The 57671-nt window shown below is 66.5% G+C and carries 50 protein-coding genes (2 of these 50 cut by a window edge); 28 read left to right on the top strand and 22 right to left on the bottom strand.

Annotation, left to right across the window (positions count from 1 at the left end; genetic code table 11):
- Together AAID08_RS04925 and AAID08_RS04920 are read right to left on the bottom strand one after the other, a co-directional pair.
- Positions 1 to 1075, bottom strand: partial view of an ABC transporter substrate-binding protein gene (locus tag AAID08_RS04925; RefSeq protein WP_049071609.1) — the 5' portion only. It extends 497 nt beyond the left edge of the window; the window shows 1075 of its 1572 coding nt (coding positions 1-1075); it begins with the start codon at positions 1073 to 1075; its stop codon lies beyond the left edge, outside the window.
- Positions 1076 to 1313: 238 nt separating this feature from the next.
- Positions 1314 to 1808 (bottom strand): MarR family winged helix-turn-helix transcriptional regulator, encoded by a 495-nt coding sequence (locus tag AAID08_RS04920; RefSeq protein ID WP_054501795.1) that lies wholly within the window; start codon positions 1806 to 1808, stop codon positions 1314 to 1316.
- A 371-nt stretch (positions 1809 to 2179) separates the two neighbouring features.
- Between AAID08_RS04920 and AAID08_RS04915 the strand changes: the two genes are divergently transcribed.
- The 14 genes from AAID08_RS04915 to AAID08_RS04850 all read left to right on the top strand — a co-directional run bounded on the left by AAID08_RS04915 (position 2180) and on the right by AAID08_RS04850 (position 19450).
- Positions 2180 to 4405, top strand: coding sequence for an indolepyruvate ferredoxin oxidoreductase subunit alpha (locus AAID08_RS04915; RefSeq protein WP_175144763.1), 2226 nt, complete (start codon positions 2180 to 2182; stop codon positions 4403 to 4405).
- 11 nt (positions 4406 to 4416) lie between these two features.
- Positions 4417 to 5961 (top strand): indolepyruvate oxidoreductase subunit beta family protein, encoded by a 1545-nt coding sequence (locus AAID08_RS04910; protein ID WP_395757415.1) that lies wholly within the window; start codon positions 4417 to 4419, stop codon positions 5959 to 5961.
- A gap of 22 nt (positions 5962 to 5983) precedes the next feature.
- The gene (locus tag AAID08_RS04905) at positions 5984 to 6961 is read left to right on the top strand and encodes a PDR/VanB family oxidoreductase (RefSeq protein WP_175168347.1); all 978 of its coding nucleotides are present in this window, start codon (positions 5984 to 5986) and stop codon (positions 6959 to 6961) included.
- A gap of 27 nt (positions 6962 to 6988) precedes the next feature.
- Positions 6989 to 8302 (top strand): aromatic ring-hydroxylating dioxygenase subunit alpha, encoded by a 1314-nt coding sequence (locus AAID08_RS04900; RefSeq protein ID WP_395757414.1) that lies wholly within the window; start codon positions 6989 to 6991, stop codon positions 8300 to 8302.
- A complete protein-coding gene (locus tag AAID08_RS04895; RefSeq protein ID WP_049071602.1) occupies positions 8299 to 8790 on the top strand; it encodes an aromatic-ring-hydroxylating dioxygenase subunit beta in 492 nt (163 codons plus the stop codon). The genes AAID08_RS04900 and AAID08_RS04895 overlap by 4 nt, the downstream gene beginning before the upstream one ends.
- 9 nt (positions 8791 to 8799) lie before the next feature.
- Positions 8800 to 10431, top strand: coding sequence for an AMP-binding protein (locus tag AAID08_RS04890; protein WP_395757413.1), 1632 nt, complete (start codon positions 8800 to 8802; stop codon positions 10429 to 10431).
- Positions 10428 to 11603 (top strand): thiolase family protein, encoded by a 1176-nt coding sequence (locus tag AAID08_RS04885; protein WP_395757412.1) that lies wholly within the window; start codon positions 10428 to 10430, stop codon positions 11601 to 11603. Before AAID08_RS04890 ends, AAID08_RS04885 begins: the two co-directional genes overlap by 4 nt.
- Positions 11600 to 12841, top strand: a complete 1242-nt coding sequence (locus tag AAID08_RS04880; protein WP_175142066.1) for an SDR family NAD(P)-dependent oxidoreductase — start codon at positions 11600 to 11602, stop codon at positions 12839 to 12841. The genes AAID08_RS04885 and AAID08_RS04880 overlap by 4 nt, the downstream gene beginning before the upstream one ends.
- Positions 12842 to 12872: 31 nt before the next feature.
- On the top strand, positions 12873 to 13658 hold the full coding sequence (locus AAID08_RS04875) for a cyclase family protein (RefSeq protein ID WP_054447005.1): 786 nt from the start codon (positions 12873 to 12875) through the stop codon (positions 13656 to 13658).
- A 38-nt stretch (positions 13659 to 13696) separates the two neighbouring features.
- Positions 13697 to 14425, top strand: coding sequence for an SDR family NAD(P)-dependent oxidoreductase (locus AAID08_RS04870; protein ID WP_026382659.1), 729 nt, complete (start codon positions 13697 to 13699; stop codon positions 14423 to 14425).
- A gap of 163 nt (positions 14426 to 14588) precedes the next feature.
- The gene (locus AAID08_RS04865; protein WP_054501802.1) at positions 14589 to 15737 is read left to right on the top strand and encodes an ABC transporter substrate-binding protein; all 1149 of its coding nucleotides are present in this window, start codon (positions 14589 to 14591) and stop codon (positions 15735 to 15737) included.
- Positions 15738 to 15876: 139 nt separating this feature from the next.
- A complete protein-coding gene (locus AAID08_RS04860; protein ID WP_395757411.1) occupies positions 15877 to 16917 on the top strand; it encodes a branched-chain amino acid ABC transporter permease in 1041 nt (346 codons plus the stop codon).
- Positions 16914 to 18707: an ATP-binding cassette domain-containing protein gene (locus AAID08_RS04855; RefSeq protein ID WP_063580711.1), complete on the top strand. Its 1794-nt coding sequence runs from the start codon at positions 16914 to 16916 to the stop codon at positions 18705 to 18707. The genes AAID08_RS04860 and AAID08_RS04855 overlap by 4 nt, the downstream gene beginning before the upstream one ends.
- On the top strand, positions 18707 to 19450 hold the full coding sequence (locus AAID08_RS04850) for an ABC transporter ATP-binding protein (RefSeq protein ID WP_049071591.1): 744 nt from the start codon (positions 18707 to 18709) through the stop codon (positions 19448 to 19450). The genes AAID08_RS04855 and AAID08_RS04850 overlap by 1 nt, the downstream gene beginning before the upstream one ends.
- 23 nt (positions 19451 to 19473) lie before the next feature.
- On the opposite strand, the gene AAID08_RS04845 is transcribed toward AAID08_RS04850, so the two are convergent.
- The gene (locus AAID08_RS04845; RefSeq protein ID WP_395757410.1) at positions 19474 to 20409 is read right to left on the bottom strand and encodes a glycosyltransferase family 2 protein; all 936 of its coding nucleotides are present in this window, start codon (positions 20407 to 20409) and stop codon (positions 19474 to 19476) included.
- A gap of 227 nt (positions 20410 to 20636) precedes the next feature.
- Here AAID08_RS04845 and AAID08_RS04840 point away from each other — a divergent pair, with 227 nt between their 5' ends.
- On the top strand, positions 20637 to 21602 hold the full coding sequence (locus tag AAID08_RS04840; protein WP_054416487.1) for a LysR family transcriptional regulator: 966 nt from the start codon (positions 20637 to 20639) through the stop codon (positions 21600 to 21602).
- Positions 21603 to 22257: 655 nt separating this feature from the next.
- The gene (locus AAID08_RS04835) at positions 22258 to 22386 is read left to right on the top strand and encodes a hypothetical protein (RefSeq protein ID WP_006226408.1); all 129 of its coding nucleotides are present in this window, start codon (positions 22258 to 22260) and stop codon (positions 22384 to 22386) included.
- A gap of 239 nt (positions 22387 to 22625) precedes the next feature.
- On the opposite strand, the gene AAID08_RS04830 is transcribed toward AAID08_RS04835, so the two are convergent.
- Genes AAID08_RS04830 through AAID08_RS04820 form a run of 3 tightly spaced genes read right to left on the bottom strand, consistent with a single transcriptional unit; the run spans position 22626 to position 24990 of the window.
- Positions 22626 to 23549 carry a sugar kinase gene (locus AAID08_RS04830; protein WP_054416486.1) on the bottom strand — a complete coding sequence of 308 codons (924 nt, stop codon included), beginning with the start codon at positions 23547 to 23549 and terminating at the stop codon, positions 22626 to 22628.
- On the bottom strand, positions 23542 to 24186 hold the full coding sequence (locus AAID08_RS04825; RefSeq protein WP_049071587.1) for a bifunctional 4-hydroxy-2-oxoglutarate aldolase/2-dehydro-3-deoxy-phosphogluconate aldolase: 645 nt from the start codon (positions 24184 to 24186) through the stop codon (positions 23542 to 23544). The genes AAID08_RS04830 and AAID08_RS04825 overlap by 8 nt, the downstream gene beginning before the upstream one ends.
- Before the next feature lie 24 nt (positions 24187 to 24210).
- Entirely contained in the window at positions 24211 to 24990 is a 780-nt protein-coding gene (locus AAID08_RS04820; protein WP_395757409.1) for an IclR family transcriptional regulator, read from the bottom strand.
- A 243-nt stretch (positions 24991 to 25233) separates the two neighbouring features.
- On the opposite strand from AAID08_RS04820, the gene uvrA reads away from it, so the two are divergent.
- The 3 genes from uvrA to AAID08_RS04805 all read left to right on the top strand — a co-directional run bounded on the left by uvrA (position 25234) and on the right by AAID08_RS04805 (position 32847).
- Positions 25234 to 30993 (top strand): excinuclease ABC subunit UvrA, encoded by a 5760-nt coding sequence (uvrA, locus tag AAID08_RS04815; RefSeq protein WP_395757408.1) that lies wholly within the window; start codon positions 25234 to 25236, stop codon positions 30991 to 30993.
- Between the two features lie 8 nt (positions 30994 to 31001).
- Entirely contained in the window at positions 31002 to 32138 is a 1137-nt protein-coding gene (locus tag AAID08_RS04810; RefSeq protein WP_395757407.1) for an aminodeoxychorismate synthase component I, read from the top strand.
- Positions 32139 to 32214: 76 nt separating this feature from the next.
- The gene (locus tag AAID08_RS04805; RefSeq protein ID WP_049071583.1) at positions 32215 to 32847 is read left to right on the top strand and encodes an aminotransferase class IV family protein; all 633 of its coding nucleotides are present in this window, start codon (positions 32215 to 32217) and stop codon (positions 32845 to 32847) included.
- Positions 32848 to 32881: 34 nt separating this feature from the next.
- Here AAID08_RS04805 and AAID08_RS04800 read toward each other — a convergent pair whose 3' ends face one another.
- Positions 32882 to 33784, bottom strand: a complete 903-nt coding sequence (locus AAID08_RS04800; RefSeq protein WP_006388935.1) for a LysR family transcriptional regulator — start codon at positions 33782 to 33784, stop codon at positions 32882 to 32884.
- A 292-nt stretch (positions 33785 to 34076) separates the two neighbouring features.
- Here AAID08_RS04800 and AAID08_RS04795 point away from each other — a divergent pair, with 292 nt between their 5' ends.
- Genes AAID08_RS04795 through AAID08_RS04785 form a run of 3 tightly spaced genes read left to right on the top strand, consistent with a single transcriptional unit; the run spans position 34077 to position 36115 of the window.
- Positions 34077 to 35312 (top strand): aromatic ring-hydroxylating dioxygenase subunit alpha, encoded by a 1236-nt coding sequence (locus tag AAID08_RS04795; RefSeq protein WP_144657235.1) that lies wholly within the window; start codon positions 34077 to 34079, stop codon positions 35310 to 35312.
- A gap of 2 nt (positions 35313 to 35314) precedes the next feature.
- Positions 35315 to 35788 carry an aromatic-ring-hydroxylating dioxygenase subunit beta gene (locus AAID08_RS04790; RefSeq protein WP_395757406.1) on the top strand — a complete coding sequence of 158 codons (474 nt, stop codon included), beginning with the start codon at positions 35315 to 35317 and terminating at the stop codon, positions 35786 to 35788.
- 15 nt (positions 35789 to 35803) lie between these two features.
- The gene (locus AAID08_RS04785; RefSeq protein ID WP_020925024.1) at positions 35804 to 36115 is read left to right on the top strand and encodes a non-heme iron oxygenase ferredoxin subunit; all 312 of its coding nucleotides are present in this window, start codon (positions 35804 to 35806) and stop codon (positions 36113 to 36115) included.
- Between the two features lie 42 nt (positions 36116 to 36157).
- Here the strand turns inward: AAID08_RS04785 and AAID08_RS04780 are convergent, their stop codons facing one another.
- From AAID08_RS04780 to AAID08_RS04715, 14 genes are all read right to left on the bottom strand, one after another.
- Complete coding sequence (locus tag AAID08_RS04780; protein ID WP_116792688.1) at positions 36158 to 36994, bottom strand: ThiF family adenylyltransferase; 837 nt, start codon at positions 36992 to 36994, stop codon at positions 36158 to 36160.
- Between the two features lie 48 nt (positions 36995 to 37042).
- Positions 37043 to 38317, bottom strand: a complete 1275-nt coding sequence (locus AAID08_RS04775; RefSeq protein WP_395757405.1) for an efflux RND transporter periplasmic adaptor subunit — start codon at positions 38315 to 38317, stop codon at positions 37043 to 37045.
- Positions 38310 to 39773, bottom strand: a complete 1464-nt coding sequence (locus AAID08_RS04770; protein ID WP_231132952.1) for a TolC family protein — start codon at positions 39771 to 39773, stop codon at positions 38310 to 38312. Before AAID08_RS04770 ends, AAID08_RS04775 begins: the two co-directional genes overlap by 8 nt.
- A gap of 10 nt (positions 39774 to 39783) precedes the next feature.
- Positions 39784 to 40974 (bottom strand): ABC transporter permease, encoded by a 1191-nt coding sequence (locus tag AAID08_RS04765; protein ID WP_395757404.1) that lies wholly within the window; start codon positions 40972 to 40974, stop codon positions 39784 to 39786.
- A gap of 18 nt (positions 40975 to 40992) precedes the next feature.
- Complete coding sequence (locus tag AAID08_RS04760; protein WP_217485633.1) at positions 40993 to 41712, bottom strand: ABC transporter ATP-binding protein; 720 nt, start codon at positions 41710 to 41712, stop codon at positions 40993 to 40995.
- A gap of 86 nt (positions 41713 to 41798) precedes the next feature.
- Positions 41799 to 42209 (bottom strand): hypothetical protein, encoded by a 411-nt coding sequence (locus AAID08_RS04755; RefSeq protein ID WP_131727115.1) that lies wholly within the window; start codon positions 42207 to 42209, stop codon positions 41799 to 41801.
- A 353-nt stretch (positions 42210 to 42562) separates the two neighbouring features.
- Positions 42563 to 43405 (bottom strand): hypothetical protein, encoded by an 843-nt coding sequence (locus AAID08_RS04750; RefSeq protein ID WP_175168335.1) that lies wholly within the window; start codon positions 43403 to 43405, stop codon positions 42563 to 42565.
- A 258-nt stretch (positions 43406 to 43663) separates the two neighbouring features.
- On the bottom strand, positions 43664 to 43765 hold the full coding sequence (locus AAID08_RS04745; RefSeq protein ID WP_231132953.1) for a hypothetical protein: 102 nt from the start codon (positions 43763 to 43765) through the stop codon (positions 43664 to 43666).
- A 217-nt stretch (positions 43766 to 43982) separates the two neighbouring features.
- Entirely contained in the window at positions 43983 to 44393 is a 411-nt protein-coding gene (locus AAID08_RS04740) for a hypothetical protein (protein WP_131728096.1), read from the bottom strand.
- A gap of 308 nt (positions 44394 to 44701) precedes the next feature.
- The gene (locus AAID08_RS04735) at positions 44702 to 45562 is read right to left on the bottom strand and encodes a hypothetical protein (protein WP_175168334.1); all 861 of its coding nucleotides are present in this window, start codon (positions 45560 to 45562) and stop codon (positions 44702 to 44704) included.
- Positions 45563 to 45754: 192 nt separating this feature from the next.
- The gene (locus tag AAID08_RS04730) at positions 45755 to 46663 is read right to left on the bottom strand and encodes a LysR substrate-binding domain-containing protein (protein ID WP_116792683.1); all 909 of its coding nucleotides are present in this window, start codon (positions 46661 to 46663) and stop codon (positions 45755 to 45757) included.
- Positions 46664 to 47005: 342 nt separating this feature from the next.
- Positions 47006 to 48433 carry an efflux transporter outer membrane subunit gene (locus AAID08_RS04725; RefSeq protein WP_175168333.1) on the bottom strand — a complete coding sequence of 476 codons (1428 nt, stop codon included), beginning with the start codon at positions 48431 to 48433 and terminating at the stop codon, positions 47006 to 47008.
- Between the two features lie 5 nt (positions 48434 to 48438).
- Positions 48439 to 50397: a MacB family efflux pump subunit gene (locus AAID08_RS04720; RefSeq protein WP_395757403.1), complete on the bottom strand. Its 1959-nt coding sequence runs from the start codon at positions 50395 to 50397 to the stop codon at positions 48439 to 48441.
- A gap of 1 nt (position 50398) precedes the next feature.
- Positions 50399 to 51583: an efflux RND transporter periplasmic adaptor subunit gene (locus AAID08_RS04715; protein WP_049071576.1), complete on the bottom strand. Its 1185-nt coding sequence runs from the start codon at positions 51581 to 51583 to the stop codon at positions 50399 to 50401.
- 496 nt (positions 51584 to 52079) lie between these two features.
- Between AAID08_RS04715 and AAID08_RS04710 the strand changes: the two genes are divergently transcribed.
- From AAID08_RS04710 to purU, 6 genes are all read left to right on the top strand, one after another.
- Complete coding sequence (locus AAID08_RS04710) at positions 52080 to 53207, top strand: MFS transporter (protein WP_054501975.1); 1128 nt, start codon at positions 52080 to 52082, stop codon at positions 53205 to 53207.
- A 2-nt stretch (positions 53208 to 53209) separates the two neighbouring features.
- Positions 53210 to 53863, top strand: a complete 654-nt coding sequence (locus tag AAID08_RS04705) for a gamma-glutamylcyclotransferase (protein ID WP_049071574.1) — start codon at positions 53210 to 53212, stop codon at positions 53861 to 53863.
- A 152-nt stretch (positions 53864 to 54015) separates the two neighbouring features.
- Positions 54016 to 54645 carry a pyridoxamine 5'-phosphate oxidase gene (gene pdxH / locus AAID08_RS04700; protein WP_175168332.1) on the top strand — a complete coding sequence of 210 codons (630 nt, stop codon included), beginning with the start codon at positions 54016 to 54018 and terminating at the stop codon, positions 54643 to 54645.
- Positions 54646 to 54690: 45 nt separating this feature from the next.
- On the top strand, positions 54691 to 55215 hold the full coding sequence (locus tag AAID08_RS04695; protein ID WP_175168331.1) for a flavin reductase family protein: 525 nt from the start codon (positions 54691 to 54693) through the stop codon (positions 55213 to 55215).
- Positions 55212 to 56345, top strand: coding sequence for an NAD(P)/FAD-dependent oxidoreductase (locus tag AAID08_RS04690; RefSeq protein ID WP_059269379.1), 1134 nt, complete (start codon positions 55212 to 55214; stop codon positions 56343 to 56345). The genes AAID08_RS04695 and AAID08_RS04690 overlap by 4 nt, the downstream gene beginning before the upstream one ends.
- Positions 56346 to 56348: 3 nt before the next feature.
- Complete coding sequence (purU, locus tag AAID08_RS04685) at positions 56349 to 57203, top strand: formyltetrahydrofolate deformylase (protein WP_054501821.1); 855 nt, start codon at positions 56349 to 56351, stop codon at positions 57201 to 57203.
- Between the two features lie 43 nt (positions 57204 to 57246).
- On the opposite strand, the gene AAID08_RS04680 is transcribed toward purU, so the two are convergent.
- Positions 57247 to 57671: the end of a LysR family transcriptional regulator gene (locus tag AAID08_RS04680; protein ID WP_054501822.1), read on the bottom strand. The gene runs 508 nt beyond the window's last position; only the last 425 of its 933 coding nucleotides appear in the window; its start codon lies off the right edge, out of view; the stop codon is at positions 57247 to 57249.

Here is a 57671-nt window from a genome sequence, read left to right as displayed (position 1 = left end):
CGTAGCCGGCGTCCTTGAGCAGGGCGCGGGCCTTCTCGGGATCGTAGGGCACCCGCTTGTGCAGCGACTCGGCCCAGCCGTGGACCTGCGGCGCGATCATGGTGCCGGTCGGCGCCGACAGGCCGCGCATCACCGCGCGCTTGATGGCGTCGACGTCGATGGCGCGGTACAGCGCCTCGCGCACGCGGATGTCCTGGAACGGGTTCTTGCCCTTGATGTTGGAATACTGCAGCTCGGGACGCTTCTGGTCCAGGCCCAGGTAGATGGTGCGGTACTCGTTGCCCTCGACCACCTTGGCCGACTGGCGCAGGCGGTCCAGATCCTGAGCGGCCGGATCGAGCACGAAGTCGATCTCGCCGGACAGCAGCGCGGCGGTGCGGGTGGCGTTCTGCTTGATCGGCGTGAACACCACTTCGGTCACGTTGCCGACCTTGCCGGCCTTGTTCCACCAGTCCTTGTTCTCTTCGAACACGGTGCGCACGTCGACTTCGCGCGACTTCAGCTTGTACGGGCCGGTGCCGTTGGTGTTGCGCGCGCCGAAGGTTTCTTCCTTGTTGACGAAGTCCTGCGGCTTGGCGATGTTGTTCTTCTCCGACCAGGCCTTGTTCATGATGAACACGTTGGGCAACTGGCGCAGCAGCACCGGGTTGGGCGCGGTGGTCTCGATCTCGACCGTCAGGTCGTCGATCTTGCGCGCTTCCTTGATGCCGGTGGTGTAGGCCTTGTAGTTCGAGGTGGGCGCCATGGCGCGATGCACCGAGAACACCACGTCGTCGGCCGTGAAGGCGGCGCCGTCGTGGAACTTGACGCCGGGGCGCAGCTTGAAGCGGTACAGCGTGGGCGAAACCTGCTCCCACTCGGTCGCCAGGCGCGGCACCACCTTGAAGTCCTTGTCGTAGTCCACCAGCGGTTCATAGACGTAGCTGTTGGCGGCAATCGTCATGCCTTCGTTCTGCGAGTGCGGATCGAAGGTGAGGATGTCGCCCTGGGCGGCCCAACGGAAGGTCTTGGCCTGCCCGATCGAGGGCACGGCCACGGCGGCGGCGATCGCGATGGCAATCAAAGTGCGGCGCATAGGTTCAACTCCTGACTGTAGTCTGAATACCGGCGCGATATTGCCTAGCCCCAAGACCCGCGTCAATTAAGGGTTTATGCGTACCGGAGGGGGTTTTCAGAGGGAGAACATATTTAGGGACGTATAAAAATATGACAAAAAAATCGCTGGCCCTGTATGTAAACAGCGTTCGGTCGGGGCACCCCATCCCGACACCCCGGATCGGGGCTCGTTTGCCGCCCTGCCCGCGCGCGCCGCCCTATTCGTCGGCGTCCAGCGGCAGGTCTAGCGGCACGTGCTCGGCCATCAGGCGGCGCAGCATGTCAATCAGCAGGACCGCCTGATCCTCGCCGAACGGCGCCAGCACCGCCTTCTGATGCTGCATGGCCTGCTCGCATAGCGCTGCGATCAGATGGCGGCCCTTGGTGGTGATGACCACGCGCGTCTGGCGGCGGTCGGCGCGCACTTCGGTGCGCGTCACCAGCCCTTCGGTTTCCATGCGCTGCACCACCTTGCTCAAGGTCGGTTGCTTGGTGATGGCCAGCACCGCCAGGTCGCCGATGGTTTCGCCAGCGCTGCCTTCCAGGCTGGCGAGCACCCGCCATTCGGTCACCGACAGGCCGGCCGCTTTCACCTGCTGATGAAACTCCGCCGAGATGCGCTGGCTGGCCTGCGCCAGCAGATAGGCCAGGTAGTCATCGACGAACCGCGCACCGCCGTCCTGGGTACCGCCGCCGTGCTTGTCCGACCGCATGTTGTTCCGCTCCCACGCATCAATATTGAATAGGCGACCCGAGGCCGGCAGGCGCATTGCACCACGTTGGCGCGCGCCTGCGCCATGACACGGCGCAATGCTGTTGCGCAGCACAGGGTATACCCCGAATCGCGACCCGTTTTTGCACCATCAAAGCGCGTTTTCACGAGCACTCGGATAGAGAACAACCAGTATATACACCCTTGTTTTCGCGTGATATTTTTTTGATTCCATGAAATTTCATCTTTTTTGTTGACAGCTAAAACGTTGACTCCTAAAGTATTTTTCAGAGCGAAATTTCGTGACATGGGCGTGCTGCGCAGCAGCATGGCTTCGGGACCCGGATGCCGGTCCGCGTGGAGGAGTTCGAGATGGCTGAAAGGTCTTTCAAGAAAGAAGTCCAGCAGTTGCGCATCGGCGCGGGCGAGGAGTTCCGCGGCGAGGGGATTCTCGCGGTCACCAAGGCGCTGCTGCAGTCCGGCGTGGGCTATGTCGCGGGCTACCAGGGCTCGCCCATCTCGCACCTGATGGACGTGCTGGCCGACGCCAACGACATCCTGCAGGAACTCGGCGTGCACTTCGAGGCCAGCGCCTCGGAAGCCACCGCCGCCGCCACGCTGGCCGCCTCGGTCATGTACCCGATCCGCGGCGCGGTCACCTGGAAATCCACCGTCGGCACCAACGTCGCCTCCGACGCGCTGGCCAACCTGGCCTCGGGCGGCGTCACCGGCGGCTCGCTCATCATCGTCGGCGAAGACTACGGCGAAGGCTCGTCCATCATGCAGGAACGCTCGCACGCGTTCGCCATGAAATCGCAGATCTGGCTGCTCGATCCGCGCCCTAACCTGGAAAGCATGGTCAAGGCGGTGGAAGACGGCTTCGCGCTGTCGGAGGCCAGCAAGACGCCAGTGATGCTGCAACTGCGCATCCGCGGCTGCCACGTGCACGGCCGCTTCATTGCCAAGGACAACCAGCGGCCGGCGTTCTCGCTGGCCCAGGCGCTGGAAAGCCCGGCGCGCGACACCAGCCGCATCGTGCTGCCGCCGGCCTCGTTCCTGCACGAGCAGGAAAAGATCAAGGAACGCTGGCCCGCCGCCATCCGCTATATCAAGGAGCACAGGCTCAACGAGCACTTCGACGGCGACCAGGACGACATCGGCCTGATCCTGCAGGGCGGCCTGTACAACGGCGTGATCCGCGCCCTGCAACTGCTGGGCCTGGCCGACAACTTCGGCAACAGCCGCATCCCGCTGTATGTGATGAACGTGGCCTACCCCGTGATCGAGGACGAGGTCATCGACTTCTGCCGCGGCAAGCGCGCCGTGCTGCTGCTGGAGGAAGGCCAGCCCGACTACCTGGAACAGGCCCTGCACGCGGTGCTGCGCAAGGCCGGCGTCGATACGAAGCTGTCCGGCAAGGACGTGCTGCCGATGGCGGGCGAATACACCACCCAGGTGATGCGCGACGGCCTGCGCGAATTCCTCAAGCGCGAACGCCCCGAATCGCTGCAGACCCATCCAGCCGTGGCCGCCGACGCCGGCGCCGCCGAGCCCGCGCTGCAGGTCACCGAGATCACCCGGCCCAAGCCCGCGCCGCGTCCGGCCGAACAGCCCATCACCTTCCACAAGCACGTCGCGGAACTGGCCGCGGTGGTGCCGCCGCGCCCGGCCGGCTTCTGTACCGGCTGTCCGGAGCGGCCGATCTTCTCGGCCCTGACGCTGGCGCAGGAAAAGCTGGGCCAGCACCATATCTCCTGCGACATCGGCTGCCACCTGTTCTCGATTCTGCCGCCGTTCAACCTGGGCGCGACCACCATGGGCTACGGCCTGGGCGCGTCCAGCGCCGCGGCCTTCAACGTGCCCGCGGCCAAGCGGCCCATCTCGATCATGGGCGACGGCGGCTTCTGGCACAACGGCCTGGCCTCGGGCATCGGCAACGCGGTGTTCAACAAGTACGACGGCGTCATCGTCATCGTCGACAACTTCTATGCCTCGGCCACCGGCGGGCAGGACATCCTGTCCTCGCGCGCCGAGAATCCGGACCGCTCCACCAACAATCCCATCGACCAGGCCGTGCGCGGCGTGGGCGTGAAGTGGGTGCGCACGCTGGACCGCACCTATGACGTGGCCAAGGTGCGCGCCACCATCGAGGAAGCGCTGACCACCGACATCAAGGGCCCCAAGGTCATCATCGCCCAGTCGGAATGCATGCTGAACAAGCAGCGCCGCATCAAGCCGCTGTTCAACCAGGCGGTCAAGGCCGGCAAGCGCGTGGTCAAGGAACGCTTCGGCGTCGACCCCGACGTCTGTACCGGCGACCATGCCTGTATCCGGCTGTCCGGCTGCCCGTCGCTGACGGTCAAGGACAGCGGCGATCCCCTCAAGGAAGATCCGGTCGCCCACGTCGAGAGCAGTTGCGTCGGCTGCGGCAACTGCGGCGAAGTGGCGCACGCCGCCGTGCTGTGCCCGTCGTTCTACCGCGCCGACATCGTCCACAACCCCAGCGGCCGCGACCGTTTCCTGGCGCGCCTGCGCCAGGGCGTGATCGGCTACCTGCAGCGCCGCCGCGAAGCGCGCCTGGCCAAATTCGCCCTGTGAGGACCCGCCCCATGAACCCGGTGGCATTGCAGCAAGGCACTCCCATCAAGATCGCCATCCTGGCCATGGGCGGCCAGGGCGGCGGCGTGCTGGCCGACTGGATCGTCGACATGGCCGAGCACGCCGGCTGGTGGGCCCAGACCACCTCGGTGCCGGGCGTGGCGCAGCGCACCGGCGCCACCATCTATTACCTGGAGCTGCTGCCCGAGTCCGACGTGGCCCGCGCCGGCCGCCCGCCCGCGCTGGCGCTGATGCCCACGCCGGGCGACGTCGATCTGGTGGTGGCGGCCGAACTGATGGAAGGCGGCCGCGCCATCCAGCGCGGGCTGGTGACGCCCGACCGCAGCGTGCTGATCGCCTCGTCGCACCGCAGCTACGCGGTCAGCGAGAAATCGGCGCCGGGCAACGGCATCGCCGATCCCAACAAGGTGCTGGAGGCCGGCCGCGCGGCGGCCCGCCGCTTCCTCTGCTTCGACCTGCAGGACCTGGCCGACCGCGCCGGCAGCGTCATCAGCGCCAGCCTGTTCGGCGCCGTCGCCGGCAGCGGCGCGCTGCCGTTCTCGCGCGACGACTTCGAGGCGACCGTGCGCCGCGCCGGCGTCGGCGTGGACGCCAGCCTGCGCGCCTTCGCGCTCGGCTTCGAGGCCGCCGACCAGGCGCCCGCGCAGCCGGCCGCGATTGATCTGACCCGCCCGCAGCCCGTCGTGCCCGAACGCGCCGCCAGCCCGAAGGCGCAGGCCTTGCTGGATCGCATCACGCGCGATTTCCCCGCCTGTGCGCAGCCGATGTTGACGGCCGGCGCGCGCCGCCAGATCGAGTTCCAGGACCTGGCCTATGCCGAGGACTACCTGGCCCGCATGGCCGCGATCCGCGAACTCGACGCGCGCCACGGCGGCGAATCGAAGCAATGGGCGCTGACCTGTGCCGCCGCGCGCTACCTGGCCACCGCCATGGCCTATGACGACGTGATCCGCGTGGCCGACCTGAAGACGCGCGGCAGCCGCTTCGAGCGGGTGCGCGCCGAGGTTGGCGCCAAGCCGGACCAGTTGGTCTACACCACCGAATTCATGCATCCGCGGCTGGAGGAAATCTGCGGCACGCTGCCGGCCGGGCTGGGCCGCTGGCTCGAACGGTCGAAGGCCTTCGGCGGTTTCGTCGAACGCCGCCTGGGCAAGGGACGCCGCATGCAGAGCGGCACGCTGGGCGGCTTCCTGATGCTGTACACGCTGGCCGGCATGCGGCGTTTCCGCCGCCGCACGCTGCGCCACCAGATCGAATCCGAGGGCCTGACCCAATGGCTCGACCTGATCGCCAGCCTGGCGCCGCGCGACTACGACCTGGCGGTCGAGACCGTTAACTGCCGCCGCCTGGTCAAGGGCTACAGCGACACCCACGCGCGCGGCGGCGGCAAGTACCGTCAACTGATCGCGGCCGCCGCCCAACTGGCGGGCCGGCCCGATGCGGCGGCTTCGCTGCGCGCCTTGCGCCAGGCCGCGCTGGCCGACGAGAAATGCGGCCCCATGGAACGCCAACTGGCCGAGAAACTGGCCGCCTGACATCGAGATAGAGACGAACGCCGTGCAAACCCTGAAACTCATCGTCCGTGAAGTCCGCCAGGAATCGCCGCTGATCCGCTCGCTGCGCCTGGCGCGCGAAGACGGCGGCGCCCTGCCCGCCTTCGGCCCCGGCGCCCACCTGAAGGTCAGCGTGCCGGGCCTGCGCGAACCGCGCTGCTACTCGCTGGTGCAACTGACGCCGGAAGCCGGCCGCTTCGCCGAACCCGTCGAATACCGCCTGGGCGTGCGGCTGGAAGAAGCCAGCGCGGGCGGCTCGCGCCACATGCATGGCCTGGCGGTGGGCGACACGCTCAGCGTCGAAGGACCGAAGAACGATTTCCCGCTGCACGAGGGTCCGGCTGGCGACGAACCAGTGGTGCTGATCGCCGGCGGCATCGGCATCACGCCGGTGGCGTCGATGGCCGCGGCGCTCAAGTCCGCCGGCCGCGCCTTCGAACTGCATTACAGCGGCCGCAGCCGCGACCAACTGGCGTTCCTGCCGGAATTGCAGGCGCTGGCCGGCGACGCGCTGGTGCCGCATGCGGACGACGACGCTTCCTGCCGCTTCGACCTGAAGGCGCTGCTGGACGCCGCCAGCCCGCGCCAGCACCTGTACGTCTGCGGCCCCAAGGGCCTGATCGACGCCGTCATCCAGGAAGCGCGCGCCCGCCACTGGCCCGACGCCCACATCCATTTCGAGCTGTTCGCGACCGCCGCGCCACAGGCGGGCGACCAGCCCTTCGAGGTCGAGCTGCGCCAGTCCGGTCGGGTGCTGACGATTCCCGCCGACAAGACCATCGTCGACGTCATGGAAGAAGAAGGCTGCGACCCGATGTACGACTGCAAGCGCGGCGAGTGCGGCGTGTGCCAGGCCACCGTGCTGGAGGGCGAGCCGGACCACCGCGACTATTACCTGTCGGATACCGAGAAAGCCAGCGGCAAGATCATCCAGATCTGCATCTCGCGCGCCAAGTCGGCGCGCCTGGTGCTGGACCTGTAGGGCCGGGCGCGACAAGAGGAGACTCCCATGGCCAAATACCGCGACAACCCCGACGCCATCCGCGCCCTGCTGCGCGAGACCGAGGTGCACAAGGACCTGTTCATCGACGACGAACTGTTCGACCTGGAGATGGAACGGCTATACGCCAACACCTGGGTCTACGTCGGCCACGACAGCCAGGTGCCCAACCCCGGCGACTACATCACCACCACCGTCGGCAACCAGCCGGTGGTGATGGTGCGCCACAGCGACCGTTCGGTGCGCGTGCTGCACAACCGCTGCCCGCACAAGGGCACCATGGTGGCGGGCGACGCCTGCGGCAACACCGGCAAGTTCTTCCGCTGCCCGTACCACGCCTGGACCTTCAAGACCGACGGCAGCCTGCTGTCGATCCCGCTGAAAAAAGGCTATGAAAACACCGGCCTGGAGCAGTGCGAGGCCAGCCAGGGCATGGCGGCGGTGAAAGACGTGCGCAACCACCGCGGCTTCGTGTTCTGCCGCCTGAATCCCAACGGCCAGTCGTTCGAGGACTTCTTCGGCGACGCGCTGTCGACGCTGGACAACATGGTCGACCGCTCGCCCGAGGGCCGGCTGGAAGTGGCCGGCGGCGTGCTGCGCTACATGCACCGCTGCAACTGGAAGATGCTGCTCGACAACCAGACCGACACCTGCCATCCGATGGTGGCGCACGAGTCGTCGGCCGGCACCGCGGTCAAGGTCTGGGAACAGGCCCCGGCCGGCACGCCCAAGCCGATGGCGGTGGAACTGTTCGCGCCATTCATCTCGCCCTACGAGTTCTTCGAGAACATGGGCATCCGCGTCTGGGAAAACGGCCACGGACACACCGGCGTGTCCGATTCGATCCACGCCGCCTATTCGGGCGTTCCGGGTTACTGGGAGTCGATGGTCGCCGCCTATGGCGAGGAACGCGCCCGCCAGATCCTGGGCGACGTGCGCCACAACACCGTGTACTTCCCCAACATCATGGTCAAGGGCCCGATCCAGACCCTGCGCGTGTTCAAGCCGATCGCCGCCGACCGCACCCTGGTGGAGTCGTGGACCTTCCGCCTGGTCGGCGCGCCCGACCTGCTGCTGGAACGCACCCTCATGTACAACCGCCTGATCAACGCGCCCACCTCGGTGGTCGGCCACGACGACCTGGAGATGTACGAGCGCGCGCAGGATGGCCTGCAATCGCGCGCCCGCGACTGGGTCAACGTCGGCCGCCTGTACGACCCCGCCGAAATCGGCCAGAAGAACGTCACCACCAACGGCACCAACGAATGGCAGATGCGCAACCAATACCGCGCATGGGGCCGCTACATGACGGAGCAGGCATGAGCTTGAGCGACCGCGACCTGATCGATTTCGTCTACGCCGAGGCGCGCCTGCTCGACGAGTTGCGCTTCGAGGACTGGCTGGATCTGTACACCGAGGACGGCCATTACTGGATGCCGCTGGCCCACGGCCAGACCGACGCCCGCCTGCACGCCTCGCTCATGTACGAGGACAAGCTGCTGCTGCGCGTGCGGGTCGAACGCCTGGCCGGCCAGCGCACCTTCTCGCAGCAGCCCAAGAGCCGCTGCCATCATCTGCTACAGGCGCCCACGGTCGAACACGACCATCCCGATTCGGCGCCGGACCAGGGCCGCCACGTGGTGCGCACCGCCTTCCATTACGTGGAGACGCGGCAGGACGCGCAGACGCTGTACGCCGGCTGGGCCACCCATCACCTGGTCGAGCAGGACGGCGCGCTGCGTATCCGCCTCAAGCGCGTCGACCTGGTGAACTGCGACGCCGCGTTCGGCAACATCCAATTGTTCATGTAGGAGCGGCTTGTGAGCACCACCGTCCACCAGGCTTTCCTGGACACCGCGGCCCGGCACGGCGCCCGGCCCTTCCTGTGCATCCTGCCGGAAACCGCCGACATCTACGGCATCGGCGCCGGCGAACTGGGCTATGCGCAGGCTGCCGCCGCCATCGAGACGCTGCGGACGGCCTATGCCCGCGCCGGCTACGGCCACGGCCACCGCGCCGGCCTGCTGCTGGAAAACCGCCCCGCCTTCTTCCTGCACTGGTTCGCGCTGAACGCGCTGGGCGTGTCGGTGGTGCCGATCAACCCCGATCTGCGCGCGGCCGAACTGGAGTACCTGACCGGCCATTCCGAGATCGCGCTGGCGGTGGCCCTGCCCGAACGCCACGCCGACCTGCTGGCCGCCGCCGAGCGCGCCGGCCAGCCGCTGCGCGTGATGGGGCCGGACGACGCCCCGCCCGCCGCGCCCTTCCCCGCGCCGCTGGCGGGCGAGCCGGATGAACTGACCGAGTGCGCGCTGCTGTACACGTCCGGCACGACCGGCCGTCCCAAGGGCTGCATCCTGCCGAACCGCTATTTCCTGCACGCGGGCGGCTGGTACGCCCGCATCGGCGGCCTGGCCGAGCTGCGCCCCGGCGAGGAGCGCATGCTGACGCCGCTGCCGCTGGTGCACATGAACGCCATGGCCTATTCCGCCATGGCCATGGTGCTGACCGGCGGCTGCCTGATTCCACTGGACCGCTTCCATCCCAAGACCTGGTGGGACAGCGTGCGCGAATCCGGCGCCACCGTGCTGCACTACCTGGGCGTGATGCCGGCGATCCTGATGAAGGCCGAGCCGTCCGCGCGGGACAGGCAGCCAGCCATCCGATTCGGTTTCGGCGCGGGCGTCGACCGCAAGCTGCACCAGCCCTTTGAGGAACGCTTCGGTTTTCCGCTGCTGGAAGCCTGGGCCATGACCGAAACCGGCGCCGGGGCCGTCATCATCGCCAACCAGGAGCCGCGCCACATCGGCAGCAGCTGCTTCGGCCGCGAAGAGGATGACGTGCTGGTGCGCATCGTCGCCGATCACGGCGGCGAGGCCGCCGCCGGCGAGCCGGGCGAGCTGCTGGTGCGCCATGCCGGCGATGACCCGCGCTACGGCTTCTTCGCCGGCTACCTGAAGGACGCCGAGGCCACTTCGCAGGCCTGGGAGGACGGCTGGTTCCACACCGGCGACATCGTGCGCCGCGAGGCCGACGGCGCGCTGCGCTTCGTCGACCGCAAGAAGAACGTGATCCGCCGCAGCGGCGAGAACATCTCCGCCGTGGAAGTCGAAAGCGTGCTGCTGCAGCATCCGCTGGTCAAGGCCGTGGCGGTGGCCGCCGTGCCCGACCCGGTGCGCGGCGACGAGGTGCTGGCCTGCGTGGTGGCGGAAACCGCGCCCGCCGACGCCGCCGCCCGCGCCGACGCGGCCCGCGACATCGTGCAGTGGAGCCTGCAACAACTGGCCTATTACAAGGCGCCCGGCTACGTCGCCTTCGTCGACAGCCTGCCGCTCACCACCACCAACAAGATCCAGCGCGGCGAAATGAAGGCGCTGGCGCCGACGCTGCCCGGCAGCACGAACTGCGTCGACACCACCGCGATGAAGAAGCGCCAGGAGCCGGCCCGATGACCCCGCCGCGCGCCCGCTACGACGGCGTGGTGGCGGCCCTGCCCGTCAGCATTCCGTACGAGCGCTATTCCACCCATGCCGCGCATTGGTGGCTGGGCCGCGCGCTGGGCGCGCTGATCCGCCAGGCCGGCATCGCCAAGACCGACGTCGACGGCCTGTGCGTGTCCAGCTTCACGCTGGCGCCGGACACCGCCGTGGGCCTGACCCAGCACCTGGGCATGAGCCCGCGCTGGCTCGACCACATCCCCATGGGCGGCGCCAGCGGCGTGGCCGCGCTGCGCCGCGCCGCGCGCGCGGTGCAGGCGGGCGACGCCGGCATCGTCGCCTGCATCGCGGGCGACACCAACCAGGTCGACTCGTTCCGCAACACCGTCAGCCAGTTCTCGCGCTTCGCCCAGGACGCGGTCTACCCCTATGGCGCGGGCGGCCCCAACGCCAGCTTCGCGCTGCTGACCGCGCACTACATGCGCAGCACCGGCGCCACTCGCGAGGACTTCGGCAAGGTTTGCGTGGCGCAGCGCGACAACGCGCTGCGCTATCCGCACGCGCTGATGAAGAAGCCGCTGACGCTCAAGCAATACCTGGACGCGCGCGTCATCACCGACCCGATCCACCTGTTCGACTGCGTCATGCCCTGCGCTGGCGCCGACGGCTTCCTGGTGATGAGCGAAGACCGGGCGCGGGCGCTGAACCTGCCCTACGCCCGCATCCTGTCCACCATCGAGCGCCACAACGCCTGGATCGAGGACCCGATCCAGACCCGCGGCGGCTGGACCATGGACATCGACGAACTCTACGGCATGGCGGACGCGGCGCCGGCCGACATGGACTTCCTGCAGGCCTACGACGACTACCCCGTCATCAACCTGATGCAGATGGAAGACCTGGGCTTCTGCGCCAAGGGCGAGGCGCCGCAATTCGTGCGCGCCAACACCTTCACCATCGACGGCAGCTTCCCCTTCAACACCAACGGCGGCCAGTTGTCGGTGGGCCAGGCCGGCGCCGCCGGCGGCTACCTCGGCATGGTCGAGGCGCTGCGCCAGTTGACCGGCACGGCCGGCGGCACGCAGGTGGCCGACGCGCGCCTGGGCCTGGTCAGCGGCTTCGGCATGATCAACTACGACCGCGGGCTGTGCACCGCCGCGGCCATCCTGGCCAGGAGCGCCGCATGACCGAGCCGCTAGCCAAGCCGCCGCGCAAGAACCCGGTGGCGCGCACGCGCCAGCCGACCCTGCCGCCGGGCGCCCGCAGCCGCGCCGCCCTGGGCCTGACGGCCGCGGCCGCCGAAAGCCGTTTCGAGCTGCAGACGTGCTCCGATTGCGGCGCGGTGCAGTACCCGCCGCGCGAGGTCTGCGGCCATTGCCTGTCGGAACGCCTGCCCTGGCGGCCGGTGGACCCGCATGGGGAACTGCTGGTCAGCACCACCCTGCACCACAGCAACGACCTCTATTTCCGTGAACGCCTGCCGTGGCGCGTGGGCACGGTGCGCATGGACGCAGGCCCGTCGGTGGTGGCGCACGTGCACCAGGATTGCGCCGACGGCGCCCGCGTGCGGCTGGCGCTCAAGCTCGACCGCGGCGGCCAGGCCGTGATGATCGCCCTGCCCGAAAGGAATACGCCCAATATGGAAGACGACAAGACCCTGCGCGAGACCTCGTGCGATCCGAAATTCCGCCGGGCGCTGGTCACCGACGGCAAGTCGGCGGTGGGCCAGGCGGTGGCGCGCGCCCTGCTCGACGCCGGCTGCCCGACCGTGTTCCTGGGCGATCCGCAGGCCTGGCGCCGCGACGCCGGCTTCGACGCGCTGGCGGCCGATCCGCGGGTGCAGGCGCTGGCGCTGGACGTGACCGACAGCGACTCGGTCGAACGCGCCGCCGCATCGATCGGCGGCAAGGTCGAGATCCTGGTCAACACCGCCGACCTGGAACGCGAAGGCGGCCTGCTCGGCCGCAAGGACGTCAACACCGCGCGCGACGCCCTGGACGTCAATGTGCTGGGCCTGATGCGGCTGGCGCAGGGTTTCGGGCCAGCGCTGTGCGGCCGCGCCGCCGACGGCGTCAACAACGCCACGGCCTGGGTCAACGTGCTGTCGATCTACGCCCACCTCAACCTGCCGGCGCGCGGCATGTGGTCGGCCTCCAAGGCTGCCGCGCTGTCGCTGGCGCAGTGCCTGCGCGCCGAAATGCGGCCGGCCGGCGTGCGGGTGGTGAACGTGTTTCCCGGCCCGGTCGACCACGAATGGGAGCAGCGCACGCCGCCCCCGCGCGTGGCGCCCGCGGCCATCGCGAGCGCCATCGTGCGTGCGCTGAAGGATGGCGTCGAGGACGTGTACGTCGGCGACGTGGCGCAGGAATTCCGCGCGCGGCTGGCGGAGAACCCCAAGGGACTGGAACGGGAACTGGGCGCCTGACGCCCCGACACGAAAACCAAAGGAGCAACAGATGAGCCAACCCATACTTGCCCAATTCATGACCGAACTGGTGTCGGGCCGCATCCGCCTGGTGGACCTGACCGAGACGCTGACGCCCGAATTCCCCACCATCGTGCTGCCGCCGGAATTCGGCCAGGCCTGGCCGTTCCGCATCGAGGAAATCTCGCGCTACGACGAGCGCGGCCCGGCCTGGTACTGGAACAATTTCTCGTGCTCCGAGCACACCGGCACCCACTTCGATGCGCCGGTGCACTGGGTCACCGGCAAAGACCAGCCCGACAACACCGTGGACACCATCCCGGTCGAGGCCTTCATCGCCGGCGCCTGCGTCATCGACTGTTCGGCCGAAGCGCGCGACAACCCGGACTTCCTGCTGACCATCGACTTCGTCAAGAAGTGGGAGGAACAGCATGGCCGCATCCCGGCCCGTTCCTGGGTGCTGATGCGCACCGACTGGTCCAAGCGCGCCAAGCCGGCCGAATACCTGAACATGCGGGAAGATGGCGCGCATTCGCCCGGCCCCGACGCCGAGGTGGTGCCGTGGCTGATCAAGGAACGCGACGTGCATGGCTTCGGCACGGAGTCGGTGGGCACCGACGCCGGCCAGGCCCATCACCTGAATCCGCCCTACCCCTGCCACTATTTCATGCACGGCAACAACCGCTACGGCCTGCAGTGCCTGACCAATCTGGACCAGTTGCCGCCCACCGGCGCGGTGATCTTCTCGGCGCCGCTCAAGATCCGCAGCGGCTCGGGCAGCCCGCTGCGGGTGCTGGCGCTGGCGCCGCGCGCCTGAGCGGCCGTCAAGAACAACAGAACACAGGGGGATTCACCATGACGCAAACCAACGTCGCCATCGTCACCGGCGGCAGCGCCGGCATCGGCGCCGAAATCTGCCGCAGCATGCTCGACGCGGGCTACGAAGTGATCTCGATGGCGCGCCGCGCCGCCGACTTCAGCCACCCGCGCCTGCACAACGTGCAGGTCGACCTGCTGGACGCCGACGCCACGGCCCAGGCCGGCGCCGAGATCGCGGCGCGCTTTCCGGTCAGCCATGTCATCCACAACGCCGGCGTCATCTGGCCCAACCTGCTGCCGCAGGTGACCCAGGAGGAACTGCACGGCCTGACCCAGATCCACCTGGGCGCGGCCATCAGCCTGGTGCAGGCGGCCTTGCCCGGCATGCAGGAACGCCATTTCGGCCGCATCGTCATGATGTCCTCGCGCGGCGCGCTGGGCCTGCCCACCCGCACCGCCTATTCGGCCACCAAGGCCGGCATGGTCGGCATGGCGCGCACCTGGTCGCTGGAACTGGCCCCCTTTGGCATCACCGTCAACGTGGTGGCGCCCGGCCCGATCCAGACCGACATGTTCTACGAAGTGATCGAACCCGGCAGCGAACGCGAAAAGCAGCTTGCCAACGGCATCCCGGTCAAGCGCCTGGGACGCTCGGACGACGTGGCGCGGGCGGTGATGTTCTTCGCCGACCCCGCCAACAGCTTCGTCACCGGCCAGACGCTGTTCGTCTGCGGCGGCGCCAGCGTCAGTTCCATCACCATCTGACCGGCGTCCCACGCATCCGCTTCGGGTTTTGACGGATAGGTAAGCACGCAGACCGCGTCTACAGTGCAGTGCCAGAAAGTTGAAACCAAAAGCAATTTCCGCGGTATCCGTTTTCTCCGTTTTCCAGCCGCACCCACTCTGCCCCCTATCCGGAGGTTTTGCCATGCTGTCGAAGAAACTCCCCCTGGCCGCCGCCGTGCTGGCCACGCTGGTCTCCCTGCCCGTCCTGGCCCAGGTCAAGGTCGGCGTGGTCACCTCATCCACCGGCCCCACCGCGCTGGTCGGCATCCCGCAAAAGAACACCGTGCCGCTGCTGCCCAAGAAGATCGGCGACCTGACCGTGGAATACATCTCGCTGGACGACGCCAGCGATTCCACCAACTCGGTCACGGCCTTCAAGAAGCTCATCACCGAACAGAACGTGGACGCCCTGATCGGGCCGTCGGGCTCGCCCAACGCCATGGGCGTGATCCAGTTCGCCGCCGAGGCCGGCGTGCCGATGCTGGCGCCGGTGGGCACCGCCGCCGTGGTGCTGCCGATGAACGAGCAGAAGAAGTGGGTCTTCAAGACCACCCAGAACGATGACATCATCGCCCGCGCGCTGGTCGACCACATGGCCAAGACCGGCATCAAGACGGTCGGCTTCATCGGCCTGAACGATCCGTATGGCGAGAACTGGTACAAGGTGTTCTCCGGCCTGGCGGCCGAAAAGGGCATCAAGATCACCGCCAACGAACGCTACCTGCGCTTTGACAGCTCGGTCACCGGCCAGGCGCTGAAGATCCTGGCGGCCAAGCCCGACGCCGTGCTGGTGGCCGCCCCCGGCGCCGCCAGCGTGCTGCCGCAGGCGACGCTGTTCGACCAGGGCTACAAGGGCAAGTTCTACCAGACCCACGGCGCCGCGCTGCCCGACTTCCTCAAGCTCGGCGGCAAGAAGGTCGAAGGCACCGTGCTGGCCGCCAGCCTGATGCTGGTGCTGCCGGAAATGCCCGACAGCAACCCGTCCAAGAAGGTCGCCAGCGACTACATCGCCGCCTACGAAAAGCTCAACGGCTCCAAGCCCGCCACCTTCGGCGCCAACGTCTACGACGCCGGCCTGCTGCTGGAGAAGGCCATTCCGCTGGCCGAGAAGGCCGGCAAGCCGGGCACCAAGGAATTCCGCAGCGCGCTGCGCGACGCGCTGGAGCAGACCCGCGAGCTGGTCGGCACCCAGGGCGTCTACAACATGAGCGCCGCCGACCACAGCGGCTTCGACGACCGCGGCCGCGAACTCATCACCGTCAAGGACGGCAACTGGACGCTAGTCAAGTAACCCCCCTTGAACGCTGCCCCATCGAGATGCCGCGGAGCCGGCTTTGCCGGTCCGCAGGCATGCCCCCCGGGGGGAGGCGCGCAGCGCTTCGGGGGGATAAAACCCCTGCAGTGTTTTTCCGTTTTATCCGGAAGTACCGATGAATGCTCAGATCGCCCTGATACTCGGGCAGGATGGCATCACCAACGGCGCCATTTACGCGCTGCTGGCCTTGTCCATCCTGCTGGTCTTTACCGTTACCCGCGTGCTGTTCATCCCCCAGGGCGAGTTCGTCGCCTTCGGCGCGCTCACCATGGCCGCGCTGCAGGCCGGCAAGCCGGTGCTGCTGGTGTGGCTGCTGCTGGCGTTCGCGCTGGCCGAAGCCGTGGCCGACCTGATGGCGCGCGGCAGGCGGCCGGGACGCCGCGCGCCGCTGTGGCGCATCATCGCCAAGGTGGTGTATCCCCTGCTGCTGGCCGCGCTGTTCTACCGCCTGCCGCTGGCGCAGTTGCCGATGGCCGTGCAGGCGCTGCTGACGCTGCTGCTGGTGGTGCCGATGGGCCCGCAGCTGTACCGCCTGTTCTACCAGCCGATCGCCTCGGCCTCGACGCTGGTGCTGCTGATCGTGTCGATCGCGGTGCACCTGGCGCTGGTCGGCCTGGGCCTGCTGGCCTTCGGCGCCGAAGGCGCGCGCACCGCGCCGTTCAGCGACGCCAGCCTGGCGCTGGGTCCGGTCAACGTCAACAGCCAGGCGCTGTGGGTAGTGGCGGTGTCGGCGCTGCTGATCGTGGTGCTGTACCAGTTCTTCGAGCGCTCGATGTACGGCAAGGCCTTGCGCGCGGCCGCCTTCAACCGGCTCGGCGCGCGCCTGATGGGCATTTCACCGGTGTTCGCCGGCAAGGCCACGTTTTTCCTGGCGGCGCTGATCGGCACCGTCTCGGGCATCCTGATCGCGCCCATCACCACCATGTATTTCGATTCCGGCTTCATGGTCAGCCTGAAGGGCTTCGTCGGCGCCATCATCGGCGGCCTGGTGAGCTACCCGCTGGCCGCCGCCGGCGCCGTGCTGGTCGGCCTGATCGAGGCCTTCTCCTCGTTCTGGGCCAGCGCCTACAAGGAGATCATCGTCTTCACGCTGATCATCCCCGTGCTGCTCTGGCGCTCCCTGAAAAGCCACCACGTCGAGGAAGAAGAAGAATGACCCCGCGCCACCTCGTCCTTGTGTTCCTGGCGCTGCTGGCGGCCGCGCCGCTGGCGTTGCCGCCGTTCTACGTCACGCTGCTGAACTACATCGGCCTGTACGCCATGGTGGCGCTGGGGCTGGTGCTGCTGACCGGCGTGGGCGGCCTGACCAGCTTCGGCCAGGCGGCCTTCGTCGGCGTCGGCGCCTACACCACCGCGCTGCTCACCACCCGCGCCGACGCCCTGCCCGCCTGGCTGGCGTGGCTCGGCGCCTCGCCCTGGCTGACGCTGCTGGCCGGCCTGTTGCTGACGCTGGTGGTGGCCTACCTGCTGGGCGCCATCACGCTCAAGCTGTCCGGCCACTTCCTGCCGCTGGGCACAATCGCCTGGGGCCTGTCGCTGTACTTCGCCTTCGGCTCGGTCGAGGGCCTGGGCGGCCACACCGGCATCCCCGACGTGCCGGCCATCCACCTGTTCGGCTGGGCACTGACGCAGGGCGATGAGATCTACTACCTGATCTGGGCCTTCCTGCTGGTGGCCATGTGGTCGACCAGCAACCTGCTCGATTCGCGCGAGGGCCGCGCCATCCGCGCCCTCAAGGGCGGCCGTGTCATGGCCGAATCGATGGGCGTGGACACGGCCCGCTCGCGCATGGTGATCTTCATCATCGCCGCGCTGCAGGCCTGCGCCTCGGGCTGGCTGTACGCGCACATGCAGCGCTTCGTCAATCCGAACCCGTTCGGCCTGCAGATGGGCATCGAGTACCTGTTCATGACCGTCATCGGCGGCGCCGGCCAGGTGTGGGGCGCGCTGGTCGGGGCGGGCGTATTCACGGTGCTCAAGCAATGGCTGCAGGACTGGCTGCCCAAGCTGCTGGGCCAGACCGGCAACTTCGAGGTGATCGTGTTCGGCTTCGGCATGGTGCTGCTGCTGCACCGCTTCCGCGGCGGCCTGTGGCCGGTGCTGGCGCGCTGCGTGCCGGTGCGCAAGCGCCAGCGCCAGATCGACAGCCAGGCCGAGCCGCTGCCGCGCAAGCCGATGCCGCCGCGCGGCGAGGTGGTGCTGAAGGCGGTCGACGTGACCCGCAAGTTCGGCGGCCTGGTCGCCAACAACGCCATGAACCTGGAGATCCGCGCCGGCGAGATCCTGGCGCTGATCGGCCCCAACGGCGCCGGCAAGAGCACCATGTTCAACCAGATCTCGGGCGTGGACACGCCCACCTCCGGCCAGGTCACGCTACTGGGCCAGCAGGTGGCCGGCGCCGGCGCGCGCCGCATCGCCCGCCTGGGCCTGTCGCGCACCTTCCAGCACGTGCGCCTGCTGGGCCGCATGAGCGTGCTGGAGAACGTCGCCATCGGCGCCCACCTGCGCGGCCATCGCGGCGTGCTGCCGGCCGCCTGGCGCCTGGACCGCGCCGAGGAGGCCCGCCTGCTGGCCGAGGCGGCGCGCCAGGTCGAGCGCGTCGGCCTGGGCAAACACCTGCACGACGAGGCCGGCTCGCTGGCGCTGGGGCAGCAGCGCATCCTGGAGATCGCGCGGGCGCTGGCGTCGGATCCCTGCATCCTGCTGCTGGACGAACCGGCCGCCGGCCTGCGCTATCAGGAAAAATGCGAACTGGCCGAGCTGCTGAAGAAGCTGCGCGCCGAAGGCATGGCGATCCTGCTGGTCGAGCACGACATGGATTTCGTGATGGGCCTGGTCGATCGCGTGGTGGTGATGGACTTCGGCGAGAAGATCGCCGAGGGCCTGCCGGCGGAGATCCAGCACAACCCCGCGGTGCTGGAAGCCTATCTGGGCGGAGTGGAATGATGAGCGCGAAACTGCTGGAAGTGCGCGACCTGCGCGTGGCCTACGACAAGGTCGAGGCCGTCTCGGGCGTCAGCCTGTCGGTGGACGAGGGCAAGATCGTCACCGTCATCGGCCCCAACGGCGCCGGCAAGACCACCCTGCTGTCGGCCATCATGGGCGTGCTGCCCTCGCGCGGCGAGATCGTGTTCGGCGGCAAGCGCCAGGAGCACGCCGAGATCGAGGAAATGGTGGCGGCCGGCATGAACCTGGTGCCGGAGAAACGCGAGCTGTTCGCCGAGATGTCGGTGGAGGACAACCTGATGCTGGGCGCCTTCGACCGCTTCCGCCGCGGCCTGCGCGACCAGGACCAGACGCTGGCCGAGGTCTACGACCTGTTCCCGCGGCTGCGCGAACGCCGCGCGCAGCTGTCGGGCACGCTGTCCGGCGGCGAACGCCAGATGCTGGCGGTGGGCCGCGCGCTGATGGCCAAGCCGCGCCTGCTGATGCTGGACGAACCCAGTTTGGGCCTGGCGCCGCGCATCGTGCGCGAAGTGTTCCGCATCGTCGAGCAGTTGCGCGGCATGGGCGTGTCGATCCTGCTGATCGAACAGAACGCGCGCGCCGCGCTGCAGGTGGCCGATTACGCCTATGTGCTGGAAACCGGCGCCGTCACCCTGGAGGGTCCGGCCGCGCAGGTGGCGGAGGATCCGCGCGTGGTCGAGGTCTATCTGGGATTGGGCCACGCCGCGCCGGCCTCGGCGTAGCGATCGCCGCGGGCCGCCGCGGCTCAGGCCACGCCGCGGCGCCGGTCGCGGCGGTACAGCGCGTACCCGAGCGGCCACATCACGCCGACCATCAGGCGCGCCCACGGGTTGGTCAGGCGGTAGGCCTGCACCGCCGTCGGCACGCCGGAGTGCTTCAGGTGCAGGCGAAAGCGGGTGTAGCGCGCAGCGGCCATGACGAATTCACGCGGCCGGAAGCGGAAGAATTCCAGGTGATGCTGCAGCATGTCCCAGGCCAGCAGGTACAGGCCCTGGGCGTTGTTGCCCACCGAGACCGCGCCCTGGCTCAGGCCGCCCGGGGTGTCGTGGTAGGTGCGCACCACCTGATTGATGAAGCGGCTGAGGTAGCCGGCCCGAGCGATCGCCCACCACACCAGGCTCTCGGGGACGAAGCCGGCCACGTCCTCGGGAAAGGGAAACTTGCGCAGGATGTCGGTGCGCATACAGCCGAACTTCTCGCCCTTGATGCGATAGCGGAAATACACGTCGACCGCGGTGCTGTCGAACACGTCCTGGGGATAGCGGTCGCCCACGATGCTGCCGTCGGGACGCGCGCAAAGACCGGTCACGGCCACGTACGAATCGCGGCGGGCCGGCGGAATAGCCTCCCAGGCGGCCTTGAAGGTGGCCAGCGATTCGGGCGGCATTTCGTCATCGCTGTCCAGGGCGACGATCAGCTCGCCGCGCGCCTGGCGCACGCCGCAGTTGAAGGCGGTTTTCTTGTGCTGGTTGTTCTGCCAGAAATAGCGGATGGGAAAATCGGCGCGCTGCTGCCAGTCGAGCACGGCCTCGTGCGTGTTGTCGGTGGAGCCATCGTCCACGATCACCCACTCGAAGTCCCGGAACGTCTGGCGGGAAAGCGATTCATACACCCGATGCAGCGTGCCCGCCCGGTTGTAGGTGGGCGTCAGAACGGTGAAGAACGTCGGCGTGTCGGTCATGCGAACTGGGCCCCTTTGCGATTTCCGGATAACCGCTGCGGTCTTGGTCTGTGTTGTTTTCGCCTGAAGTGTAGGGGATATGCCCGCGCCAACTGATGCCATGGCATGCAAATTTGCAATCAAATCTGACAATCCATGGATTTCCAGACTTATCCTAGGCGACGGTCCTGGTCATTGGGTGCCTGGCCGGAGTGGCGTAAACTCGGGCGGCCCAAACCGGAATGCCTATGGAAGCTTCGACCGTCCAGCTCAATGACATCGCCTTGTTCGTAGAGGTTGCCAAGCGCAAGAGCTTCAGCCTGGCCGCCCGGGCCCTGAACATGCCCACCTCGACGCTGTCACGCCGTATCAACGAGCTGGAACGGGCGATCGGGCTGCGCCTGATCAACCGCAACACCCGGCGCCTGGACCTGACCGAGGCCGGCGCGGCCTACATGAGCCGCTGCCAGGGCCTGATCGACGAGGCGCGCCTGGCGCACGAGCAGCTGCAGGCGCTGTCGGGCGGCCCGTCGGGCAATCTGCGGGTGTCGATGCCCTACAGCCTGGCGATCTGGCTGCTGCCGGAGACAATCAACGATTTCACGGATCGCTATCCGGAGGTGGAATGCGAGTTCGACCTGAGCATGATGACGGCGTCGGACGCCCAGGGCACGCCGTTCGACATCGTGCTGCGATTCGGCCGCAACAGCGACTATCCGGTTGCCAGCATCGACAATGGCAACGGCAATGGCGGCGCGCCGGTGCCGCGCAGCGATGGCGCGGTGGTGCAGGAGCTGGTGTCGCTGGACAACTATCTTTATGCCTCGGACCGCTATCTGGAACGCTTCGGCGAACCGAAGACGCCGTCGGACCTGACGCGGCACCAATGCCTGCGCACGACGATCGATGACGCGCATTCGCATTGGACGCTGCACAATGGGCGGGTGAGCGAGCAGGTGCCGGTGAGCGGGCATCTGGCGGCGAACAACATGAGCATCGCGGGGACGCTGGCGGGGCTGGACCTGGCGATCACGCGGATGCCGCATTGCCAGGCGCTGGATCCGATCATCAAGCGCAATTCGTTGCGAAGGGTGTTGCCGGGGTGGTCGGTGGATCCGATTTCGATCTACGTGGTGTATCCGTCGAGTATTCAGCCGGCCAAGACGCGGGCGTTCATGGATTTCATTCGGCCTAAGTTGGGGCCGGCTGAGTAGTCTTTGTTTTTGGGCGATGCGGGGTTCTTGCGCCGCGCGTGGCGGGATCGGCGGGGATGGCGGGGCTACGATTGCGGTCCGGAGCCTTCGCTCCGGACTGCCCCTTCCTCATCTTCGTCCAGGCCTTCGGCCTTCCCTTCAGATTCCGTCGGGCGCATCTACACGCCCCGCCATCCCCGCCGATCCCGCCACGCGCTCACGATGAGACTTAGCCTCGGGCGTTGGGGCGGTCGGCTTGCTTGGCGTGCTGGTGACTATCAGGAGTGGAGCGGAGGATCTTGCGGGGTCCGCCTCAAACCGGCCGCGCGGGCGGCCTTTTGAGGCTTACGCGGTGTCTTGCGTCGGGATGATGGGGCTCTCGCGTGTGCGAAGGGGCCAATTAGTTGGCCTGTCGATGCATGTCCTGCACACGGAGCGGACCGAAAGGGGGCTTACCAAGTTAAATGCGCCCCTATTTTTTGACGTTACCGGGTCTCCAGGCAAGCCCCCCCAAATTGGCGCCCTCGCCACTTTCAGGCTAGAATGCCGAGTTACCCAATTTCCCCGCCAGCCCAGTTTCCGGTTGTGCGGCCGGGTCGAAGACACCCGCAAGCCAAGCTTGAAGGCGGCTTCGCCCCGCTAATTCGATTTCCGCAAATTCAACAGGAGAATCAACATGGCTGAACGCAAACGCGTGCGTCGCAACACCCTGGAACGCCGTTGCCTGGGCAAGGCCTTCAAGCGCTTGTTCGTCAAGTCGCCCAAGGGTGTGTTCAAGATGCTGGAAAAGATCAAGCGCGTCTAAATGACCCGCCCGCCGCGCCAGGTTCCTGGCATGCGGCCCGATCGAAAAAATCCCCGCTGGTGCGAACCGGCGGGGATTTTTGTTTGGGCGGCCGGGCACGCCAGCGCTAGACAAACGGCCCGGAGAAACTGGCGGGAGGGCGGCCCGCGCGGTGCCGGCAGGTCATTGTCGACGGGTCGCCCATGGCGCCGGCGGTGGGTGCCGGCCCCAATCGTTGGCACCCCCTTCAGCCCAAGGCCTCAACCCCGCAGCTTCGCCAGCACCTGCTCGGCGCGGGGCAACGGGTCGACCGCGCCATAGCCCAGCGTCGACAGCGCCGCCGCCACGTTGGCATAGCGCACCGCGTCGGCCCAATCGTCGCCCTGGCAGCGGCGCGCCAGCAGGCTGCCGGCGAAGCAGTCGCCGGCGCCGGTGGCGTCGACCGCGTCCACGCGCAGGGCCGCGACCGGCGTGCGGGTCTTGCCGTCGTCGATGATGGAGCCGTCCTTGCCCAGCTTCAGCACCACCACGCCGGTGGCGCCGGCGTCGCGGATCCAGTCGAGCGTGCGTTCGGGGTCGTCGTTGCCGGTCAGGTGCTGCATGTCGTCCATGCTCGGCAGGAACAGGTCGGCGTGGCACAGCGCTTCGCGCAGCACGGCGCGGGCGCGGTCCAGCGGCCACAGGCGCAGCCGCAGGTTCGAGTCCAGGCTGACCTGCACGCCGGCCGCGCGGGCGCGGGCGATGGCGGCGAAGACCGTGTCGCAGGCGCTGGTGCTGATCGCCAGGCTGATGCCGGAGACGTGCAGGAAGCGGGCGCGTTCGATCAAGCCGCCGTCGAGGCTGGCGGGCGTCATCAGGCTGGCGGCCGAGCCGCGGCGCAGGTAACTGAAGGCGTGGCCGTCGGGGCCGTGCTGCACGAAGTACAGGCCGGTGTGCGCAGCGGCATCGACCTCGACGCCCGAGGTGTCCACGCCCTCGTCGCGCCACAAGGCCAGGAACTGCGCGCCGAAGGCGTCATCGCCGACGCGCGTCAGGTAGGCGCAGCGCGCGCCCTGGCGGGCGGCGGCGATGACGGCGTTGGAGGTGTCGCCGCCAAAGCCTTGCAGGTATTGGCGCTGGTCCTGGCTGGTCTGGTTCAGTTCGACCAGCGGTTCGCCTAGCGCGACGATATCGAAATCAGCCATGGGCGGCCTCACGGGTGCGGGTGATCTGCGCCACCAGGGCGGCCGTGTCGCGCGCGGCGAAGGCGGCCTTGTCATAGAGGTTGCTGCCGATGCCGACCAGGCCCGCGCCGGCGGCGAAATACGCGGCCATGTTCTCGGCGGTGACGCCGCCGGTGGGGCAGAACACCGTGTCCGGATACACCGATTTCAGCGCCGCCAGATGCTTGGGGCCGCCGGTGTCGGCCGGGAACACCTTGACCACATCGACGCCAGCGCGGCGCGCGGCCAGCACCTCGGTGGGCGTGAAGGCGCCCAGCAGGCAGAGGGCGTCGGCGGCATGCGCCAGGTCGACGATTTCGGTGGCCAGTGCCGGCGACACCAGGAAGTCGGCGCCGGCCACCAGGGCCTCGCGCGCCTGGGTTTCATCCAGCACCGTGCCCACGCCCAGCAGCAGCGCGGGGCCGTGCTTGTCGCGCAGCGCGCGCACCAGGTCGGTCACGCCCGGAATGGTCCAGGTCAGTTCCAGCGTGGTGCAGCCGGCGGCCACGGCCACCTCGGCGGCGTAGGCCGCGGTGGCGGCATCCTGGTAGCGCAGCACGGGCACGACCCGGGCGGCGAGCAAGGCGTCGAGTTTCGAGGCACGGGGAGCAGCGGTCATGGCATTCCTTTCGGGATGGATCGTTCAGGCGCCGCCGGATGGCAGCACGGCGAGTTTGGCGGCGGCCGCATCGCGCAGCCGCAGCAGGGGTTCGATATAGGCCGATTGCGGATCGTCGCTGCGCCGGAACATCAGCGTGCTGACGCTGACGCATGCGACCGGCTGGCCGCCGGCATCGCGCAGCGCCACGCCGTAGCAGACGATGCCGGGCTCGTTTTCCTCGTTGTCCAGCGCGTAGCCGCGCACCGCCGTCTCGGCCAGCGCCGCGCGCAGCGCGGGCAGGCTCGCCACGGTGCCGGGCATGCGCGATTCCAGCGGCAGGTCGCGCAGCAGGTGTTCGCGCGCCGGCTCGTCCAGCGCGGCCAGGTAGGCCTTGCCGACCGCGCTCGAATGCAGCGCCACCGCCGCGCCCACGCGCGAGGCCATGCGCACCGGGCCGGGGCTTTCAAGCTTGTCGATATAGATCATTTCGGCGCCGGCCGGCACCGCCAGGTGCACGGTCTCGCCGGTGGCGTCGCGCAGCGCCTGCAGGTCGGCCGCCAGCGCGGCGCGCAGGTCGAACTGCGACCAGGCGCGGCTGGCCAGGGCCAGGAGGCGCGGTCCGAGGCGATAGGCGCCGTCGGCTTCGGCCACCATGCCCTGCTCGGCCAGCGCCGCCACGATGCGGTAGACGGTCGGCCGCGGATAGCCGCTGCTGCGCGCCAGCGCCGCCGCCGTGGGCGGCCGGGGCGCGTCGGCCACCGCCTGCAACACCGTCATGAACTTCGCGAACGCGGCCGCGCCCGCCACCTTGGATTCCGACACAACCGCCCCCACCTCGGGTAGATGCGCTGCGTTAACAACGCGCCGGCGGAAAGCACTCGGCAAACCGCGCTAATTTCAGACGAATCTGCGATACTGTTTATTTGTACAGCTTCGTCGCGCATGTTTGACCACATTGTGGACACATGCCTCACGATATAGGCAATTATTCCACATCGCCGCGCCCGGAACCAGCCATTGGCCGTCGTCCGGGGCCGCCCCCTCCCTCAGGCTACGATACCGTCCATGAGCTCCCAAATCCGCATCGTTGGCGCCCGCCAGAACAATCTCAAGAACCTGGACCTGACCATCGCCACCGGCGAACTGGTGGTCGTGACCGGCGTGTCGGGGTCCGGCAAGAGTTCGCTGGCCTTCGACACCCTCTACGCCGAGGGCCAGCGCCGCTACGTGGAAACCTTCTCGCCCTACGCGCGCCAGTTCCTGGACCGCATGGACAAGCCGCAGGTGGACCGCATCGAGGGCATCCTGCCGGCCATCGCCATCGACCAGACCAATCCGGTGCGCAGTTCGCGCAGCACGGTCGGCACGATGACCGAGCTCAATGACCATATCAAGCTGCTGTTCGCGCGCGGCGCGCGCCTGCACTGCCGTGGCTGTGGCAAGGTGGTGCAGCGTGACACGCCGGAATCGATCTACCGCTCGCTGGCCGAGCGCTCGGCCGCGGCCGGCGATCCGCGCCTGGTGGTGACTTTCCCCATCGCCGTGCCGGCCAACTTCACCGAAGACGAAGTGCGCGGCTTCCTCGAGCAGCAGGGCTACACCCGCGTGCACGCCGAGGAAACCGCCGTGCCGAACGCCACCGCGCCGGCCAAGGGCGCCAAGAAGGAAAAGGGCAAGGCCAAGGCCGCCACCGAGGAACGCCGCATCCTGCACGTGATCCAGGATCGCTTCCGCTTCGCCGGCACCGAACGCGAACGCGTCATGGAAGCACTGGATACGGCATTGCGCATGGGCGCCGGCCACCTGGCCGTGTACGTCATGGACGCCGAGGGCGCGGACGCGCACATCTGGAAGTACAGCGACCGCCTGCACTGCGCCGACTGCAACATCGAATACACCGACCCGCTGCCCAGCAGCTTCTCGTTCAACTCGCCGCTGGGCGCCTGCGAGGCCTGCCGCGGCTTCGGCCGCGTGATCGGCATCGACTTCGGCCTGGTCATCCCGGACGAGAACAAGACCCTGCTGGAAGGCGCCATCAAGCCCTGGACCACGCCCTCGTACAAGGAATGCCAGGACGATCTGCAGAAGTACGCGCCGCGCGCCGGCATCCCGCTGGGCGTGCCGTGGAAGAGCATGAGCGAGGAGCACAAGCGCTGGGTGCTGTACGGCACGCCCGACTGGAAGGGCGGCAATGACGCCTGGAAGCACCAGTGGTACGGCGTGCAGCGTTTCTTCGATTGGCTCGAGACCAAGTCGTACAAGATGCACGTGCGCGTGCTGCTGTCCAAGTACCGCAGCTACACGCCCTGCCCCACCTGCAACGGCGCGCGCCTCAAGCCCGATGCGCTGCTGTGGCGCCTGGGCACCAAGGCCGAGGCCGACAGCGTGCTGCCGCCGGAAGACGGCCGCTACAAGCGCTTCATGCCGGTCGGCGCCAACTGGAGCCGCGCGCAGCTCGACAACCTGGACGGCCTGTCGATCCATGACGTCATGCTGCTGCCGATCGAACGGGTTCGCGCGTTCTTCGACCAGCTGTCGTTCGAAGGCGCGCTGGACGCCGCCACCGACCTGCTCATGACCGAGGTGCGCGCGCGCCTGAAGTTCCTGTGCGACGTCGGCCTGGGCTACCTGACGCTGGACCGCCAGAGCCGCACGCTGTCCGGCGGCGAAGTGCAGCGCATCAATCTGACCACGGCGCTCGGCACCTCGCTGGTGAACACGCTGTTCGTGCTGGACGAGCCGTCCATCGGCCTGCACCCGCGCGACATGCACCGCGTGGTCGAGGTCATGCACCGGCTGCGCAACGCCGGCAATACGCTGGTGGTGGTGGAGCACGACCCGCAGGTCATGGTGGCCGCCGACCGCATCATCGACATCGGCCCCGGCCCCGGCGAACGCGGCGGCCAGATCGTGTTCGACGGCACGCCGGCGCAGCTGCGCGCGGCCCGCACGCTGACCGGCGACTATCTCGGCGGACGCCAGCGCGTCGAAGCGCCGCGCCCCATGCCGGTGGCGGCCAACACGCCGCGCCTGCTGCTCGAAGGCGTCAGCGCCCACAACCTCAAGAACGTCTCGGTCGAGCTGCCGCTGGGCCGCCTGGTGTGCGTCACCGGCGTGTCCGGCTCGGGCAAGTCGACGCTGGTGCAGGACGTGCTGTTCCCCGCCCTGCTCAAGCAGAAGGGCAAGCCGTCGGAAGCGCCGGGCGCCTTCGAGCGCCTGCTGGGCGCCGAGCAGATCGCCGACGTCGTCATGGTCGACCAGACCCCCATCGGCAAGACCGCGCGTTCCAACCCGGCCAGCTATGTGGGCGCGTTCGACGCGATCCGCAAGCTGTTCGCGCAGGCGCCGCTGGCGCGGGAACGCGCCTACACCGCCGGCACCTTCAGCTTCAACGGCGGCGACGGTCGCTGCCCGACCTGCGGCGGCACCGGCTTCGAGCACGTCGAGATGCAGTTCCTGTCCGACGTCTACCTGCGCTGCCCCGATTGCGACGGCAAGCGCTTCCGCCCGGAAGTGCTGGAAGTGCGCGTCGAGCACCTGGGCAAGAGCGCCTCGATCGACGAGGTGCTGGAAATGACCGTGAGCGAGGCGCTGGAGTTCTTCAAGGGCCTGCGCGACGTGCAGACGGGTCTGGCGCCGCTGGCCGACGTCGGCCTGGAATACGTGCGGCTGGGCCAGCCGGTGCCGACGCTGTCGGGCGGCGAGGCGCAGCGCCTGAAGCTGGCCGGCCACCTGGCCGAAGCCGCGCGCAGCGGCATCTCCACCGCCAAGGTCGCCAAGAAGGGCAGCCTGTTCCTGTTCGACGAACCCACCACCGGCCTGCACTTCGATGACGTCGCGCGCCTGATGCGCGCCTTCCGCAAGCTGCTGGCCGCGGGCCACACGCTGCTGGTCATCGAGCACAACCTGGACGTGATCCGCGCGGCCGACTGGCTGATCGACCTGGGCCCCGAAGGCGGCGACGCCGGCGGCCTGGTGATCGGCGTCGGCACGCCGCAGGACCTGATGGCCAACCCCGCCTCGCACACCGGCGCGGCGCTGCGCGACTACGAAGTCAGCATCCTGCCGGCCGACGTGGTGGTCAGCAGCGACATCGACGCGCAGGAAGCCGAGCAGGCCGGCTTGACGGCCCGCATCGCCGAGCCGACCGCCGCCTATGGCGCCGGCGAAGGCACGCCGCTGCAATCCGTCATGCGCAAGCGCCGCCAGGACAACATGGCGATCGAGATCCGCAATGCGCGCGAACACAACCTTAAGAACGTCAGCGTCGAGATCCCGCGCGACAAGTTCACCGTGATCACCGGCGTGTCCGGTTCGGGCAAATCGACCCTGGCTTTCGACATCCTGTTCAACGAAGGCCAGCGCCGCTATCTCGAATCGCTCAACGCCTACGCCCGCGCCATCGTGCAGCCGGCCGGCAAGCCGGATGTGGACGCCATCTTCGGCATCCCGCCGACCGTGGCCATCGAACAGCGCACCAGCCGCGGCGGCCGCAAGTCGACCGTGGCCACGATGACCGAGATCCACCATTTCCTGCGGCTGCTGTACGTGAAGCTGGGCACGCAGTACTGCCCGGACTGCAACGTCGCGGTGGAGCCGCAGAACACCGACCAGATCGTGGCGCGCCTGCTGCGCGAGCGCAAGGGCGAGCACATCGGCCTGCTGGCGCCGCTGGTCACCGCGCGCAAGGGCTACTACACCGACCTGGCCAAGTGGGCCGGCTCCAAGGGCCACACGCACCTGCGGGTCGACGGCGAATTCATCCCGGTGGCGCCGTGGCCGCGCCTGGACCGCTACAAGGAACACACCATCGAACTGCCGGTGGCCGACGTGGTGGTCGACCCGGCCAACGAGGCCGACCTGCGCGCCGCGGTCAAGAGCGCGCTGGAAAACGGCCAGGGCGTGATGTCGGTGGTGTGGCCGGTGGACAAGCTGCACGAGGCGCTGAACAGCGAACTGCAGCAGCAGCATTTCTCGGTCAAGCGCGCCTGCCCCTCGTGCGGCACCAGCTTCCCCGAGCCCGACCCGCGCCTGTTCTCGTACAACTCCAAGCATGGCTGGTGCACCGGCTGCTTCGGCACCGGCCTGCAACTGCAGGGCTTCGACGAAGAACAGACCGGCGAGGAAACCGCCTGGAACGCCTGGTACGAAGGCGAGGCCACGGTCTGCACGCAGTGCGACGGCCAGCGCCTGAACCGGGTCGCGCGCGCCGTGCGCTGGCGTGACAAGTCGATCGCCGAGCTGGCCTCGCTGCCGGTGTCGGACGCGCACACCTTCTTCACCGGACTGGTGGCGCGCGGCCGCGAAGGCGAGATCGCCCGCGACATCCTCACCGAGATCCGCGGGCGCCTGAACTTCATGCAGGAAGTCGGCCTGAACTACCTGGCGCTGGACCGCGCCGCGCCCACCCTGTCGGGCGGCGAGGCGCAGCGCATCCGGCTGGCGGCGCAGTTGGGTTCGAACCTGCAGGGCGTCTGCTACGTGCTGGACGAGCCCACCATCGGCCTGCACCCGCGCGACAACCGCATCCTGCTGGACGCGCTGGCGCGCCTGGAAGGCAACGGCAACACGCTGGTGGTGGTCGAGCATGACGACGACACCATCCGCCGCGCCTCGCACATCATCGACATCGGCCCCGGCGCCGGCATCCGCGGCGGCCGCGTGGTGGCGCAGGGCAGCGCGCAGGACCTGATCGACGCGCCCGAATCCGTCACCGGCCGCTACCTGGCCAAGCCCTTGCAGCACCCGCTGCAGGGCCGCCGCCCGGTCGAAGCCGACACTCCCATGATCGAGATCAAGGGCGCCCGCCTGCACAACCTGCGCAGCGTCGACGCCAAGATCCCGGTCGGCCGCCTGAGCGTGGTCACCGGCGTGTCCGGCTCCGGCAAATCGACCCTGGCGCGCGAAGTGCTGCTGGACAACCTGATGCAGGCCGTCTCGCAGGGCAAGGCGCCCGGCTGGGCCGGCTGCGAAAGCATCAAGGGCTGGGAAGCGATCGACCGCGTGCTGGAAGTCGACCAGACCCCGATCGGCAAGACGCCGCGCTCGTGCCCGGCCACCTACGTCGGTTTCTGGGACGACGTGCGCAAGCAGTTCGCCGACACGCGCGAAGCGCGCATGCGCGGCTGGACCTCGGCGCGCTTCTCGTTCAATACCGGCGACGGCCGCTGCCCGATCTGCGAAGGCCAGGGCATGCGCACCATCGAAATGAACTTCCTGCCCGACGTGAAGGTGCCGTGCGACGCCTGCAACGGCGCGCGCTTCAACAGCGACACGCTGAGCGTGCAGATGCGCGGCAAGAACGCCGGCGAACTGCTGGCCATGGAAGTCGATGACGCCATCGAGTACTTCGCCGCCCATCCCAAGATCCATCGCCCGCTGCAGCTGATGCAGGACGTCGGCCTGGGCTACCTGACGCTGGGGCAGCCGTCGCCCACGCTATCTGGCGGCGAGGCGCAGCGCATCAAGCTGGTGACCGAGCTGTCCAAGGCCCGCCTGACCGACGGCCTGATCAAGACCGGCCGCGCCTCGCGCATCCCGCACACGCTGTACGTGCTGGACGAGCCGACCGTGGGCCTGTCGATGGCCGACGTGGAAAAGCTGATCCACGTGCTGCACCGCCTGGTGGAAGCCGGCAATACGGTGGTGGTGATCGAGCATAATCTCGACGTCATCGCCGAGGCCGACTGGCTGCTGGACCTGGGCCCCGAGGGCGGCACCGGCGGCGGCAAGCTGGTGGCGCAGGGGTCGCCGGAACACGTCATGACCTTGCGCGACCACTCCCACACGGGCCGGGTGCTGACGGAGTTCCTGGCGCAACAGTAAAGAGAGTCATGCATTGTCGTTTTGAAGACCGGCTGGCCGGCCGCGCGCTGCGGCTGGACGGCTTCCTGGCCCGCATCGAGGCGCGCGCGGCGGCCGAGGTCGGCCCCGCGCTGGCCGCCATCGACGCGGCACGCCGGCGCGGACATTGGGTCGCGCTGCTGCTGGACTACGAGCTGGGAGAATGGCTGCTGCCCGAAGCCACCCGGCCCGCGCCCGCCGGTCCCTGGACGCCGCCGCATGATGACGGCCGGGCGCGCCTGACGGCATTGGTGTTCGAGCGCCAGATCGACGAAACGCCGTGGGACCCGCCGGCGGCCGACAGCCCCCCGGCCGCCCTCAGCATTCCCGCGCCGCGCATGACCGAGGCCGGCTACACGCGCCAGATCGAGGCCATCCGCGCGCTGATCGGCGCCGGCGAGCTGTACCAGGTCAACTACACCCAGCCGCTCGACGTGCAATACCAGGGCGACGCGGCCACGCTGTATCGCCGCATCGCCGCGCGCAATCCGGTGGCGCACGGCGCCTATATCGAGGACGGCGCGCGCACGGTGCTGTCGTTCTCGCCAGAGCTGTTCGTGACCCGCCGCGGCGCGCGACTGACCACCCGGCCGATGAAGGGCACCGCGCCGCGCCACCCCGATCCGGCCGAGGACCAGCGGCTGGGCCGGGCGCTGCTGGCCAGCGACAAGAACCGCGCCGAGAACCTGATGATCGTCGACCTGCTGCGCAACGACCTGGGCCGGCTGGCCGAGCCCGGCTCGGTCAAGGTCGAGGCGCTGTTCTCGCTGGAACGCTATCCCACGGTCTGGACCATGACCTCGACCGTGTCGGCGCAGGCGCCGCACGCCACGCTCGAGGACGTGCTGCGCGCGCTGTTCCCGTGCGGCTCCATCACCGGCGCGCCCAAGGTCGCCGCCATGCGCCGCATCCGGCAAATGGAGGCCGCGCCGCGCGGCCTGTATTGCGGCAGCATCGGCTGGCTGGCGCCGGACGGCGACTTCTCGCTCAACGTGGCGATCCGCACGCTGGTGCTGGACGCGGCCGGCCATGGCGTCTACAGCGTCGGCGGCGGCATCGTGCACGACTCCGATCCGGCCGAGGAATGGCAGGAATGCCACTGGAAGGCCCGCATCCTGCGCGCCTGAGTGCGCAATCCGCGTCCGCGGGGTAGGATAGATCCCGGCCCCGCCCTCCTTCGCCCGCCGTTTACCAGGAGCCCGCATGCAACCTGAACTGATCGAGACCATCCTGGTCGACGCCGAGCGCCGCGTGCCGCTGCTGGCGCGCCACCTGCATCGCCTGGAGCATTCCTGCAAGGCGCTGGGCTACACCTGGGGCGGCAACGCGGTGCAAAGCGACATCATGATCGCTTCGCTCAGCCTGAACACCCCCGGCGCGCACCGCCTGCGCCTGTTGGTGGCGCGCGACGGCAGCCGCCACATCCAGACCGCCATGCTGCCACCGTTGCCGGCGGTGCAGGAAATCATGCTGGCGCCCGAAGCGCTGCGCTCGTCCGAACCGCTGCTGCGCTACAAGACCACCTATCGGCCCTGGTACACCAAGACCATCGAGTGGCTGCCGGCCCATCCGCACATCTTCGACCTGGTCTACCTGAACGAACGCGGCGAGCTGTGCGAAGGCAGCCGCAGCAACGTCTACCTGCGCCTGGATGGCGACTGGTACACGCCGCCGGTCGACAGCGGCTGCCTGCCCGGCGTGCAGCGCGCCGAACTGCTGGACACCGGCAACGTCAGCGAACGCGTGCTGACCCTGGCCGACCTGCACGCCGCTGACGAAATCCGGCTGTCCAACGCCCTGCGCGGCTGGTTCACGGTCACGCTGCGCGAAACCTGAACCCCGGCGCGCCGGGCGGTGAGTACGCGCCCCCCTAATCCGCGAACTGCTCCACCACCACCTGCCGCAGCCACTGGTTGGCCGGCTCGCGATGGTTGCGGGCGTGCCAGAACACATTGATGACGGACTCCGGGATCTTCACCGGACAGGGCGCGGTGGCCAGGCCGAACGGCTTGCAGGCGCAATCGGCGAAGCGCCGCGGCACCACCGCGATCATGTCGGTGGCCTGCAGCACCGGCCCCACCGCCATGAAGTGCGGCACCGTCAGCCGCAGGCGCCGGCGGATGCCGGCCTGCTCGATCACCTGGTCCACCACCCCGTGGCCGGTGCCTTCGGAGACGATGGCGACATGCTCGGCGGCGCGGAACTGCCGCGCCGACACGCCGGTGCGCGCCAGCGGATGGTCCTCGCGGAAGATGCACACGTAGGGCTGGCGGAACAGCCGGCGCTGGAAGAAACCGTGTTTCAGGCCCGGCAAAAAGCCCATCGCCAGGTCGATGCGGCCGCGCTCCATCTCGTCCTTCACGTCGATCGAGGTAGTGCGCACGGTGCGGATGGTGACGCCGGGCGCGGCGTCGTCCAGCGCCCGCATCAGGCGCGGCAGGAAGTAGGTCTCGCCGACGTCGTTGACGCCGATGACGAAGGCGCGCTCGCTGCGCGCCGGATCGAAGCTGGCGCGCGCGTTGAGCGTGCCGTGCAGCGCCGCCAGCGCATCGGCGATCGGCTGCGCCAGCGCCTCGGCATAGGGCGTGGGCACCATGCCGCGCGAGGTGCGCAGAAACAGCTCGTCGCCCAGCAGTTTGCGCAACCGCCCCAGCGCGTTGCTGACCCCCGGCTGCGAAATGCCCAGGTTCTGCGCCACCGCCGACACCCGGCCGTGCTTGCACAGCTCGTTGAACACGACCAGCAGGTTCAGGTCCATGTCTTGCAGGTTCATGCTTGTCTCCACCAATATTTATTTTGGTGATTGTTGTCATCATCCAGATTCTATTTATTTATTTCACACCCTGGCCGATGATGCAACAAACGCCTGCGCCCAAGTCGCGCCGGCCCCGATGGATGAAGGAGACAACCATGCGCCATCCCCCCGTCACGCCCTGTAGGCGCGGCCGCCTCGCCGGAGGCCGCCGATGAACGCGCCCCTGGATACCGCGCCGGACACGATCGCCGGCGCCGCCGCCAACTCTGCCTGCCCCGCCAGCGCCGCCCGCGAACAGCCGCTGTCGTTCATGCCCCCCTGGCAGGGCAACGGCAGCCACCGCATTCCCTTCGGCGTCTACACCGACGCCGCCCTGCACCAGCGCGAGCTGGAGCGATTTTTCTATCGCGGCCACTGGAGCTACGTCGGCCTGGAAGCGGAAATCCCCAATCCCGGCGACTTCAAGCGCACCGCCGTGGGCGAGCGCTCCGTCATCCTGCTGCGCGACAACGACGGTCAGGTGCGCGTGGTGGAGAACGTCTGCGCCCATCGCGGCGTGCAGTTCTGCCGCGAACGTTCCGGCAACCGCAGCGAGTTCGTCTGCCCCTACCACCAGTGGAACTACGACCTGCAGGGCAACCTGATCGGCGTGCCGTTCCGCCGCGGCGTCAAGCAGGACGGCCGCGTCAATGGCGGCATGCCGCCCGATTTCAAGCCGGAAGATCACGGCCTGACCAAGCTGGCCGTGGCCTGCCGCAACGGCGTGGTGTTCGCCTCGTTCGATCACGACGTCGAGCCGCTGGAGGACTACCTGGGCCCGGATATCCTGCACTACTTCGACCGCGTCTTCGACGGCCGCCAACTGGTCATCCACGGCTACAGCCGCCAGCGCATCCCGGGCAACTGGAAGCTGATGCAGGAGAACATCAAGGACCCTTACCACCCCGGCCTGCTGCACACCTGGTTCGTCACCTTCGGCCTGTGGCGCGCCGACAACCGCTCCGAACTGAAGATGGACCGCCACTTCCGCCACGCAGCCATGATCTCGACCCGCGGCCAGGGCGGCAAGGGCAGCGTCACCAGCGGCGTGTCCAGCTTCAAGGAACAGATGACGCTGAACGACGACCGCTTCCTGGACATCGTGCCGGAACCCTGGTGGAACGGCCCCACCGCCGTGCTGATGACGCTGTTCCCCAGCGTCATCATCCAGCAGCAGGTCAACTCGCTGTCCACGCGCCACATCCAGCCGGTCGGCCACGACGCCTTCGACTTCGTCTGGACCCACTTCGGCTTCGCCGACGACACCCCCGAGATGACACAGCGCCGCCTGCGCCAGGCCAACCTGTTCGGCCCGGCCGGCTTCGTCTCGGCGGACGATGGCGAAGTGATCGAGTTCTCGCAATCCGGCTTCGCGCAGAAGCCCTGGCACCGCAGCGTGGCCGAATTGGGCGGCAAGACCGCCGAGAACACCGACCACATGGTGACCGAAACCCTGATCCGCGGCATGTACGCCTACTGGCGCCGCGTGATGGAAGCGGAGGCGTGAACATGCTGGACTTCCCCCTCTACTACCAGTTGACCCGGCTGTACGCCGACTACGCCGCCGCGCTCGACGCCGAACAGTGGGAGCAATGGCCCGACTTCTTCCTGGAGGACTGCGTCTACAAGGTGCTGCCGCGCGAGAACCACGAACGCGGCTATCCGCTGGCGACCATGTCGTTCGAGAGCCGCGCCATGCTCAAGGACCGCATCTACGGCGCCACCGACACCATCTTCCACGACCCCTACTACCAGCGTCACGTGGTCGGCGCCCCCCGCGTGCTGTCGGTGCGGGGCGACCGCATCGAATCGGAAGCCAACTACGCGGTGTTCCGCACCAAGCCGAACCAACTGACCACGGTCTACAACGTCGGCCGCTACCTGGACGTGATCCGGCGGACGCCCGACGGGCTGAAGTTCGAGTCGCGCCTGTGCATCTTCGACAGCGAGCTGATCCCGAATTCGCTGATCTACCCCATCTGACCAGGACACCAAGACATGAGTACGAACTGGATCAAGGCCATCGCGCTGGCCGACGTGCCGGACGAAGACGTGATCGCCGTGCAGGCGGGCGGCCGCGAGATCGCGCTGTACGGCGTGGAAGGCAACGTCTACGCCACCGACAACCTCTGTACGCACGGCAATGCGCGCCTGTGCGACGGCTTCCTGACGGGCCACGAGATCGAGTGCCCGCTGCACCAGGGCCGCTTCGACGTGCGCGACGGCCGCGCGCTCTGTTCGCCGCTACGCGACAACCTGGCGACCTACCCGGTCAGGATCGAGGACGGCGTGGTGTTCGTGGCGCTGTGACCCGGGCGCGGCGGCGTTCCGTGACGGGCCGTCGCCGCCCAGCTAGCCTTGCAACGCCAGCCGCAAGGCCTCGTTGGCGGCCGCCATGCCCATGGCGGCGGTCACGGTGACCACCGAGCCATAGCCGGCGCAGGACAACCCCTGCGGCGCCACGGCCTGCGCCGAGGCGCCCATATCGTCCTCGGCCTCGGCCTGCCGCGTCCATTCATCGGGCAGGATGGCGGGCTGATCGAACCACAGGGCATGAATCCCCATCTTCGGCACGCGCTTGAGCGCCTTGCCGTTCTTGTCCGCCGCCCGCGGAAACCCATGCTCGCGCCGCAGCTTGTTGCGCAGCTTGGACAGCAAGGCGTCATTGACCGCGGCCGACAGGTCGCCGGCGCGCAACGCCAGCGGATCGGTCTTGCCGCCGGCGCCGCCGCACAGCAGCATCGGAATCCCCAGCGCCCGCGCATGCAGGATCATGGCGATCTTGGCGGCGGCCTGGTCGGTGCAGTCGATGATGGCGCTATAGGGGCCGGGCAGCACTTGCGCGACGTTTTCCGGAGAAACGAAATCGTCCACACGGGTCAGGCGACATTCGGGATTGATGGCCAGGACGCGTTCGGCCATGGCATCCACCTTGGATTGCCCCAGGGTCTGCGTCAAGGCGTGGATCTGCCGGTTGACGTTGGATTCGGCGATGTGGTCCAGGTCGATCAGCGTCAGGGCGCCGACCCCGCAGCGGGCCAGCGCTTCGACCGTCCACGAGCCTACGCCACCCAGGCCGGCGACGGCGATGTGGGCGTTCTGGAGGCGGGCGGGAGCCTCGGGGCCGTAGAGGCGGGACAGGCTGCCGAAGCGGCGGGCGATGTCAGCTTTTTCTTCTGGGGCGGTCATGGGGGGTATTTTATATGGGCGCGCGTCGGGCGATCCCCCCGGGTCCTTTCACGGCGAAGGTTGCCATTCATCCCGGACATAACCCGGTGAAAGGCCCGTCACGACCACCCCGTCCGGCGTGGCAGGCCCGGCCGAGACCACGATCGACCGCTCGGTGGAGCTTGCCGATTCACGAAACCGGACAAGGCTCTTTCCCGCGTCAGTACGAATCACCGTGGCCGGCACCACCATCGCCTGCTCATCATGAAATATCACGATCGAGGCGCTCGCCGTCATTCCCAGCCGCACCACCGCCTGTTGCGCCGCCGTCAGCGGCGGCAATGCAATCACTACCCGATACATCGTGCCCGCCTGCGAGTCTCCCTCGAGTCCCTGCACCCCGATCGATTCCAATTCGCCGGAAAGCGCCAGGTCCCTGAATCCTTCGCCACGTATTTCCACCGGCTGGCCTGGACGCAGCCGATTCAGATCCGTCTCGTCGACCTTGGCCACGACATGGACCCGCGCGACGTTGGCAATGGCCAACAGCCCCTGGCCCTGCCCAACCTTGGCGCCCGCCAACAATGGCTCTCCGGCGGCGTCCCGCCTGCCATCGCCGTTGCCCGGGACCCGGATCACGACACCCGAAAACGGCGCCACCACCACGCCGGAGGCCTCATCGGCCAGCGCATTGAGCCGGGCCGTGGCATTGGCCACCTCCATTTCCGCGAGTTGCCGCGCTTGCCCCTTGCCGCGCTCCCGGGCGTCGGCGAGTTCCGCCTCTGCCGAGGCCACCGACAGGGATTGCATCTTTTCCTGCTGGATCAACGCATCCAGCTCCATGCGGGGCACGATTCCGCGCTCATAGAGCTGCCTGGTCTCAACCAGCTTCTGATGCGTGTCGCTCAGACTGAGACGCGCGCTCGACAGGGTTTGACGAGCGCGGGCGACGTCAGGGCCAGACTCCCAGTGGTCGATGTCGCTCAGGAGCTTGCGCGCCTTGATCTGTTCGCTCAGCGCCTGGCGTCGCTGTATGTCGAGTTCGGTCACATCCATCTCGAGCAGGCGCTGGCCCGCCTCCACCCGCTGCCCTTCCGACACCTCAAGCGACTTGATATTGCCATCGAAGGGCGCTGTGATTGTGACGATCTGCTCCGGAACGATCTTTCCCGCCACGCCCAGACGAATCTCGACCGGCCGTGGCGAAACCAATGTCCAGGGCGAGGGTTTATCTTGCGCCCTGCCGCCAGGCGGTCGATGCCATGCAAAGGCGATCGCCGCGACGGCAAGCAGGGCCACGCCCGCCGCCATCAGGCCGGATTTATAGGCAGAGAGCTTAGTCATTCAGCGAGATACCCCAACTTTGCAATGTCATGCCAAGCTTCAGGTCCAACTGCGCCTGTGCATCCAGATAGCCGATCAAGGCATTGAGTCGGGCGTTCTCCGCCCCGCGTAGATCGGTTTCAAAGGCCAGCACCTGAAAATTGCTCGATCGTCCTGCCTGCAGTTTCTGGCGTTCGATCTCGAGCTTCTTGCGTGAAAGATCGCGAACGCGCCCCGCGATTTCGTACTGGCGCCATCGAGAGGCCAGTTCCCGCACCGCGTTATTCACGTCCAGCGCCAACTGCTGTTCGGCGTCTTCGAGCAGCAGCGCCTGGTTGTCCGCGTCGGCTTTTGCATGGACGGCAGCCTGTCGCGCGCTCAGGTCCCCGATCGGTATCTGGACCTGGACACCCACATACCCGTCCCAATGGCGATCGGACACCGCCTCCGAATGGCTCGATCGCCTTGTCCGCCCTTGGCTGGCGCCGCCCATCAGGGAAACATCCCACAGGCGGTTGTCGCGCGCGACCGCAAGATTGATATCGGCCTGTTCCCGGGCGATCACCTGCTGCAAATACCGCGGTTGGTGCGTCAACGCGATGCGCTGGGCATCCTGCACGCTGAGCGTCGAGGGCATTTTCCCGGGCCTGTCGCTGGCCCGGATCCGGCTGCGCAGATCCAGGGCCAGCAGTTGCAGCAACATCAATCGGCTGGCGTTGAGATCGTTATCGGCATTCTCGACATTGAACTCCTGGGCGGCCACATCGGCCTCCGTCTGCACCAGGTCGACCCGCGCCATGCGTCCGGCTGCGATCAGCGCCTGGTTGATCTCCAGAAGCGCTTGGGAACGCTGCAATGCCGCCTTGGCAATGGTGACTTGCTCCTGCGCCCGCATCAATTGCCAGTAGGCCTGGACGATCTGCGTAACGGTCTGGGAAACCGAATCCTGCAAAGTCAGCCGATTGCTTTGCTCGATCAAGCGCGCCATGCGCAAGGGCGCGGTTGCCACCTCGCGGCCCGCGCCGCGCAGCAAGGGTTGGATGATCGCGAGCGTGACGCCGTCGTCGCGGAACCCTCCCGCCCGGTTGGCCTTGCTCAATTGGCTGGTCCAACCCAGGCTGAAACGCGTGCCGAATTCGCCTACCATCGTCGCCGCGGGCGAAAGCACCCCCTGCCGCGAACGATCGTCCTGATTGCGGTTGCCGGTGATCTGCCCGGTAACGAGAAGCTTGGGCGAAAAGAAATCCTCGGCCACGCGCAGGTCGAACTTCTGCGCCACGCGGGTCAGGTAGGCGCTGCGTATGCCGCGATTGGCGCGCAAGCCGAGAAAGACGGCATCGGTCAAGGTCAGATCGACGACGCCTTCGCCCAACACGGCCGGCGCCTGATACCGCATGGCCGGGCGAGACGGCAACGGCTCATCACCCGCGCGTGCCACGGGTGACAGCGCCGCCAACCCAAGCGCCACGATGAGCATCCGCGCCGCACTACGCATCGCGCAAGGCCTGGACAGGCTCCAGCCGCGAAGCCGCGACGGCCGGATACCAACCGAAGAACAACCCCGTCAGCAGCGCCGTGCCCATCCCCAAGGGCAAGGATGCGGGCGCCAGCACGAAATCCCAACCGGAGTAGCGCGCAAAAGCGTAGGCCGCGCCAACGCCGAACACTGCGCCCAGCGCCGCGCCCACAATGGCCAACAGACCCGCCTCGGCGAGGAACAACAGGCGGATGTCGCGCCGGGTCGCCCCGAGCGCCAAGCGAACGCCGATCTCGCGCCGCCTTTCGGAAACACTCATCAGCATCACGTTCATCACGCCCACGCCGCCCACCAGCAATGAGATCGCGCCCAGTCCCGCGAGCAGATATGAAAAGGTTCGGGACTGACGCTCGAGACCATCAATCAACTGCCGGGGAATATCCACCTGGACCTCCCTGCCGGGCACCTGCGTGCCGACATACCCGCGCAGCGCGCTGGCCGTTTCCACAAGGTCGGCCATAGGCGTCGCCCTGACCAGGATGGCGCCGAGTTCAGGCTTGGGAAACAATCGGTGCAGCCCTTCAATGGGAACGATCACCGATCGGTCCGCATCGACCGGAATCAGCGGATTCCCCTTCATGCTGCGCGTGACGCCGATGACCTGATAGAAGTAGCCGCCAATTTGCAGCGAGGCACCCAGGGCGAGCGGATGCGCCGGACTGCCCAGTTCACGCGCGATTTCCGCACCGACGACGGCAAATGTGGCATGACGATCGAACGGCGACAGGAAACGGCCGCGCTCCATGCGCAGATTCATCGCGGCGGCAAGATCCGGCGTCGTGCCTACGATCCTGGGAACCATCGTACGTCCCGGGAAACGCAGCGGCACGTTGTAGACCGACAGGGGCGCCGCATGGCGGATGCCCGGCACGGCTTGCGCCAACGCGCCGGCATCCAACGCGCGGGGCAGCGCGCGCGGCTTGGCGCCCGTCACCGGGAAAGTCACCACCAGGACGTCCGTACCCATGTCCTTGAACATGCGCATCACCTGTTCGGCGGCGCTATGCCCGATGTTCAGGAGCGCGATGATGGCGGTGCTGCCGACCATGATGCCGAGCAAAGCCAACAAGGCCCTGCGACCCATTTGGCGCAGGCTGTCAGCCGCTTGCAGCGCAGTTTGCGTCAGCGATAGACCGCGCATGCACCGGAACACCGGAAATCAACGCCTTTCGTCGCAGTGGCAGGGTTCATGCAGTACACCGTCGCGCATATGAATCTGGCGCGAGAAGCGGCCAGCCAGGTTGGCATCATGCGTCACCATCACGATCGTGACCGCCCGCTCGCGGTTCAGCCCCATGAGCAAGGCCATGATGCTCTCGGCTGAAGCCTGATCCAGATTACCGGTCGGTTCGTCCGCAAGAATGACGGAGGGATTGCCGACCAAGGCGCGGGCAATGGCGACCCGCTGGCGCTGCCCGCCGGAGAGATCGGCAGGGAGATGCCCGCCGCGATCGGCCAATCCAACTTGACGAAGCCAATCCATGGCCGTGGCCCGCGCCTGGGCTCGCGGGATACCACGATAGAACAGTGGCAAGGCAACGTTATCGAGGGCGTTCATACGGGGCAACAGGTTGAAGGACTGAAAAACAAACCCGATCTCTCGATTGCGAACCCAGGCGCGGGCGTTCTCGTCCATAGCCAGCATGTCGCTTCCGCGAAACAGGAACTGGCCGGCCGACGGCCGGTCGAGCAAGCCCAGGATATTGAGCAAGGTGCTCTTGCCGGAACCGGACGCCCCAAGCAGCGCGCAGGTTTCGCCGGGGTGGAGCTCAAGTGTCACATCGCGCAGCACGCTTACTGATTGGCTGCCTTTGCGATAAGCATGGCGGACACGTGTGATTTGAATGAGCGGATGGCCCCACGAATCTGCAATCCACATCAGTCACAAGGTCCAGAATCGACTTATATCTCTTTATAGCGACTTATCGTCAAATTGAAGATAAGTCGCTATCCATTACAACTCTCTTAGTCGTTGTAATAAACCACCATCGTGGCAAGAATATAACGAGGATATGGCCCGACACCTGTCCCGGTATACGTTACAGAAAACGGCTTATCAGCAGAATTTCCGTCAAAATAATGGGATATCTGCCCACTCGAGGATAACGAGGCGCAACTGACCCCACCGTTATAGCAAACCAGCGCCGACACATTTGCCTGTGAGCTATCCTGAATTTGAATTTGAACGCCTTTAATTTTCTTTCCTACTGGTGAGACAAGAAAATTGCTAGGTTGATAAACAACAGTAGCGGTGCCTCCTCTTCGTGACACATAGTCGCCACTTTTATAAGTGGACCACACATAATCACCGGCAAACGCACTACCGGAGAACAACAGCGAAGCAACAACCAAAAAACGCAGCAACTTATTTTTCATTAGATTTCTCCACAAAATACAGACAGCACATCAATCATTGACTGATGCCGGACTCACCCGCGGGATGGCTTCTACCGCTATCGCCTTATCAACGCACAAGGTGAACAGATTGGATAAACCTGTCCTTCAATTGGAGCGCATAAAGAACATCGCATATTTCTATTTTTGGAACACTAGTGACCAAATAGGTCAGACCACAGAGACATCGACCAAATCATTACCAGCAGCTTTTCAGCACATAAAAAAATCGCCATCAACGCACTTTGTCTAAAAAAACGCCCGACGATATTAATCGGGCACCATATCTTCCATGAGAATTACAGCAGAACAAATCCAGAGACAACAATCTACATTCAAAGACCAGATATCAACGTCGGCTTTTGATTCACACTACGATAGAGCAAATCCATCAGGATATATTGCCTATGCCTTTCCATATCATGCGCCATCTGTAGCAACATTCTGCGTGAAAACCCATCCTTAGCCTGCATCAGGGCCCCGTCCTTTGATTCGCCTGGCGGGTCATATTTGAAGGAGAAAGAACCGCCGCCCCCCTCGAACGGATCGCCATGTCCTCCCCATTGAGGCATAGACTCCACCTTCTCTCGAAACTTGACACTGAATCCGAATTTGTATGCGAAATCATCCGGCTGGGACAGAATCAATCTTCCTATTTTTTTATAGATATCCATCGCTGAGCTGCCTTTACTCATCTCGACTGCATACATCGATTTCAGGTCAGCAACAAATGCATTGGATTGTTTTTTATCTATCATCTCACTTTCAGGAGTAACCGGAATTCTAGTTGTTGCATAATATAAATCTCCTCCGTTAATATAATCAGAACAATCAAATCCAGGAGAATAATCATTAAAAACCCAGGTTTTTAGTTGTTCATACTGTTCGGCCTCTGTATATTGATTGGCAAAACGAGCCAACCAATCAGGTGTCCAGCACACCAACAAGCTCAGGTCTGCATCCGCGTCGTCAGCCTCCTGGCTTGACAGCGCCACCGCCTTATCAGACAGGGTCACGGCCTTCGATGCGGGGGAGCTTTCGATATATTTTTGCTTCGCAGAACCCATGACTTCGGTAAAGCGGGCCTCCCCATTCGCGTCCGTAGTGAACCGCGTCGACGAATAGTTGAAACCGAGCGGGCCGCTCGGACCTGACAGCGTTGAATTGGATACTTGCACAAGCAGCTCCTGATTGATTCAAGCAATTGACACCCCTGACTTCTTTTCCAAAAGCGCCACAAAGACAGGGAATTGGATCTTTCAATCTAGAACGGCGAGTGGCCCATGACGTTGCCTTATGAGAAACGCGCCAGACCGAAAAGGTAACGTACGGGCAACCCACCCGAAGGCGGTACCCACCGCGCAGATAGGCAGCAATTCGCCCCGCAATGGCTAGTTCAACCTGATGAAGTTTTTCTGTTGCCGGGAGTTGCCCCCCTAGCGGGGTTCCCCAGGTAGGAACCGGTCCGCCGAAAGCCACTCGAGCAAGCCCAGGAGGTTGAGCAACGTGCTCTCGCCGGAACCGGAAGCCCCGAGCATCGCGCATGTTTTACCGGAATGGACCTCGAATGCCACGTCACGCAGCACGGGTATGGACTGGCTGTCCATGCGATAGGTATGGCCGACACGTGTGATTTGAATGAGCGGAAGGCCCGGAGTGTCAGTAATTCGCATCGATCACATAGTCCGAAATCGACGCGAATAGCTTCGACAACAACTCAACGCCAGATCTACGAGTCGCCACTCAAGGAGTTAGTTAATCGCCGTAATAGACCACCATCGTGGCGATAACGTAGCGTGGATACGGACCAAGACCAGTACCGGTATACCTTACCGTGAACGGCTTATCGGCCGGCCTGCCATTAAACATTTTATAGATTTGTCCACTGTAGGTTATGGGATAGCAATCGATCGGGCCGTTATAGCAAACCTCCATTGATACGTTTGCCTGGGAACTATCTTGAAGCTGAACTTGCACACCAGTGACGGTTTTCCCCAGTGGCGAGACAAGAAAATTGCTGGGTTGATACACAACCGTGGCGGTTCCCCCTCTTCTCGACACATAGTCACCACTCTTATAGGTGGACCACACATAATCACCGGCAAACGCGCTGCCGGAGAACAAAAGCGAAGCAACAACCGAAACATGCAACAATCGATTTTTCATGAAATCTCTCCATGGGGTACGTTGACTATGCATCAATCATCGACTGATGCCGAACTCACCCTTGGGATGACTTATGCTTCAAAAACTTGGTCAACATGCAGGGTGAAGCAGGTTGACGACCTGCCACCTCAATTTGAACGCAGCCATGAACTCGCATATTGCTATTTTTGGAACACGCGTGACCTTATAAATCAGGCAAAACCGGCCAGATTACGAAATAAAAATGCCCGATGAAAATCATCAAGCACCACTTCTGCCAAGAATTTTTTCAAAAAACAGCCCGGGCACAGGACTTTTAAATTTACAACCTACACTCGGTGACTGGATGCAGATTTAGACCTAAAGCCTGCTTTCCCATGAAGCAGGTCCATTAATATCTGTTGCCGCTGCCGCTCTAGATCACTCGCTTTTTGCAATACGGAATTATGCGCAAGACTAGTCTTCGCTTTCACCAATGCGTCAACCTTTGACTCATTCGAGAGTGGCATACTAGATGAGGAATGATCGACATGCCTGCCAAACTGGCTATTATGCGCACTGTTATAAGCCGCGGTAAGAGCATCCATTCTTTCGCGATATTTGACACTAATTCCAAATTTATAGGCAAAATCATCCGGCTGCGCCAAAATCAGCTTCCCGATCTTCTTGTAGATATCCATAGCCGAGCTCCCCTTACTCATTTCGGTGACATACAAGGCTTCCTGTTGAGCTGCAAATGTATCGTGCTGCCGCTTTAACGCGGCCTCCCTTTCGGGCGTGACCAGAATTCTCGTGGTCCCATAATATATGGGACCGCCCTCCGACGTGAGTTCGCTGCAATCGTGCCCTGGCGTGTATGCGCTATTGAAAACCATAATCTCGAGCTTCTGATACCGTTCGGCCTCTGTATAGTTATTTGCGAAACGCGCCAGAGCTTCCGGTGTCCAGCACGCCAACAAGCTGAGATCTGCATCCTCATCTTCGGTCTCCTGGCCTGACAGCGCCACCGCCTTATCAGACAGGGTCACGGCCTTCGATGCGGGGGGGCTTTCGATATATTTTTGCTTCGCAGAACCCATGACTTCGGTGAAGCGGGCCTCCCCATTCGCGTCGGTGGTGAACCGCGTCGACGAATAGTTGAAACCGAGCGGGCCGCTCGGACCTGACAGCGTTGAATTGGATACTTGCACAAGCAGCTCCTGATTGATTCCAGCAATTGACGCCCCTGACTTCTTTTCCAAAAGCGCTACAAAGGCAGGGAATTGGATCTTTCAATCTAGAACGGCGAAAGGCCTATCACGTTGCCTTATGGGCAACGTGATAGGCCCAAAAGGTAACGTGTGGATGTGATCGAGCCAGGCTCACGCACCGATAGTGGCCGTTTACCGCGCGCGGGAAGGTGGAGAGGTGTCTTCGCGCATGGCAATCACCCGCTCAACGAAGCGCGTCACGTTCTGGCGTGCGACGCGGGTTGAGCGCAGGAGCCAGGTCGTCAACGCCGCCGGCTCGGCCAGCGGACGGCTGAGGATGCCGAGTTCCCAGCTTGAAAGGGCCTGGGAAGCGCCCACCAGTGCGAGGCCGACGCCAGCGGCCACCATCGAAAGCATGAGATAGGTCGATTGCACCTGCGCCGCCACGAGAGGTTGGGCCGAACCCTTACTGATCAAGCGGTCGATTTGCCGGCGGCATCCCTCGCAATACTTCGGATCGCCAAGCACCAGGGGATGCCTGAGAACCGCGCTCAATGGAATCACTTCCATCGCCAGCAGCGGGTGGCCGGTGGGGAGAATCACATGGATCGGGTCTTGCCAGGCTCGTTCAGCCACGATGCCGCGGCCCACGTGGTCGGATGGAGCGAAACCCAGGTCGTAAAGGCCTTGGTCCAGGCCTGCGAGTTGCTGGGCGAACGGCACCTCCGAAAAATGGATGACCACGCGCGGCTCGTCCGCGCGGCAACCGGCCATCAACGCGGCCAATCGCGTCGGGTTCATTCCTTCTGACAGGGCAATATGTAGCGCGCCGCGATTGCCAACGGCCACGCCTAGGACGCTGTCGCGCGCCTGACCGATTGCGCTGAATATGGCCGGAATGTGCTCCCGTAGCGCTTCCCCCTCCGGCGTGAGCAGGGTGCCCCGGTTGGACCGCACAAAAAGAGACACCCCCAAGGTGGTTTCCAGCGATTGAATCGCCCGAGACAACGGCGAGATTTCAATATGCAGCCGTTCGGCGGCGCGGCGATAGTTCAACTCGTCGGCCAACACAGCGAAGTACTTCAGCAGTCGCAAGTTCATTCTGAGTATTTCGGTGACGGTGATCGTACGTTGCGGTGAACGTGATCAGTCTGGCGGGGTATTGCGCGGTCAATCGATTGTAGCGACGGCCTTCATGATTCAGCGTCGGCTGACGCTGCTTTCCGTCTTCTATTGCATCAGGTGAAACCGTCCGAATCTGACGGCATAGGCGACGATTCGGGAACAGGCCGAAGCGCTGCGGGTCAGCTTGCGAACTGCCCGAGCCAATATCGAAGTTGACGCGGCCAGGAGGATCGGACGCGATCGGATTTCAGCGCTGGCGCCGGCGATATCGCGCGCCGACGCCGGGGCTTTTTTCAACGCGCTATGGGCGCGATCCGCTCATCGGCCGTCCACCGCGCCAGCACCGGCCATGACGACGGCATCGTCCCCTCCCAGCGCCTGATAGACCTTCACCTGATTCACCAACCGATTCAGGGCATTCTCGTCCCGCGCGATCTCGGCTGCGCGCCGCTTCTCTTGCGCGTCCAGCCAGAACCGCAACGAGACCGAACCGGCTCGGTAGCGCACCTCGTACAGGCGCTCCGCCTCGCGCGCCGCCTTCAGCGACGCGTCCAACTGCTCAGCCTGCAGGCGCAACTGCGTCCGGTTCGACAACGCGTTTTCCACATCCGCCATGGCTTGGTACAGCGCCTGGCGGAAGCTCACCACCCGTTCGTCGAAATCCGCGCGCGAGACCTTCAGGTTCAGGTTCAGGCGGTTGAATTGCAGGAACGGCAGCGTCAGCGCCCCCGTCAGCGTGCCCACGGGGTTCTGCAGCACATTCGACAGCGTCGGGCTGGAGCTGCCCAGCGCGCCGGTCAGGGTCAGCGTCGGGTAGAAACTGGCGCGGGCCGCGTCGATGTTCGACAGCGACTCCCGCAGGCGCAGTTCGGCGGCGCGCAGGTCGGGACGGCGGCCCAGCAGTTCGGCCGGCACGCCTTCGCGCGCCTGCGGCAGCGGGTACTGCGGCAGGCGTTGCGGGTCGGCCATGGTGCGGTCGGGCGGACCGTCGAACAGGATCGCCAGCGCGTTCACGTATTCCACCCGTTGCTGCACCAGCAGCGCGTGCGCCGCCTGCTGGCTGGCCACGGTCTGTTCGGCCTCGGCCACTTCCAGCGCCGAGGCGCCGCCGGCGGCGTATTGCGCGCGCACCAGTTCCTGCGTCTTGCGGGCGTAGGCGATGCTCTCCAGGCTGCTGGCGATGCGCTGGTTGATGAAGGCGGTCTGCCAATACAGCGTGGCGGTGGTGCCCACCAGCGACAGCGCGGAGCTTTGGCGGTCCTGCTCGCTGGCGAGCGCTTCCCACTCGGCGGCGTCGAGCTGGCGCGACAGCTTGCCCCACAGGTCGACCTCGTAGCCGATCGACAGTTCGGCGCTGTTGGTGCGCGTGATTTCGCGTTCGCCGCGCAGGTTGCGCGCGCGCGTCACGTTGCCGGTGCCGGACAGTTGCGGGATAAGTTGGTCCTGTGCCAGTCCGGCCTGCAATTGCGCGCGGCGCACGCGGATGGCGGCGGCGGCCAGGTCGTTGTTGCGCGCCAGCGCGCCATCGACCAGGCCGTCCAGCACCGGGTCGTTGAAATTGCGCCACCAGGCGCCTCCAGCGGCCAGCGCGTTGGCCGGCGCGTCGGCGCCCGTGCCGTGGAGCCAGGCGGCCGGCGACTGCGTCCGCGGCGTTTCGTATTCGCTCTTGAGCAGGCCGCCGCAGCCGGCCAGGGCCAGCACCAGAGCCAGGGCGGCGGGTTTGCGGATCAGGGAAACAGCTTTCATCGTTCTCATTCCCGGGCCAGGGCCTCGACGGGATCCAGGCGCGCCGCGTTGCGCGCCGGGAGATAACCAAACAGCACACCGATCAGGGTCGAGCAGGTGAATGCCGCCACCATCGACGCGGTGGAATAGATCATGCGGAAGGACCCGCCGGTCGCTTTCGAGACCAGCACGCCCAGGCCCAGCGACAGCGCGATACCCACGGCGCCGCCGATCAGGCAGACCAGCACGGCTTCGATCAGGAACTGCTGCATGATGTCGCTGCGCCGCGCGCCCACCGCCATGCGCACGCCAATCTCGCGGGTGCGCTCGGTCACGGATACCAGCATGATGTTCATGACGCCGATACCGCCCACCATCAGCGAGATCAGCGCGATCAGCGATACCAGCAGCGTCATGGTGGCCGTGGTGCGCTCGATGGTCTTGCGGATGGCGTCGGTGTTGAACACGAAGAAATCCTTCACCACGTGGCGCCGCAGCAGCACCTTGGTGATGGCCTGCTCGGCCGCCGCCGGCGGCGCGGCGTCGTTGACGCGCACGGTGATGCTTTTGAGGTGCTGCTGCCCCAGCACGCGCGACAGCGCCGTGGTGTAGGGAATCCACACGTTCAAGGTCTCGTTGTTGCCGAACACCGTGTCGTTCTTCTTGGTGACGCCGATCACCCGCGCCGGCATCGACCCCAGGAACACCACCTGACCGATCGGGTCGGTGTGCGAACCGAACAGGGTCTTGCGGGTGCTCTCGTCGATCACCACTTCCTGGGCGCGCCGCGCCACGCTGGTGGCGTCGAAGAACTTGCCCTGCGCCAGCTTGACGGCGCGCACCCGGAAATACTGCTCGCCCACGCCCTGGATCGAGCCATTCACCGCCACGTTGCGATAGCGCAGCGTGTTGCTGGTGGAGACCTCGGGCGTGACGCTGTCCACGTAGGACTCGCGTGACAGGGCCTCGGCATCGGCCGGCACCAGGGTGCGGATGGTCAGGGCCTTTTCGTCGCCGAAGTCCTTGCCGGGAAACACTTCGACGGTATTGGTGCCGATCTCACTGATGTCTTCCAGGATCTTCTGGCGCGAACCCTCGCCCAGCGCCACCACCGACACCACCGCGGCGATGCCGATGATGATGCCCAGCATGGTCAGCGAGGTGCGCAGGCGGTGCGCGTTCATGGCCAGCAGCGCCATGCGCAGCGCTTCGCCGCAGCGGTCCAGGTAGGCCTGCCAGGCCGGCCGCGGCGGCAGCGGCGCCGCCTCCTCGCGCTTGACCTCGATGCGCGGGACGTCGGGATTGCGCCGGTCCGAGACGATCTCGCCGTCGCTGATCTCGATGATGCGCTGCGCGTGCCGCGCCACGTTCATGTCGTGGGTGACCAGGATGATGGTGTGGCCGGCGGCGTTCAGTTCCTCCAGGATGCGCAGCACTTCCTGGCCGGTGTGCGTGTCCAGCGCGCCGGTCGGCTCGTCGGCCAGGATGATGTCGCCGCCATTCATCAGCGCGCGCGCGATGCTCACACGCTGCTGCTGGCCGCCGGACAACTGGCCAGGCCGGTGGCCGGTGCGTTCGCCGAGCCCCAGGCGCTCGAGCAGGTCGGCGGCGCGTTCCAGCCGGGCCTCGCGGCGCTTGCCGGCGTAGACGGCCGGCACCTCGACGTTGCCCTGCGCCGTCAGGTCGGACAGCAGGTGGTAGCGCTGGAAGATGAAGCCGAAATGCTCGCGGCGCAGCTCGGCCAGCTCGTCCGGATCCAGTTCGCCCGTGCTGCGGCCGCTGACGCGGTAGTCGCCGCTGGTGGCGCGGTCCAGGCAGCCCAGGATGTTCATCAGGGTCGACTTGCCCGAACCGGACGCGCCGACGATGGCCACCATTTCCCCGGCCTCGATGGTCAGGTTGATGTCCTTGAGAACGGCGATGGTCTGCTCGCCCGCGGGGAATTCGCGCCGGACCCCGGACAGCGAAATCAACGGTTCGGCCATGTCAGCGTCCCGCCGCGGCGGCCACCGGCGCGGCGTCGGCCGACACCACGCGCTCGCCCACCTCCAGGCCTTCCAGCACCTGCGCCTGCACGTTGTTATTCATGCCGATCCTGACCTGGCGGGTCTCGGTCTGGTTGTTCTTGCCAACCACGCGGACCTCATAGCGGCCGTCCTGGCCGCGCTTGCCCAGGGCCGAGGCCGGCACCACCACGGCGTCGCGGGCCTCGCCCAGCACGATGGAAACCTGCGCGGTCATGGAAATGCGCAGCTTCTCGTCCGGGTTGGGCACGTCGAACAGACCGTTGTAGTAGACGGCCGCGCTGGTGGAGGTGGAGCTGGAAGAGGTCAGCGACGCGGTGGCATCGTCCTTCTGGATCGAATCCGGCGCCGGCTCCACCGCGCGCAGCGTGGCGTGGTAACGCTGGTCCGGCTCGCCCAGGATGGTGAAATAGACCGGCAGGCCCGGCTTGACGCGGGTCACGTCGGCCTCCGAGATCTGCGCCTTGATGGTCATGGTGGCCACCTGGGCCACCTTGATGATGGTGGGCGCGCTCTGGATCGCGTTGACGGTCTGGCCTTCCTTGGTGACCACCGCCACCACCACGCCGTCGATGGGCGACACGATGCGGGTGTAGCCCAGGTTGACCTTGGCCTTGTCGACCTCGATCTCGGCCTGGACGATCTGGGCGTCGAGCGCGGCGATCTCCGCCCGCGTCACGCTCAGCGTGGCCTCGGCAGATTCATACGCCTCGCGTGAACTGGCGTCGGCCGCCAGCATCTGGCGCTGGCGGCGAAACGCCAGCTCGGCCTGCTTCAGGGTGGCGACCTTGGCGGCGCGCTCGGCGCGGCGCGTCTGCAGCGCGGCCTGTGTATTGCGCAATTCATTCTGCTGGGTCAGGTCGTCGATCTCGGCGACCAACTGGCCTCGGGTCACCCGATCGCCCAGCGCCACCTTGAGCGACTTCAACTGGCCGGTGGCTTGCGCGCCGACGCTGACACGCTCGATGGCATCCATGGTGCCGCTGGCCAGCACACTGTCTTCGAGGTTGCCGCGGACGACCTCGGCCACGGCGAAAGTAGGCGGCGGCGGCGACGAGAAGAAGGCGGCGCGGACGCCAAAGGCGATGATCAGGAGAACGACGGCGATCAGGACGTAACGCTGGACTTTGCTACGAGGCTTTTTCATTGAACCAGTTCGGAGGAGGCGGCGGAGGCATCGTCCACCACTCGAATAACTCGATACGGATCGGGCCGGCTGTGCGTACCCATACTGCCCGCTCATCCTAAACGGGGGGCTGCGTCAAAGCATGGCCAATCTGTGGCGAAAGGGTGAAAAACGGTAAAGGCCCCGGCATGGGGTCCGGGGCGGGCAAAATTGTTCCGTTGCACGAACGATACATCTGTTGCGGCGCATTAGCGTTTCCATTCTATGGAACCGTGCCGCCAACATGGTGCCATCTTGCCGCATCCCTATCCCAGATGGGCCATAGATGGCGCCTATCTTGTCGCCACTGGCGATCGCGAAATGCGGCGACGCAAAAAAACCACGCCTCGACATAGGGCGACGATAGGGACAGAATGAATGCAGTTAAGCCGTATCCGTGTCCAATCCGCCCCCCTCCCCCTCTTCAAACAGCGCCGCCCCGGAGTTTTCCGGGGCGGCGCTGTTGTGCGTGCTGGCCATGCTGAACCACGTGGCGCTGACCGGTGGACGCATCACCGTGTCCCTGACGGCGCTGCAGATGGGCTTGTCGACCTTCAAGGTCGGCACCCTGGTGGCCGTGTTCGCGGTGCTGCCCATGCTGTTCTCGGTGCGCGCCGGCCGCTGGGTGGACCGGGTCGGCATCGTCCGGCCGCTGGTCATCGGCACCACGCTGGTGGCGGTCGGCACGGCGCTGCCGTTCCTGTCGCAGACCCAGTTCGCGCTGCTGGTGGCGTCCTGTTGCATCGGTATCGGCTTCATGCTGCACCAGGTGGCCACGCAGGACCTGCTGGGCCATGCCGAGCCGACCCAGCGCCTGCGCAATTTCTCGCTGATGTCGCTGGCCCTGGCCGGTTCGGGTTTCTCGGGTCCGCTGATCGCCGGACTGGCGATCGACCATCTCGGCACCCGGCTGGCCTTCGGCCTGCTGACGCTGGGCCCGCTGCTGTCGGCCGCCGGCCTGTACGCGCTGCGGCACCAATTGAAGGCGGTGGATTCGCAACTGGCCGGCGCCAAGGAAGCGCAGCGCCGCCGCGTGACCGAGCTGCTGGCGGTGCCCGCGCTGCGCCGCATCCTGATGGTCAACACCATCCTGTCCGGAGCCTGGGACACGCATCTGTTCGTGGTGCCCATCTTCGGCGTTGCCATCGGCCTGTCCGCCACCACCATCGGCGTCATTCTTGCGTCCTTCGCGGCGGCAACGTTCATCATCCGCCTGGTTCTGCCCCTGATCCAGCGCCGGGTGCGTTCCTGGACGCTGGTGCGGGTGGCGATGGCCACCGCCGCCATCGACTTCATGCTTTACCCGCTGTTCACCGACGTTGGCGTCCTGATCGTGCTGTCCTTCATCCTGGGGCTTGCGCTGGGATGCTGCCAACCGAGTATGCTTTCACTACTGCACCAGCATTCGCCGCCCGGCCGCGCCGCTGAAGCCGTGGGGCTGCGGATGGCGCTGATCAACGGTTCCCAGGTGTCCCTGCCGCTGACCTTCGGCGCGCTGGGTGCGGTCATTGGCGTCGCTCCCCTGTTCTGGGCCTATTCCGTGGCCCTGATGGCCGGGGGGTGGGTCAATCGCAACCCCCCGCTCGAGCCTGACCGGAAACCGTAGTCGTGAACATGCAGTCTTCTCCTCCCGTGGCCGGCGCCAGCCTGCCTTTTCGCCTGTGGACCCCTGAAGAACGGCAGGCATCGTTGCAGGATGCCTTGCGCCATTGGCGCGACGGCGAGGACGTCTGGGTATATGGGTACGGATCACTGATCTGGCGCCCCGACTTCGATTTCGAAGAGCGCCGCCTGGCCACTCTGCGCGGCCACCACCGCGCGCTGTGCCTGTGGTCGCGGGTCAACCGCGGCACGCCGGAATGCCCCGGGCTGGTGTTCGGCCTGGATCGCGGCGGCTCCTGCCGCGGCGTGGTCTACCGCCTGGCCGGCCGGCAGGTGCCGACCTATTTCCCCGCCCTGTGGGACCGGGAAATGTCCACCGGCGCCTACCTGCCCCGCTGGATCAATTGCAGCACCGAGGCCGGCCCGGTCCGCGCCCTGGTCTTCATCATGAACCGCGACAACCCGGCCTACATCCGCGCGCTGCCCGAGGCCGAGCTGCTGGCCATCGTGCGGCGGGCCGCCGGCCGCTACGGCCCCTGCACCGACTACGTGGTGCAGACCGCCCAGGCCCTGCGCGCCGCCGGCATCCACGACGCCCGCTTGGACGCCATCGCCCGGCGCCTGGAACAGGACAGCCACACCCTGCCCGAGGGCGCCTGAAGCGAGCCCGGCGCGGGGCCGCCAGGGCCGGCCGAAAGGCGCCGGAGGCCCTCGCGGCGCAAAAACTTGCCCAGCCCCTGCGCGGGGTCAATGAGGGGAGCGTTTCTTCGGCGGTATAAACTGCTTGTTATCAACGCTGAATCAAACGTCCCATGTCTGTCTCCGATCTGCGTCAAAGCTACGAAAAGAACGTGCTGCTGGAAAGCGAGGCCGCCGCGTCCCCGTTCGAGCAGTTCACCCGCTGGTTCGACGAGGCCCTGGCCGCCAAGGTGCCCGAGCCCAACGCCATGACCCTGGCCACCGTCGACGCCGCCGGCCAGCCCAGCGCCCGCATCGTCCTGATCAAGGGTTTCGACGAACACGGCTTCACGTTCTTCACCAACTACGAGTCGCGCAAGGGCGCCGACCTGCTGGCCGAGCCGCGCGCCTGCCTGCTGTTCTTCTGGCAACCGCTCGAGCGCCAGGTGCGCATCGAGGGCGTGGTGGAAAAAGTGCCTGCCGAGGAATCGGACGCCTACTACAACAGCCGCCCGGCCGGTTCGCGCATCGGCGCCTGGGCCTCGCGCCAGAGCCAGCCCATCACCCGCGCCGAACTCGAAGCCCGCGAGCAGGAATTCCGCGCCCGCTACGGCGACCAGCCGCCGCGCCCGCCGCACTGGGGCGGCTACCGCCTCAAGCCCACCTCGATGGAATTCTGGCAAGGCCGGCCCTCGCGCCTGCACGACCGTCTGCGCTACGTCGCCGACGGCCAGGGCTGGAAGATCGAGCGCCTGTCGCCCTGACGCCGCCGGGCGCCGGCCACGGCGCCCGCCCCATTTCTCAATTGCATGCCAGCCTCCTCCCCTGATTTCGACGCTGCCTTCTTCCGCACCGCGCTCGGCCGCTACGCCACCGGCGTCACGGTCGTGACCACCGCCGGCCTCGATGGCGCCCCCATTGGCCTGACGGTCAGCTCGTTCAATTCGGTGTCCCTGAATCCGCCGCTGGTGCTGTGGAGCCTGTCGCGCAATTCCTCGTCGCTGGCCGCCTTCGAGCAGTCCCAGCGCTACGTGGTCAATGTATTGAGCGCCGACCAGATTGCGCTGGCGCGGCGCTTCGCCACCGGCAAGACGCCGGACCGTTATGCCGGCCTGACCGTGCACCACGCGCCGGGCGGCACGCCGATGCTGGACGGCCATTGCGCCGCCTGGTTCGAATGCCACAACCGCAGCCGCTATGTCGAGGGAGATCACGTCATCATGGTGGGAGAAGTCGAACGTTGCGGCCATAGCGGCGAACCGCCGCTGGTCTTCCACGCGGGCGGTTTCGACCTGACGCCCGCCGGCGCCCGTGCGGGAGGCGGGAAGCCATGAGCGCCGACATCGATTGCGTCGTCATCGGCGCGGGCGTGGTCGGCCTGGCCATCGCCCGCGCCCTGGCCCAGTCGGGCCGCGAGGTGCTGGTGGCCGAGGCCACCGAGGCGATCGGCACCGGCACCAGTTCGCGCAATTCCGAAGTCATCCACGCCGGCATCTATTACCCGGCGGGCAGCCTCAAGGCCCGCCTGTGCGTGCGCGGCAAGCATCTGCTGTACGCCTATTGCGCCGAGCGCGGCATTCCGCACAAGCGGCTGGGCAAGCTGATCGTGGCCACCAGCGCCGAGCAGGCCGCCCAGCTCGAAGGCATCGCGCAGCGCGCCCGCGCCAACGGCGTGGACGATCTGCAGTTCATTTCCGGCGAAGACGCCATGCGGCTGGAACCGGCGCTGCGCTGCACGGCGGCGCTGGTGTCGCCGTCCACCGGCATCGTCGACAGCCACGCGCTGATGCTGGCCTACCAGGGCGATGCCGAGAACGCCGGCGCCCAGTGCGTGTTCCACACCCCGCTGGTGTCCGGCCGGGTGCGCCCCGAAGGCGGCTTCGATCTGCAGTTCGGCGGCGATGACGCCATGAGCCTGAGCTGCAACGTGTTGATCAATTCGGCCGGCCTGCAGGCGCCGGCGCTGGCGCGCCGCATCGAGGGCGTGCCGGCCGCCAGCATCCCCACCGATTACCTGTGCAAGGGCAGCTATTTCACGCTGTCCGGCCGCGCGCCGTTCTCGCGCCTGATCTACCCCGTGCCGCAACACGCCGGCCTGGGCGTGCACCTGACGCTCGACATGGGCGGCCAGGCCAAGTTCGGCCCCGACACCGAGTGGGTCGGCACCGAGGACTACACCATCGACCCGGCCCGCGCCGAGGTCTTCTACGCCGCCGTGCGCAGCTACTGGCCGGCCCTGCCGGACGACGCCCTGGCGCCGGGCTATACCGGCATCCGCCCCAAGATCTCCGGTCCGCACGAGCCGGCCGCCGATTTCGTCATCGCCGGCCCGGCCGCCCATGGCGTGCCCGGCCTGGTGAACCTGTTTGGCATAGAATCGCCCGGGCTGACTTCCAGCCTGGCACTGGCCGAGGAAACTCTGGCGCGCCTGGCGGACGACGCTTCTTCTCATTCTTCCCACTGAATCATGCAGCACAACGACTACATCCTGACCCTGTCCTGCCCCGACCGCACCGGCATCGTCTTCCGCGTCAGCGGCCTGTTGTTCGAATCGGGTTGCAACATCCTCGATTCGCAGCAGTTCGGTGACGAAGAGACCGGCCGCTTCTTCCTGCGGGTGCACTTCGACCTGCCGGCCGGCGCGGCCCCGGACGCGCTACGCGCCCGGCTGGACGAGATGGCGGCCGAGTACGGCATGGATTTGCAGCTTCATGACGCGCGTCGCAAGGAACGCCTGCTGATCATGGTCAGCAAGCAGGGCCACTGCCTGAACGACCTGCTGTTCCGCGTGCACAGCGGCCAGTTGCATGCCGAAGTGGCCGCCATCGTCTCGAACCACAACGACTACGCCAGCCTGGCGGCGTCCTACGGCATCCCGTTCCACCACCTGCCCGTCACGCCCGACACCAAGGCGGAACAGGAACGCCAGGTGCTGGCGCTGGTGGACCGCTACGAGATCGACCTGGTGGTGCTGGCGCGCTACATGCAGATCCTGTCGGCCGACATGTGCCGCGCGCTCAATGGCCGCGCCATCAACATCCACCACAGCTTCCTGCCCAGCTTCAAGGGCGCCCGCCCGTACCACCAGGCGCATGCGCGCGGCGTCAAGATCATCGGCGCCACCGCCCACTTCGTCACCTCGGACCTGGACGAAGGCCCGATCATCGACCAGGACATCGAGCGCGTCGACCACACCATGACGGCGCAGGACCTGACCCAGGTCGGCAGCGACATCGAGTCGCTGGTGCTGTCGCGCGCCGTGCGCAGCCACGTCGAGCACCGCATCCTGCTGAACCGCAACAAGACCGTGGTGTTCCGCTAGGACAGCACCGGCATCCGCATTCCCCGGCGGGGCGCCGCCCGCCTCATGAACGCCGGCCACCGTGCCGGCGTTTTGCTTGACCCGCCTCGGCTGCGGGAAACTGGCGCTCGACCAGCGCCAGCGCCTTTTCCTGCAGCGGCGAACGATCCTCGTCCGGCCAGATCACCTGGCTGACCGAGCGCGCCTCGTGCTCGAACGCGATGAACCGGGTGCCCGCCAGGCCGCTGCGCGACAGGCACGACGGCACGATCGACACGCCCAGCCCCTGCGACACCAGCGAGGCCACGCTGAGCCAGTGGCGCACCTCGTGCCGGACCACGGGCATGAAGCCCGCCGCCACGCACAGCGACAGCACGGTCTCGTAATAGCTGGGTGAAGCGGCGCGTGCGAAGAACACGAAATCGTCGCCGGCCAGGTCCGCCAACGCCAACGAACGCCGCCCGGCCAGCGCATGGCTTTGCGGCAGGC

This window comes from Achromobacter sp. EB05 (assembly GCF_044232075.1).
Classification (GTDB): Bacteria; Pseudomonadota; Gammaproteobacteria; order Burkholderiales; family Burkholderiaceae_B; genus Achromobacter; species Achromobacter dolens.
Note: the sequence above shows the minus strand (reverse complement) of the source record. Positions and strands in the feature narration are given on the sequence as shown.

Bases quoted from the DNA above. Each gene is read 5' to 3' on its own strand.
- AAID08_RS04920 (WP_054501795.1), bottom strand. From the start codon at position 1,808: ATGCGGTCGGACAAGCACGGCGGCGGTACCCAGGACGGCGGTGCGCGG.
- AAID08_RS04915 (WP_175144763.1), top strand. From the start codon at position 2,180: ATGGCTGAAAGGTCTTTCAAGAAAGAAGTCCAGCAGTTGCGCATCGGC.
- AAID08_RS04910 (WP_395757415.1), top strand. From the start codon at position 4,417: ATGAACCCGGTGGCATTGCAGCAAGGCACTCCCATCAAGATCGCCATC.
- AAID08_RS04900 (WP_395757414.1), top strand. From the start codon at position 6,989: ATGGCCAAATACCGCGACAACCCCGACGCCATCCGCGCCCTGCTGCGC.
- AAID08_RS04895 (WP_049071602.1), top strand. From the start codon at position 8,299: ATGAGCTTGAGCGACCGCGACCTGATCGATTTCGTCTACGCCGAGGCG.
- AAID08_RS04885 (WP_395757412.1), top strand. From the start codon at position 10,428: ATGACCCCGCCGCGCGCCCGCTACGACGGCGTGGTGGCGGCCCTGCCC.
- AAID08_RS04880 (WP_175142066.1), top strand. From the start codon at position 11,600: ATGACCGAGCCGCTAGCCAAGCCGCCGCGCAAGAACCCGGTGGCGCGC.
- AAID08_RS04875 (WP_054447005.1), top strand. From the start codon at position 12,873: ATGAGCCAACCCATACTTGCCCAATTCATGACCGAACTGGTGTCGGGC.
- AAID08_RS04870 (WP_026382659.1), top strand. From the start codon at position 13,697: ATGACGCAAACCAACGTCGCCATCGTCACCGGCGGCAGCGCCGGCATC.
- AAID08_RS04865 (WP_054501802.1), top strand. From the start codon at position 14,589: ATGCTGTCGAAGAAACTCCCCCTGGCCGCCGCCGTGCTGGCCACGCTG.
- AAID08_RS04860 (WP_395757411.1), top strand. From the start codon at position 15,877: ATGAATGCTCAGATCGCCCTGATACTCGGGCAGGATGGCATCACCAAC.
- AAID08_RS04855 (WP_063580711.1), top strand. From the start codon at position 16,914: ATGACCCCGCGCCACCTCGTCCTTGTGTTCCTGGCGCTGCTGGCGGCC.
- AAID08_RS04850 (WP_049071591.1), top strand. From the start codon at position 18,707: ATGAGCGCGAAACTGCTGGAAGTGCGCGACCTGCGCGTGGCCTACGAC.
- AAID08_RS04845 (WP_395757410.1), bottom strand. From the start codon at position 20,409: ATGACCGACACGCCGACGTTCTTCACCGTTCTGACGCCCACCTACAAC.
- AAID08_RS04840 (WP_054416487.1), top strand. From the start codon at position 20,637: ATGGAAGCTTCGACCGTCCAGCTCAATGACATCGCCTTGTTCGTAGAG.
- AAID08_RS04835 (WP_006226408.1), top strand. From the start codon at position 22,258: ATGGCTGAACGCAAACGCGTGCGTCGCAACACCCTGGAACGCCGTTGC.
- AAID08_RS04830 (WP_054416486.1), bottom strand. From the start codon at position 23,549: ATGGCTGATTTCGATATCGTCGCGCTAGGCGAACCGCTGGTCGAACTG.
- AAID08_RS04825 (WP_049071587.1), bottom strand. From the start codon at position 24,186: ATGACCGCTGCTCCCCGTGCCTCGAAACTCGACGCCTTGCTCGCCGCC.
- uvrA (WP_395757408.1), top strand. From the start codon at position 25,234: ATGAGCTCCCAAATCCGCATCGTTGGCGCCCGCCAGAACAATCTCAAG.
- AAID08_RS04810 (WP_395757407.1), top strand. From the start codon at position 31,002: ATGCATTGTCGTTTTGAAGACCGGCTGGCCGGCCGCGCGCTGCGGCTG.
- AAID08_RS04805 (WP_049071583.1), top strand. From the start codon at position 32,215: ATGCAACCTGAACTGATCGAGACCATCCTGGTCGACGCCGAGCGCCGC.
- AAID08_RS04800 (WP_006388935.1), bottom strand. From the start codon at position 33,784: ATGAACCTGCAAGACATGGACCTGAACCTGCTGGTCGTGTTCAACGAG.
- AAID08_RS04795 (WP_144657235.1), top strand. From the start codon at position 34,077: ATGCCCCCCTGGCAGGGCAACGGCAGCCACCGCATTCCCTTCGGCGTC.
- AAID08_RS04790 (WP_395757406.1), top strand. From the start codon at position 35,315: ATGCTGGACTTCCCCCTCTACTACCAGTTGACCCGGCTGTACGCCGAC.
- AAID08_RS04785 (WP_020925024.1), top strand. From the start codon at position 35,804: ATGAGTACGAACTGGATCAAGGCCATCGCGCTGGCCGACGTGCCGGAC.
- AAID08_RS04780 (WP_116792688.1), bottom strand. From the start codon at position 36,994: ATGACCGCCCCAGAAGAAAAAGCTGACATCGCCCGCCGCTTCGGCAGC.
- AAID08_RS04775 (WP_395757405.1), bottom strand. From the start codon at position 38,317: ATGACTAAGCTCTCTGCCTATAAATCCGGCCTGATGGCGGCGGGCGTG.
- AAID08_RS04770 (WP_231132952.1), bottom strand. From the start codon at position 39,773: ATGCTCATCGTGGCGCTTGGGTTGGCGGCGCTGTCACCCGTGGCACGC.
- AAID08_RS04765 (WP_395757404.1), bottom strand. From the start codon at position 40,974: ATGCGCGGTCTATCGCTGACGCAAACTGCGCTGCAAGCGGCTGACAGC.
- AAID08_RS04760 (WP_217485633.1), bottom strand. From the start codon at position 41,712: ATGTGGATTGCAGATTCGTGGGGCCATCCGCTCATTCAAATCACACGT.
- AAID08_RS04755 (WP_131727115.1), bottom strand. From the start codon at position 42,209: ATGAAAAATAAGTTGCTGCGTTTTTTGGTTGTTGCTTCGCTGTTGTTC.
- AAID08_RS04745 (WP_231132953.1), bottom strand. From the start codon at position 43,765: ATGCTCGGGGCTTCCGGTTCCGGCGAGAGCACGTTGCTCAACCTCCTG.
- AAID08_RS04740 (WP_131728096.1), bottom strand. From the start codon at position 44,393: ATGAAAAATCGATTGTTGCATGTTTCGGTTGTTGCTTCGCTTTTGTTC.
- AAID08_RS04730 (WP_116792683.1), bottom strand. From the start codon at position 46,663: ATGAACTTGCGACTGCTGAAGTACTTCGCTGTGTTGGCCGACGAGTTG.
- AAID08_RS04725 (WP_175168333.1), bottom strand. From the start codon at position 48,433: ATGAAAGCTGTTTCCCTGATCCGCAAACCCGCCGCCCTGGCTCTGGTG.
- AAID08_RS04720 (WP_395757403.1), bottom strand. From the start codon at position 50,397: ATGGCCGAACCGTTGATTTCGCTGTCCGGGGTCCGGCGCGAATTCCCC.
- AAID08_RS04715 (WP_049071576.1), bottom strand. From the start codon at position 51,583: ATGAAAAAGCCTCGTAGCAAAGTCCAGCGTTACGTCCTGATCGCCGTC.
- AAID08_RS04710 (WP_054501975.1), top strand. From the start codon at position 52,080: ATGCTGAACCACGTGGCGCTGACCGGTGGACGCATCACCGTGTCCCTG.
- pdxH (WP_175168332.1), top strand. From the start codon at position 54,016: ATGTCTGTCTCCGATCTGCGTCAAAGCTACGAAAAGAACGTGCTGCTG.
- AAID08_RS04695 (WP_175168331.1), top strand. From the start codon at position 54,691: ATGCCAGCCTCCTCCCCTGATTTCGACGCTGCCTTCTTCCGCACCGCG.
- AAID08_RS04690 (WP_059269379.1), top strand. From the start codon at position 55,212: ATGAGCGCCGACATCGATTGCGTCGTCATCGGCGCGGGCGTGGTCGGC.
- purU (WP_054501821.1), top strand. From the start codon at position 56,349: ATGCAGCACAACGACTACATCCTGACCCTGTCCTGCCCCGACCGCACC.